The sequence below is a fragment of the Pseudomonas sp. HP_08 genome, from assembly GCF_055284095.1.
In genome coordinates, this window is record NZ_JBTOQC010000034.1 from 391856 (window position 1) to 447858 (window position 56003).

Sequence of the window (56003 nt, forward strand, 5' to 3'; positions counted from 1 at the left end):
GAAAAAGAATCTCCCAAGGGCGACTATCCGCCGTACAACGAACCGGATAACAAATAAGCGTCAGGGATTGGACCTGAGGTACTCAATCAGGTCCTCCATGCGTTGATCGCTGCCCATCCACCACAGCTTCATGCGCGTGCCGGGGATGACACCGTCCGGGTCCTTGACGAAAGCGGCAATCTTCTCGGGGGTCCAGACAATGCCGGAGGCGTGCAAGGCATCGGTGTATTTGTAGTCATCGGTTTTACCGGCAGCGCGGTCGATCACGCCATTGAGCTGCGGGCCGAATGCGGCACGCGCCGAGGGGCCAATCTTGTGGCAGCCCGAGCACAGCCGGGTGTAAACCGCCTTGCCGGCTTCGGCATCGCCTGCGGCGTAGACGCCGTTAGAGGTGAGCAGCATCAGTAAGAGCAATACGCTGTTCTTCATCATTACCCGCGAGACGTTTCCACAAAGGCGTGCATGCTAACCCACACCAAGGGTGAGGGAAATAAAGCCATGTACAGACGTTTTGTATTTCAAAGGAGTGGCAATCATGGCAATTCATAACGGCGATTCCAAAGACACGGGCCAAGGCCCGGCAATCAAGGCGCCTCAGACAGAGGATGGCCTGTACCCGGAAATCGAGGGTGATCTGGGGCACAAGCGCGGCGGCGACACCGATCCGTTGCCGGGCAGCAATGAGCCCCTGACTTCTGGAGGTGATACGGCGAAACCCAAACCTGGGCAAGGCCATGTTGAGCGTGACTGGGAGCGCAACGACAAGGTCGATGACCCGGATCTTCCAGCGAACTCGCCGCTGGCCGATGGGGAGCAGAAGCCGTCGGGCCGTGCCTGATTGTTCCCGAGTCGTTTTTCAAACGCCGAAAACCACGAAGCCCCTGATTTCTTTAGAAAATCAGGGGCTTCGCGTTTCTTCAATATGGCGGTGAAAGAGGGATTCGAACCTGCCTGCACTCTATTTCAGCAAGCCCAACCCCCCGGTTTACGTGGCCTGTAGGCAGATTGTGAGCATGAGTCTGAGCCCCATGGCCGTCCCCGTGAGTGATAGCGCGCCGTGAGAGAGCCAGACGAGAGACAGGCCAAATAGGGGATGAAATTGAAAATTCAGGTTGAGGGTCTGAGGTAGGTAATAAAGGTCAGGTTTTTTCTATATCTCTACAACCCAATAAAACCAAGGGTTTCAGAGAATCCTGAAAGGTATTTTTTTAGTCGGCTCAGGTATTTTTGGGTCAGTCGGGAAAGGTCTGTTGGTATTTTTTTAAGTTATTGATTTATAAGGATTTTATTTTTCCTGACCTAGATAAATACTTTTCCCGACCTATTCCAGGTCAGCCCTGAAAGCCACGGGCTGTAAGGGCTTGAGTGCTACTGACTACCCGTCCTGACTTTCCTGACCATGTTTCGCAGGGTCTCCTGAACTTGTGTTTTTTCAGACGGTATTCCTGGGCTCTCCTTCGCATCGTCAGCGGTGTTGGTCCAGGTGATTTTGTGCAAAGCATGAAAACCGCTGCAGCCCTTGTGTAGCTTGACTCTCAGGCTTTATTGTCACTATCCCCGCATACGGTTTGGCGCTCTCTTTTAGAGTCGTGCCGATTTTGAAAACTGCACCTTTCGCCGGTTTTCCAATTTTTCACCCACGCGGGCCGGGCCTTCCAGGAATTGACCCACCGGCGCCGGCCTGTATCGCGCTGTGCAACGCGATGACATTTTTCTGCAAAACCTTGCACGCTGTGCAATAGCCGCTCCTCTGCGCAACCCCACGGCCGGCGTGGGCTGGAGCATCGATTGCACCACACCTCGGGTTTGCACAAAAAAGGGACACAAAGCCCGTCGGCGGGAGTGGGATAAGTGTTTTTCTTTAGGTTTTTTTTTCATCGAGTAAATTTCACTGAGATCTGAAAATCCAGCAAGGAAAGTAAAATGAAAATATCTCTTATTGATAACGGCTTTGATTCTTTGAGGAAAGGATATTCACGTCTGGCGCATCATGAGGAGTTAGTGTTGGATGGTGCGCCTGATGCTAAAAGGTTTTCAGCCTTGAAAGATGCAATTGTTAGTATTCAGCATGGTGTGGAAATTTTATTTAAGTACGTTTTAAGGGATAGTAATGAGTTACTTCTCTATAGTGATATTTCTAAGTTGAAGGATGCGTATGTAAGAAGGCGAGACGGAGAGATAACAGATCTTTATGAGGTTGATGGGGTACATACAATATCATTCAGGGAGTCAGTAGAGAGAATTATTAAGATATGTAATGTTGCTATTGATAAAGACTTCAAGGAAAGATTGGATAAAGTCGAGAAATGGCGAAACAAGATTACCCACAGTGCTTTGATTGAAGTCAACGTAGATGTAGCAAAAGTACTGATCGATTTATTGGCGGATCTTGACAGGGTTTTAGCTCCGATTATCGGAGATGAGTATATAAAGGGTCAGGGGCGCATGGAGCTTGAGAGAGCTTATAATGTTACTAAAAATGTTTTTGGGAAGTTGCAGAATAAGATTAAAGAACAAGCTATAGAAGGGTTCATAAGTGCTTTAAAGCATGTAAGTATTTCAGAGGTTAATGCGCCTGGTGTTATTGAAATATGTGATTTGAAAAAAGCTAAGTATATAATTGATCACCTTCAGGATGTCATTGGCCTCCGCTTTGCATGCGCAACTGTAAATGGTCATGAGTTCACAGATTTTAAATTTTTTTTCAAGGAGGAGAATGGTGAGTGTTATATGTATTCTATTTCGAGCGAGATAGGCTACAACTTTGTGTTCGAATCGGCAATCATATATATTCCAGTGATTAACAATGATATGTCTCCGCATTTATTTATATATAATAGTGGGTGCGACGTGGTTGGGGCGAGCCCCATAATTGAAGAATCAATGAATTATTCACTTCAGCGAGGATGGGTAGATAGTGAAGGCTGTGAAATTTGGGAATCTAACGTAGATGAAATATTAACTGAGGTTAACGATATCGAAATTATTATTCCTGGCCATAAATCCTGCCTCAGGTTTTTGTCAAAAGGTATGATATTTTGTATGAGTTTTGAAGAGTTGAGAACCATAAATAAACATTCGGTATTTTTTGGTAGCGATGCGCTTGCCCCTGAAAATATTGTAGCGTCTTTTAATCGGGTCATACTAAAGCATCAAGAGCTACAAAATGGTGTTTGAATGTGCGGTTGTCTAATCTGTTCGATTGAACAGGAACTCATAAGGTCGATAGGATTTTTCTTGGGGGCATATGGATATTGAAAGCTTTTCGCAGTGCTTGATGTATATGCAGGCTACATCTTTTGAAAAGATGCCGGTAGATAAGTTTCTTCCAGTTGCCGCTGCCTTGTCTGGCACCGGGCTAGGTTTCTTCCTTAATCAATTTGTGGCGCGGCGCAAAGAAGAAAAAAATGAAAGTAATCAAAAAAACTGTTGTGAGGAAGACTTGCATGAGTTAATGACTGTTTCAGTTGATATAGTTATGGAGACTCTTCTGTTAGCATCAGTGCTTGCAAATAAACAGAGGCCTAAATCACATAATCTTCCATACTCTATAACTCTTCCGTTTTTAGAGAAGTACTATCCTGATATAGCTCATTCTTTTAGTGTTAATCAAAGATATTGGGTTAAAGAAGTTTTTAGGCGAGTGAAAAAAATAAATGACTATTTGGATGAATTTGTGGGTGATGATAAGTTGAAGTCTCTCTTTGTATTGTCTCGTTTGATAGTGCATATTCAGTCTACCGCACTTGAAGCTTATAGGTTTAGTGTATTTTTCTTAAAGGGTGAAAGCTTAAATTTTTCCGATGGTGACCAACTTTTAATTCAGTTAGGGGCAAGTGAGGAGCAAGTTAAGTATATTAATATTTTGAAAAGTAACCTTGAAGCAGGCAATATAGAACTACATTTGTGAAGATCATGGCCTCATGCTGTATTTATGTTGTGATAAAGCCCGCATATAGCGGGCTTTTCATAGCTGGAATCTGTAGTCGATAGCCTATCTGGTGATGTGCGCTCGCAAACGCAGGTAGTTCATCAGATGAGCGCTCAGCTTCGGATCGCTGGCCACGTCGATGTTGAACACTGCGACAAAGTCCAGCTGACCCACGAACGGGTATTGCGTAGCGCTGCCCACCTTGAGCGGGATCGTCGCGGTCGCATCACCTGCAGACGCGCCGATCGTCTCCTTGCCCAGCAGGGCCACGGCCCCGTTGACCATCGCGTGGGCGCTGTGCCGCACGATCGCAGCCACCATGCCCGCAGCATCGGGCACGTTGGCATAGTGGGTCTTGCTCCCCTCGTAGAAGGCCACGGCCGGCGTTGAGGATGTGCCATTGCGGCTCATCAGCGCGCCGGTCTTCGTCACGTCTGTACCGTTGAGCGTGCCCACCACCGATGCCGGCGTGGCGTAGCTGTCGGGCTTGAAAACGGCGGCCAAGGTGTAGCCGGCCCCCAGATTGAGCTGGTCGACCGACAGCGTGTATTCACCTGGTGCGCTGAACACGGCCACACCGCCACCGGTCAAGCTGCTGATCTGGATCCGGGCGGCCGTGCCTTCGCTCAGCACCAGGTCATGGCCGCCGGCTTTCCAGCTCTCGATGCACTGCAGAAGCTCAAGGTTCTGTCGGGCAGATCTAAGGCGCACCTGATCGATGTGGTGCAGCGTGACAACCGGACTGTTCGGCAACACAAGCTGCACTTCGTGTTCCTCAATACCTCCACCGGCGAGCCGCATATCAACGACTTCAGTGTCCGCGATCGTTTCTTCAAGGCGCATCTGGAACATGCCGGCGTCCGGTACCGAGGACCTGGCCAGTGCCGGCACACCTATGCCAGCCAGTTGCTCAGCAGCGGGGTAGTCTCGATCGACTGGATCGCCGAACAGATGGGCCACACAAGCAGCAACATGATCCGCAAGCACTACGGCACTTGAATCAACGAAGACGGCCCGGACATCATCGGAATGCTCGAGCACGCCCTACAGATGTGAACCCTCATCCCCAAATTGTCCCCATAGAGCGCCCCATGGGGCATTTTCCAGGCGACGAAAACCACGAAGCCCCTGATTTCTTTAGAAAATCAGGGGCTTCGCGTTTCTTCAATATGGCGGTGAAAGAGGGATTCGAACCCTCGATACGATTTCTCGTATACACACTTTCCAGGCGTGCTCCTTAAACCACTCGGACATCTCACCGTATCTCGCGTCACATGTTGTGTCTGCCGAGGCGCGCTAATTTAGTCGAAGGTCCTTTCCATTGCAAATCTTTTTTTCAGATTTTTCATGCGCTTAAGCAAAAAACCGCTTTTCCGGGATCAGCGGTTCTGCAGAAACACCACATAGCCCTGAAAGCCTGGGCTGTGTTGCAGAAAATCAGGGGCTTGCCATTCGCCGCCCTGGATCAGGCCGACCTTGAACGGCAGGCCCAGCCGGCTCAGGCGCGGCAGATAGGCGCCGTAGTCGGGGATGCTGTGGCGGCCTTGATAGGTTTGCACCACCACTTCGTCGATCACGCCCTTGAGCTGGCCGATGGCGTTGGCATCGGCGTTGCTGCTCCAGTCCATCAGGCCGGTGATGCTCAGGCGATAGTCGGCCGGCAGGCGCTGGCGCAGGTCGCGCAGGAAGTCCACGTATTCGTTCAGATAACGGGTACGGGCGTCGAAGTCGATCTGGATGCCCATCACCCGGTTACCGGCCTGGCGCCAGCGTTCGACCTGGGCGAACAACTGGCGATACACCGTGTCGGGCCAGCGCAGGGTATGGGCGCGGTACACCACCCAAAGCTGGTCCTGCGGCAGGCGTGCCACCGCGGGACCTTGAGCGATGAAACGCACCTGCGGATCGCGACGTGTCTGGCTGATCTGGCCTTGCAGTACATACAGCGTGCGCGCTTGTGCCAGCGCGGGCTGCGAGGCGACGCCGCCCCATAGCCAGAACGCATCGTAGTCGCGGGCATCGACGGCGGCCTGGCTGGGCAGGGCGCCCAGCAAGCCGAGCAAGACCAGCCCGTAGCGCATCACCAGTAGTACTGCAGGGTTTTGCCCCATTGCGTGGTGGCGTAGGTGCTTTTCAGTTGGCGGAACCAGCCCTTGCGCACGGAAGGTTCGACCTCCTGGCCGCCGCAGCTGTTATAGCCGGCCGGGGCGTAGCAGTTGATAGCGCGAAACAGCGCATAGGCTTTGTCGTTGGCGTCAGCCTTGGGATTGGCAATCACCTGGCGGTAGCCATCGAGCCGTGAGAACACCGCGCCGCTGAAGCCTGGCGCGCTGCCGCCCAGCGTTTCGGCATCGCGGCGCTGGTCCAGCGGCATACCGTCAAGCCGGTTACGCAGGATGAATTCGCCCAGGCAGTTGAGTGCGTGCGTATTGCTGGCGTTTGCCTGCAATGTGGCGGCCGTCTCGACGATCGTCGGGCAGGTGTAGCCGGATTCGGACTTGTCGCCTTGCCACTGAAACAGCGCCAGCGACGGGCCGGCGTCATAGACGTAACCCAGGCCATAACCCAGTTTTTCATCCGGCAAAGGCGAGGGCAGGCGCTTGAGGTCTTCGGCAAAGTCGGCGTAGCGACCGCGCATCAAGTCTTTATACAGCAGCACGAACAGCGCCAGATTGCGCTCGCTGGTATCCAGGCCGTTGCTGGCCTGTTGGCGCAGCAGTTCGGCGTCGCCCACATGGCTCAACAAAATATTGCGCACTTGTCGCGATTGAATCGGCGAGTCGGCGGCAAACACTCGCGCCAGTTGCTCGTCGCGCTCGAAACTCATGGCCAGCGCCAGTTCCAGTTGTTCACGCTGCAACGGCGCCTGGGCCTGCGGCAGAATGCTCAGCCAGGTTTGCTGGGCGCCTTTCCAGTCTTGTCGGCCCTCCAGTGCCAGGCCACGCAGAATCTGCCGGCTCAGGCCCAGATAATCGAGGCGGTCGTTTGCGGCAGGCGCTTCGGGCAGGTGCTTGAGCGCCTGTTCGGGATCGTTCTGCACGTACAGCGCATGGGCCGCCAGCAGGTACTCGTACAGATCCGGCTGCCCGGCGAACACCGCGCGTTGCGCCTGTAGATCGGCCTGGGTCAGCGGCGTAGCGGCGTGATCGCGCATCCTCATCAGGTCGCTGATTGCCATCAGCATCGGGTCTTGCAGCGGTGCTGAACTGACCATCAACAGCTTGAGGTCGACCTCGTTGATCAGTTCATCAAGGCTCAGATTGCGCTGGCGCTCATCGCGCTGCGCCAGTTGCCCGGCGAAGTCGCCGGCCAACCGGTCGAAGTTGCCGCCCAGCCAGTGCACGCGACGCAACAGCCCCTTGGCCGAGACAGCGTACTGGCCGTCAGGCCAGGTGGCCAGATAGTGCTCGAAGCCCTGTTCAGCCTGTTGCAAAAGGGCAGGGTCCACGTTCTTGCGGTCAAGTTCGCTGTATTCGTTGAACGCCGTTTCCTGAACGTGATTCAGGGCCGTGCGGGCGCTCATGTAGGCGGCGGTCTGTTGCAGCCACGGCTGGTTGCTGTTGGCGAGACTGGCAAAGCGCTTGCTCGCCTCAGCGAAACGACCGCTATAAAAGTCGCCAGCGGCGTACAAATAAATAGTGAAGGCTTGAGCGGCCGGCGATGCCAGTGCGCCGGGAATCAGCTGTTCCAGCTGGCCAGGTTCCCAGCTACAGGCATCCAGCATTTGCAAGCGGGTGTCGGCCAGCGACTCGCGCTCGGCGTCTGTCAGGCCGGCGCTTTCCAGTATCTGGTTGATAAACAACGCGGCGCTATCCTGATCGTTGCTGCGGCAGCGGCTGCCTTCGCCGCTTAGAAACGCAGCACCTGCGGTGGTGTCTGGCCGGGTCAGGCGCAGGCGCTTGAGCGGCGCGGCCAAGGGATCAGGCGCAGTGGTCTGTGCGGCGTCGACAGGCGCCGGCACCGGATTGAGTCGTGAGGCCGCGAAGGGTACCGGGCCGTAGCCTTGCTCGAGGTCGGTGGCGTTCAGCGGTTGCGGGTTCAGTGCCAGCACGCCCTTGTCGGCCAGTAACAGGCGCAGGTTGACCTGGCTGTCGTTGCCGGGGCTGAGAAAGGCCAGGCTGCTGCAGATCGACAGGCTTTCCTTGAGCATCGACCAGCGTGGGTAGCAGGAGTCATCGCCGCTGGCGTAAGCGCCGGTGGCAAACGTGGAGCCGGCAATCAGGGCCGTCAGCAACCGCATGCGCATGAAATGTCCTTGGATCATGTAGGCAGAATAAAGAGGCGCAGATCATAGCCCGCTGTTTTGGCAATGCGAGCTTATGTATCGAAAATTCCCACGTGGGTCACAGCATTCGTCTGAGGGTGTCATCTTTGCGAATGAAATGATGCCAGAGCGCTGCGACCAGATGCAGGCCGGCCACGTAGTAGAACAACGTGCCAAACAGCTTGTGCAGGTCTTCGAAATACTCCGCCGTGCGTCCCGAGGTCGGCAGCGGCCAGGGAATGGAGAGGTCGGTAAACACAATCGGCAGCGAGCCTTTCTCGACCACTACCGTCAATACGCCCAGCACCGGCTGTATGAATAGAAAGCCATACATCAGGTAATGCGTCAGGGTCGCGGCCAACTGCAAGGCGCTGTGCAGCGGCGGGGTTATGGCGGGCGGTGAATGCCGGCGGCGCTCGGCCACACGGAAAAACGCCAGGCCCAGCAGCATGATGCCGGTCCAGTAGTGCCCCTGAACCACCAGTACGCGGTATTCGGAGCCCCGGCTGAATTGAGTACGGCTGAGAATCAGGCAATAAGCCAGAACCACAAGGCCCGCCATGAGCCAGTGAAACCATCGGGCCTTGTACGAATAACGGTGTGTCGGCAGTTCAGCCACATGCGGTTTAGCCACGGCAGGGTCCTGATGGTCAGCAAAGCGCCATGAAAAGTGTTGTTGGCCAATCGCAAGCAAGGCGCATGCCCGAGCGTCCTTTTGCATGGCCTTCACCCTGCGGCAGAGCTTGAAGTACAGCAAAAAGTTCACCTTTGGATGACCAAAGGCTGTCTGTGCGCATCGCCAGGCCGGTACGGAACCTGCCCGCCTGGCAGGCTTCATATGCTGTGAACCACATGGCGTCCGGCACTTGATTGCCGTCGTCGGACGAAATGAAGGAGTGAGTATTCTTGACCCGAGCCCTTACGCCCGTCGGCCCGCAACAACCGGTATCGGCCCTTTCGATCAATGTACTGACGATGAACATGCACATGGGCTTCGGTTTTCTGAATCGGCGCTTCATCCTTCCGGAGCTGCGCGACGCGGTGCGCAGCGTATCGGCTGACGTGGTGTTCCTTCAGGAGGTGCATGGCGAACACCAGCACCATGCTGACCGGGTCAAAGGCTGGCCGACCCTGTCGCAGTACGAGTTTCTGGCCGACAGCATGTGGACCGACTTCGCCTACGGGCGCAATGCGGTGTACCCGCACGGTCATCACGGCAATGCGCTGCTCTCCAAATACCCGATCGTGCGCCATGAAAACCTGGATGTGTCGATTCATGGCACCGAGCAGCGCGGTTTGCTGCATTGCGTGCTCGATGTGCCGGGTTGCGGCCATGTGCATGCCATCTGCGTGCATCTGGGGCTGCGCGAAAACCATCGTGAAGAGCAGATTGGTTTGCTGGCGCAACTGGTCAAGCGCCTGCCCGAAGGCGAGCCGGTGATCGTCGCCGGTGATTTCAACGATTGGCGCCAGCGCGCCGATGCCCTGCTGCACGGCACCGGGCTGCATGAAGTGTTTGTTCGTCATGCCGGCGCACCGGCCAAGAGCTTTCCGGCGCGCTGGCCTTTATTGCGGCTGGACCGTATTTACGTGGCCAATGCCACAACCCACAGACCCCAAGTGCTGAGCAACCGGCCCTGGTCACATCTGTCCGATCATGCACCGTTGGCGGTGGAGGTGGCTTTATGAATGAAGCACGATGGTGCGATGGCAACTCGGTGGAGTTGCTGATCAACGGCGAAGATTTCTACAGCACGGTGTTCGACGCCATGCGCGGCGCACGCAAGCAAGTGCTGGTCGAGACCTTCATCATCTTCGAGGACCGCATTGGCGAAGGCCTGCAACAGGCGCTGATCCAGGCCGCTGAAAACGGCGCGCAAGTGGTGGTCACCGTCGATGACTATGGCACTTGCGATTTGAGCTCGGTGTTCGTCAAACAGATGATCGATGCCGGTATCCAGATCCAGCTGTTCGACCCGCAACCGCGCTTGATGGGCATGCGCACCAACCTGTTCCGGCGCCTGCATCGCAAGGTCGTGGTGATTGACGGCGAGCAGGCGTTTATCGGCGGCATCAACTACAGCGTCGACCACATGACCGACACCGGGCTGACCGCCAAGCAGGATTACGCCGTGCGCGTGCGCGGGCCGATTCTCGCCGATATCCACCGCAGCGCCTTGCAGATGCTCAGCCCGGCGGTGCGTAAAAAGCTCACGCCGGTGCCGCTCACGCTTGAGCCCGCAGGAACCGCGCGAATGTTGCTGGCTGAACGCGATAACCGCGAACACACCACCGATATCGAAGAGCAGTACCTCAAGGCGATCAATCAGGCCACATCGCGCATCACCCTGGCCAATGCCTATTTCTTCCCCAGCTACCGCTTCTTGCGTGCGCTGCGTAATGCGGCGCGGCGCGGGGTCAAGGTCACCCTGATTCTGCAGGGCAAGCCGGACATGCCGTTCGTGCGGGTCTGTTCGCGGTTGACCTACACCTACCTGCTGCGCGATGGCGTGGTGATTCATGAGTACAAACAGCGCGCGCTGCACGGCAAGGTCGCGTTGATCGACAACGAATGGTCCACCGTTGGCTCCAGCAACCTCGACCCATTGAGCCTGGCGCTGAACCTGGAAGCCAACCTGTTCATTCGCGATGCCGCGCTTAACGAGCATCTGCATGACCACCTGCGCGACCTGGCCGCGGCCCACAGCGTGCCGATCACCCTCAAGGGCGCGGCCCGCGGGCAGTGGTGGCGGGCGCCGATGATCTTTCTGTGCTTTCACTTCCTGCGGCATTTTCCGGCCATTGCCGGGCTGTTCCCGGTACACGGCATGCGCCTCAAACCCTTGCGGGCGGCAGACATCATGCCCGAGGCGTCGGTCATCAAGGAGCAACAAGCGGCGGTTCAGGAACTGCCAAGCCAGGAGAAACCGTTATGAGCCAGGCCAGCGCTGCGCAAGATTCCAAGCCTGCATCCCCAAGCTGGGTGTGGGCCAAACGGTTGTTCAAGCTGTTCTTCTTCATCGCCGTGCCGGTATTGCTATTCCTGCTGGTCAAGAACATTGACTGGCAAGAGGTCAAGAAGGCCTTGCAGTCCTACAAGGCCAGCACCCTGGCGCTTGCCGGGCTGGTCGCGGCCGCCAGCTACCTGACCTACTGCGGCTTCGACATCCTGGCGCGCTTCTATACCCGGCATAAACTGAGCATCGGGCAAATCATTCCGGTGACCTTTGTCTGCTATGCCTTCAACCTCAACCTCAGTTCGTGGGTCGGCGGCATCGCCTTGCGCTATCGGCTGTACTCACGGCTGGGACTGGACGTGCCGACCATCACGCGGATTCTCAGCCTGAGCCTGATCACCAACTGGCTGGGCTATATGCTGCTGGCCGGATTTGTGTTTGCCAGTGGCTTTGTGAAGCTGCCACCGCAATGGTCGATCGGCAGCACGACCCTGCAACTGATCGGTGGCGGCTTGTTGCTGATGTGTGCGGCCTACCTGTCAGCCTGCCGGTTTTCCACACGCCGCTCATGGACCATTCGCGGCCAGGAACTGGTCTTGCCGTCGTTGAGCCAGGCATTGATGCAGGCCAGCCTGGGGGCGCTGAACTGGTCGCTGATGGCGCTGGTGATTTACACCCTGTTGCCGGAAAACGCCTTCTACCCGACGATTCTCGGCGTTCTGCTGATCAGCAGTATCGCCGGCGTCATCACCCATATTCCGGCTGGCCTGGGCGTGCTGGAAACGGTGTTCATCACCTTGATGGCGCACCAGTTTTCCAAGGGCACCTTGCTCGCCGCATTGATCGGTTACCGGGCGATCTATTTCCTGTTGCCGCTGATGCTCGCGGTGCTGGTGTATCTGGTGCTGGAAAAGAGCGCCAAGAGCATCAATGCGAAAAACAGTCAGAAGTCGCCGGATTGATCAATGCGCCAGGCGGGCGAACATCTTCACGGCATCCACCGCGTGATTGGTGCCTTCGCTGATCTGCACGATCACCGAGCCCGCCTGGTCGGCCAGGTCCACACCCTTGATCGCGTTGCTGCGGGTGTTGTCCATGCTGTCGATGGCCTGGCGGGTTTCGGTCTGGATCATGCCGATCATCTCGGAAATCTCCGCCGTCGAACGGCTGGTGCGCCCGGCCAGTTGCCGCACTTCATCGGCCACCACGGCAAAGCCACGCCCCTGATCGCCGGCACGCGCGGCTTCAATGGCCGCGTTAAGGGCCAGCAGGTTGGTCTGGTCGGCAATGCTGCGAATGGTGTTGACGATGGCGGTGATCTGCTCGGAGCGGGCGCCCAGTTGCGCGACGATGCGTGACGAATCTTCGATGTTCATCGAAATCTGGCGCATTTCACTGGCTGCCTGCTGAATCACTTCGGTGCCGTGTTCGGTGACCTTACGGGTCTCGACCGAGATGTGATAAGCCTGCGCCGCGCTGCTGGCGTCGCGTTCATGCTGCTCGATGCGTGAGGTGATGTCGGAGGCGAACTTGATGATCCGGCACAGCTTGCCGCTGGCATCGAAGACCGGGTTGTAATTGGCTTCCAGCCAGCGGGTCTGGCCGTTACGGCCCATGCGCTTGAACTGGCCGCTGAAGAATTCGCCCTTGTTCAGGCGGCGCCAGAAATCGGCGTATTCGCTGCTGTCGGACACCTCGGCAGGGCACAGCATGCGGTGGTTCTTGCCCACCAGTTCGGCCTCGCTGTAGCCCATGGTCTGGGTCAGGTTGGCGTTGGCCTTGAGAATCCGGCCGTCGAGATCGAACTCGATCACCGCCATGGCCCGGTCGATGGCTTGCAGTTTGTTGCGTGCTTCGTTATCGGCCTCGATCCTGGCCGTCACATCGACGGCGTATTTGACGACTTTCAATACCTTGCCGGTGTGATCGCGAACCGGGTTGTAGCTGGCTTCGAGCCAGACCGTTTTGCCCTCGCGGCTGACCCGGCGAAAGGTCGAGCTGACAAAGTCCCCGGCACGCAGCCGTGCCCAGAGCTTGTCGTAGTCGGGGCTGCGTACGTCGTCTGCGGTGCAGAACATGCGGTGATGCTTGCCGAGGATGTCTTCACGGCGGTAGCCCATGGCTTTGAGAAAGTTTTCGTTGGCATCGAGCACGGTGCCGTTCAGGTCGAATTCGATGCTGGCCATCGAGCGATTGATGGCTGCAAGCTGGCAGGCTTGCTGATCGATGGTCTGCTGGAGGGCGGCGAGGGCTTTCTGATTGGATTTGAAGAACATGGCGATACGCTCACAAGGAGATGGCACGAAATTCCGGTCCATGTCTTGTGCGTGCCTGGCCCAGACTTATGGGAAACCCGAACGGGGCGTCCGAACGGAGTACCCGAACGGGCTGGAGATGAGCGCACATGCTGTCCTAGGCAATGATGGCACTATAGATGGCATCTTCATTTTTTGTACAACTTATTCGCCCGGCCTGCCGACGGAAGGAAAACGTGCCGCATAGACCCCGCAGGACCGGCTTTAGCCGGGAACGCAGCGCCACCGTTCCCGGCTAAAGCCGGTCCTACGGGACTTCAGTCTTCCAGATCGACCTGCTCGTGAATTTCGTCGACTTTCAATTCCAGTCGATACGCCACGGCGATAAACAGCGCCTGGCACAGGCATAAGGTGGCGCTCAGCGAGCGGAATGCAAACGAGCTGCCTTCATTGACCAGCAACACCGAGTTGGCGCGCTTGGCCAAAGGCGACAGGTTGCTGTCGGTGACGATCAGGGTCTTGGCCTGGTTGTGCTGGGCGATGCGCAGGCAATGCTGGGTTTCCTTGCCGTACGGGGTAAAGCTGATGGCGATCAACAGGTCGGTGGAACGAATGCTGCGCATCTGCTCGCGATAACCGCCGCCCAGGCCCGAGATCAGGTGAATGCGCTTGTTGGTGTGCTGCAGGTTGTAGACCAGGTAGTCGGCCACCGCGAATGAGCGACGGACGCCGACCACATAGATGTTTTCTGCGTTGACTACCAGGTCCACGCCCTTCTCGAACGCTTCATCGTCAAGGTCGTCGCTCAAGCGTTCCAGGCCCGACAAGGTTGCGTTCACGCATTCGCGCGCCAGGTCGCCGGCGCCGGCCTTGTGCGCCTTGTCGGCGATCATGCTGCGGATGCGTTGCTGGTAGTTCTGCACCGGCGTGGTCTTGTGCGTGTAGGCGTCGCGAAACAGCGCCTGCATTTCGCTGAAGCCGCTGAAGCCGAAACGTTGCGAAAACCGCACGATCGCCGAGGGATGTACCTCGCATTCGCGAGCGATGTCGCTGATGCGGTCGACCATGATCCGCCCACTCTGCTGGCTCATATAACTGGCAATGCGCTTGAGCTGGCGCGGCAACTCTTCGTATTGCTCGGTGATCATGCGCAACAGCTCTTCGGCGCTGATCGGTGCGGCAGCGGCGGTGTCGGGTTGGGACGGCTGCTCGGTAGTGGACATGACTTCAATCCTTCTTGCTTGTTCTTCTATGGCACTCAAGGCCGTGGGCCACTTTAACCCAGCTCGGCGGCCAGCGGGGCGGCTTGCGCTATTTGTGGAATAAATTTTCCAATAGAAAAAATTATAGAATAAATATTGATTGGTGCGCCGAGACGTTTTAGTCTTCAGGCACCAAGAACATTTCGCGCCGCCGCTGTGCGTGATGCAGGCTGATAAAAATAACAGGAGCCACCATGGGCCAGACTCGCTTTGCCAATGGGCGTCAGTTGGATCTGATATGCCTCGGACGCCTGGGCGTCGATCTTTATGCGCAGCAGGTCGGCGCACGCCTTGAAGACGTTTCCAGTTTTGCCAAATACCTCGGCGGCTCATCCGCCAACATCGCCTTCGGCACCGCGCGGCTCGGCTTGAAGTCGGCCATGCTCAGCCGCGTCGGCGATGACCACATGGGCCGTTTCCTGGTCGAGTCGCTGGCCCGCGAAGGCTGCGATGTCAGCGGCATCCGCCGCGACCCGGAGCGCCTGACCGCCATGGTGCTGCTGGGCCTCAAGGACCGCGAAACCTTTCCGCTGGTGTTCTACCGCGAGAATTGCGCCGACATGGCGCTGCGTGCCGAAGACATCGACGAACAACTGATCGCCTCCAGCAAGGCCTTGCTGATCACCGGCACGCATTTCTCCACCGAGCAGGTGTTCCGCGCCAGCAGCCAGGCGCTCGACTATGCCGAAAAGCACAATGTGCGCCGCGTACTCGACATCGATTACCGCCCGGTGCTGTGGGGCCTGGCCGGCAAGGCCGATGGCGAGACCCGTTTTGTCGCCGACCAGAAGGTCAGCCAGCACGTGCAGCGCATCCTGCCGCGCTTCGACTTGATCGTCGGCACCGAAGAAGAATTTCTGATTGCCGGTGGCAGCACCGACCTGTTGAGCGCCTTGCGCAACGTGCGTGAACTGAGTGCCGCGACCCTGGTGGTCAAGCTCGGCCCGCAAGGCTGCACGGTGATTCACGGCGCGATCCCGGAGCGCCTGGAAGACGGCGCGATTTATCCCGGTGTACGCGTTGAAGTGCTCAATGTGCTGGGGGCCGGCGATGCGTTCATGTCCGGCTTTCTCAGTGGCTGGCTGAAAGAGGCCGATGACGAGCGTTGCTGCCAGTTGGCCAATGCCTGCGGCGGTCTGGTGGTGTCGCGGCATGCCTGTGCGCCCGCCATGCCGACGCCGGCCGAACTCGATTACCTGTTCAACAGCCCGGTGCCGATTACCCGGCCCGATCAGGACGTGGCCCTGCAACGGCTGCATCAGGTCAGCGTGCCGCGTAAACAATGGAAGCAACTGTTCATCTTTGCCTTCGACCATCGCGGGCAACTGGTCGAGCTGGCGCAACAGGCCGGGCGCGAACTGAGCAGCATCCCGTACCTCAAGCAACTGTTCATCAACGCCGTGGCAAGGGTCGAAGACGATCTGGCCGCGCGCGGTATCGAGGCCGATGTCGGGCTGCTGGCCGATCAGCGTTTTGGCCAGGATGCGCTGAATGCCGCCACCGGGCGTGGCTGGTGGGTGGCGCGCCCGGTCGAAGTGCAGGGCTCGCGGCCGCTGGCCTTCGAGCATGGCCGTTCGATCGGCAGCAATCTGGTCAACTGGCCGGCCGAGCAGATCATCAAGTGCCTGGTGCAGTACCACCCCGACGACGAGCCGCTGTTGCGCCTGGAACAGGAAGCGCAGATCAAGGGCCTGTATGAAGCGTCAAAAGCCAGCGGCCACGAACTGCTGCTGGAAATCATCCCGCCCAAGGACCATTCATCCACCCATCCCGATGTCATGTACCGCGCCTTGAAGCGCTTCTACAACCTGGGCATTTATCCGGCGTGGTGGAAGATCGAAGCGCAGGACGCCGAGGTCTGGCGCCAGCTCGATGAACTGATCCAGGAGCGCGACCCGTATTGCCGAGGCGTGGTGCTGCTGGGCCTGAATGCGCCGGTGCAGGCACTCGCCGAAGGCTTTTCCCAGGCGCGCGACAGCCGTACCTGCCGGGGGTTTGCCGTGGGCCGTACGATTTTCCGCGAGCCAAGCCGCGCCTGGTTCAACGGCGAGATCGACGACGACGGCCTGATTGCCCAGGTGCAGGACATTTTCAGCGGATTGATCGAGTCCTGGCGCGCCAGCCGCGCCTGAAGCACGACTTCATTGATTCAGCGATAACGACAATAAAAAAGGTACAGCCATGTCTGTTTCCGCTACCTCTATTCGCATTGGCATCAACCCGATTTCCTGGAGCAACGACGACTTGCCGGCCCTGGGCGGCGAGACGCCGCTGGCCACCGCGTTAAGCGAAGGCCAGCAAATCGGCTACGAAGGCTTTGAGCTCAACGGCAAGTTTCCAAAGGACGCTAAAGGCGTGGGCGATGTGTTGCGCCCTTACGGCCTGGCGCTGGTGTCGGGCTGGTATTCAAGCCAGCTGGCGCGGCGTTCGGTGGCCGAAGAAATCGAAGCCATCGGCCCGCACCTGGACATCCTCGCGCAAAACGGCGCCTCGGTGCTGGTCTATGGTGAGGTCGCCGATTCGATCCAGGGCCAGCGCATCCCGCTGGTCGAGCGCCCGCGTTTTCATACCGACGCGGCCTGGCGCGAGTACGCCGACAAGCTGACCGAGCTTGCGCGTTTCACCCTGTCGCGGGGTGTGCGTCTGGCGTATCACCATCACATGGGCGCCTATGTCGAGTCGCCTGCCGACATCGACACACTGATGGCGTTGACCGGCAGCGAGGTCGGCCTGCTGTTCGATTCGGGTCACTGCTACATGGGCGGCGGCGATCCGCTGGCGGTACTGGGCAAGCACATCGAGCGCGTGTGCCATGTGCACTTCAAGGATGTGCGCAAGGCCGTGGTGCAACTGGCGCGCAATAACCTCTGGAGCTTTCCGGACTGCATCATCAATGGCACTTTCACCGTGCCCGGCGATGGCGACATCGATTTCGCGGCCCTGCTGCGGGTGCTGCGCCAGGCCGATTACCACGGCTGGCTGGTGGTCGAGGCCGAGCAGGATCCTGCGGTCGCGCCCAGTTACGTGTACGCCAAAAAGGGCTTCGACACGCTGCGTCAACTGCTTGCCGACGTTCACTAACAACAAAAGCGTTGCCTGAAAAGGAGGACTGGACAATGAACCTGTTGACCAAGAGCAAAGCCGAGGGCCGCGACATCGTCGCGCTGCAAGACGGTGTTCTGGACTATGTAGGCTTTGCCGCGTATCGCCTGGCGGCGGGCGAGCAACTGCCGCTCAGTGCCGGCGACAAAGAGTTGTGTGTGGTGCTGCTGTCCGGGCGCGCCAGTGTCAGCGGCGAAGCGCCGGGGCAGGGCGCCTTCAGTTGGGAAAACATCGGCGACCGCGAGTCGGTGTTCGAAGAGAAATCGCCGTTTGCCGTATACCTGCCAGCGGACAGCCAGGCGCAATTCACCGCCCTCGGTGCTGCACACCTGGCCGTATGCGCCGCGCCCGGCAACCGCGCCGAGCCGCTGCCAGCGCGCCTGATCAGCCCGGGCAGCATGAAACGCAGCGTGCGCGGCAAGAGCGCCAATACCCGTTACGTGTGTGACATTTTGCCTGACACCGAGCCGGCCCATTCGCTGCTGGTGGTCGAGGTGCGCACGCCTTCGGGGCACTCTTCAAGCTACCCGCCGCACAAGCACGACCAGGACAACCTGCCGCACGAGAGCTTTCTCGAAGAAACCTATTACCACCAGATCAACCCGCCGCAGGGCTTCGTGTTCCAGCGCGTGTACACCGATGACCGTAGCATCGACCAGGCCATGGCCGTGGAAAACAACGACCTGGTGACCGTGCCCAAGGGCTATCACCCGGTCAGCGTGCCATACGGCTACGAGTCGTATTACCTCAACGTGATGGCCGGCCCCAAGCGCGCCTGGCAATTTCACAACGATCCGCAGCACAGCTGGCTGCTCGAACTGTAGGAGCGCGCTTGCCCGCGACCGAGTGCGCTAGCGCTCGTAAAATTGTGGAAACGCTGAAAATTTACGACTGCTAACGCAGCCGGTCGCGGGCAGAGCGCGCTCCTACAGGGGGGTAGCCCTGTCTGTACGTCCCTTAACAAGAATATGGAGTCAGTCATGAGTGATTCACCGGTCATCGGTCACTACATCAACGGCGAGTTGAATAACGCCGCCGAGCGTTACAGCGATGTTTTCAACCCGGCCACCGGCAGCGTGCAGGCGCGGGTTGCGCTGGCCAGCCAGCAGACCGTCGAGCAGGCCGTTGCCGCCGCGCGCGCTGCATTCCCGGCCTGGTCCGAGCAGTCTTCGCTGCGCCGGGCGCGGGTGATGTTCAAGTTCAAGGAGTTGCTCGACCGTCACCACGATGAACTGGCCGAGATCATCTGCCGTGAACACGGCAAGGTGTTTTCCGATGCCAAGGGCGAGGTGGTGCGCGGCATCGAAATCGTCGAGTTCGCCTGCGGTGCGCCGAACCTGCTCAAAAGCGAGTTTTCCGACAACATCGGTGGCGGCATCGACAACTGGAACCTGCGCCAGCCGCTGGGCGTCTGCGCCGGCATCACGCCGTTCAATTTCCCGGTCATGGTGCCGTTGTGGATGATCCCGATGGCGCTGGTCACCGGTAACTGCTTCATCCTCAAACCGTCCGAGCGCGACCCGTCGGCCAGCCTGCTGATGGCGCGCCTGCTCAAGGAAGCCGGCTTGCCGGACGGCGTGTTCAACGTGGTGCAGGGCGACAAACTGGCGGTCGACACGCTGTTGCAGCACCCGGACATCGAAGCGGTGTCGTTTGTCGGCTCCACACCGATTGCCGAATACATCCACCGCGAAGGCACGGCCCGTGGCAAGCGCGTGCAGGCGCTGGGCGGCGCCAAGAACCACATGATCGTGATGCCCGACGCTGACCTGGACCAGGCCGCCGACGCCTTGATCGGCGCCGCCTACGGTTCGGCCGGCGAGCGTTGCATGGCGATTTCCATCGCGGTGGTGGTCGGTGACACCGGGCAGAAACTGATCGACAAATTGCTGCCGCGCATCGACCAGCTCAAGGTCGGCAACGGCATGCAGCCCGACAGCGACATGGGCCCGCTGGTCACGGCGGTGCACAAGGCCAAGGTCGAGGGCTATATCGATCAGGGCGTCAAAGAGGGCGCGAAACTGATCGTCGACGGGCGCCACTTCACGGTGCCGGGCGCCGAGAACGGCTTCTTCGTCGGGGCCACGCTGTTCGACCACGTCACTACCGACATGCAGATCTACAAGGAAGAAATCTTCGGTCCGGTGCTGGGGCTGGTGCATGTGCCGGACTTTGCCAGCGCGGTCGAACTGATCAACGCCCATGAATTCGGCAACGGCGTGTCGTGCTTCACCAGCGACGGCGGCGTGGCCCGTGCCTTTGCCCGTTCGATCAAGGTCGGTATGGTCGGCATCAACGTGCCGATTCCGGTACCGATGGCCTGGCATTCGTTTGGCGGCTGGAAGCGCTCGCTGTTCGGCGACCACCATGCCTATGGCGAGGAAGGCCTGCGCTTTTACAGCCGCTACAAGAGCGTCATGCAGCGCTGGCCCGACAGCATCGCCAAGGGTGCCGAATTCAGCATGCCGACGGCCAAGTAATCACATTGCCTAGCCTTTTCATTCATGCGTTGCGGAGAACAACAATAATGAGTCGATCCCTGCGTTTTGCCCTTAACCGTATGGTCGCGCCGCGCCTGCCGTTGCCTGAGTTCATCGAGCTGGCGGTCAAGCTGGGCGCCGATGCCATCGAGATCCGCAACGATCTGAAGGGCATCGAAATCGAAGACGGCACCGCGCCGCACACCGTGCGCGAGCTGTGCGAGGCCCGCAACATTCGGGTGCTGTCGATCAACGCCCTGTACCCCTTCGATGTCTGGAACGACGAGCGTCGCGAGCAGGCCACCCGGCTAGCGCGCTATGCCCGCGACTGCGGTGCCGAAGGGCTGGTGATGTGCCCGCTCAACGACCGCGCCGACACCCGCAACGCGGCCCAGCGCGCCGCCGGCCTGCGCACGGCCCTGACCCATCTGGCGCCGATCCTGCGCGAGCACGGCATTCTCGGTTTCGTCGAGCCGCTGGGTTTTGAGGAGTGCTCGTTGCGCCTCAAGCGCCAGGCCGTCGATGCGATCAAGGCGGTCGGCGGGCTGGACGTGTTCCGTCTGGTACACGATACCTTCCACCATCACCTGGCCGGCGAAGTCGAGATGTTCCCCGAGCTGACCGGGCTGGTGCACATCTCCGGCGTCGAGGACGCCGAGGCGCCGCTCAACACCATTCGCGACGGCCACCGGGTGCTGGTCGGCGAAGGCGACATTCTCGGTAACGCGCCGCAGATCGAGCGCCTGCTGGCCAGCGGTTACAGCGGCCACCTGTCGTTCGAGCCCTTCGCTGAAAGCGTGCACGCCCTGGACGATATCCAGCAGGCGCTGGCGGGCAGCATGGGCCATCTGCAGAAGTCGTTCAGCTGAAAAGCATCGCCATTTCTTCTCATCACCAACAAGGTGCGAGCATGAGTACGACACGATTGACCATGGCCCAGGCCCTGGTCAGATTTCTGGACAACCAGTACGTTGAAGTCGACGGCGTGCAGAGCAAGTTCGTCGAAGGCATCTTCACTATTTTCGGCCACGGCAACGTGCTGGGCATCGGCCAGGCACTGGAGCAGGACAGCGGCGACCTGATGGTGCATCAGGGCCGTAACGAACAAGGCATGTGCCACGCTGCCATCGGTTTTGCCAAGCAGCATTTGCGGCGCAAGATCTACGCCTGCTCATCGTCGGTAGGCCCCGGTGCGGCGAACATGCTCACGGCAGCGGCCACGGCGTCGGCCAACCGCATTCCGTTGCTGTTGTTGCCGGGTGACGTGTACGCCAGCCGGCAGCCGGACCCGGTGTTGCAGCAGATCGAGCAGTTTCATGACCTGAGCATCAGCACCAACGATGCGTTCAAGGCCGTGAGCAAATACTGGGACCGCATCAACCGTCCCGAGCAGTTGATGAGCGCCGCCCTCAGCGCCATGCGCGTGCTGACCGACCCGGCCGAAACCGGCGCGGTCACCCTGGCGCTGCCGCAGGATGTGCAGGGCGAAGCCTATGACTATCCCGACAGCTTCCTGGCGCGCCGGGTACACCGCATCGACCGCCGTCCGCCGACCCGCGCGATGCTCGACGATGCCCTTACCCTGTTCAAGGCCAAACGCAAACCGTTGCTGGTGTGTGGCGGCGGTGTGCGCTACTCCGGCGCCGCGCAGGCCTTGCTGGCGCTGGCCGAGCGCTTCGGCATTCCGTTCGCTGAAACCCAGGCCGGCAAAAGCGCCGTGGTTTCGGCGCACCCGTTGAACATGGGCGGCATCGGTGAAACCGGCACCCTGGCGGCTAACCAGTTGGCCAGGGAAGCGGACCTGATCATTGGCGTCGGTACGCGCTACAGCGATTTCACCACCTCGTCGAAATGGCTGTTCCAGAACCCGGATGTGCAGTTTCTCAACCTCAATGTCGGCGCCTTCGATGTGCAGAAGCTCGACGGCGTTCAGGTGCTGGCCGATGCCCGGGAGGCACTGCAAGCGCTGCTGCACGGTCTTGAAGGCAGCGATTGGCAGAGTGCCTGGGGCGAGCGCGCCAGTGAGGCGCGTGCCGAGCTGGATGCCGAGGTCGACCGGGTCTATGCGGTCGAATACCAGAGCCGCGACTTTGTTCCGGAAATCAACGACCACCTCGATCCTGCGGTGTTGCGCGAGTTCATCGAACTGACCGGCTCGTGCCTGACGCAAAGCCGCGTGCTGGGCGTGCTCAATGAAAGCCTGCCGAAAGACGCCGTGATCGTCGCCGCTGCCGGCAGCCTGCCAGGCGATCTGCAACGCGCCTGGCGCAGCACCGGCGTCGACACTTACCACGTCGAGTACGGCTATTCGTGCATGGGCTACGAGGTCAATGCCGCGCTGGGCGTCAAGCTGGCGGCGCCGCAACGCGAAGTCTATGCGCTGGTCGGCGATGGCTCGTACCTGATGCTGCACTCGGAGCTGGTCACCGCGATCCAGGAGCGGCGCAAGATCAACGTGATCCTGCTCGACAACATGACCTTTGGCTGCATCAACAACCTGCAAATGGAACACGGGATGAACAGCTTCGGCACCGAGTTCCGTTACCGCAACCCGGAAACCGGCAAGCTGGACGGCGGCTTTGTGCCGGTCGACTTCGCCATGAGCGCGGCGGCCTACGGCTGCAAGACCTACAAGGTCAGCACCGTGGAGCAACTGCAGCAAGCACTGGCCGATGCCCAACAGCAAAGCGTCGCGACCCTGATCGACATCAAGGTTCTGCCCAAGACCATGATCCACAAGTACCTGTCGTGGTGGCGCGTCGGCGTGGCCGAAGTATCCACGGTCGGCACCACCGCACAAGTACACGAGCAACTCAACAAACAACTGGCCAAAGCCCGCAAATACTGACCCGTAGGAGCGCGCTTGCTCTGGGCCGCATTCGGACGACCGAGTGCGTAGCGCTCGCAAAAATCTCGGAAACGCTGAAATTTTACGACTGCTAACGCAGCCGGTCGCGGGCAAGCGCGCTCCTACGGGGGGGGCTTTTTCAGGTAGTCGGTATCAATCCCAATCATTCAAGGAGCATTGAGATGGCGTTGAAATTAGGTGTTATCGGTACTGGCGCAATTGGCCGCGATCATATTCGTCGTTGCAGCAAGACCTTGCTGGGCAGTGAAGTGGTTGCCGTCACCGACATCAATCTGCAGCAGGCTGCGCAAGTCGTCAGCGATCTTGGGATTACCGCCGAGGTCTATCCCGACGGCCATGCGCTGATCCAGGCGCCGGACGTCGAGGCGATTCTGGTGACTTCCTGGGGCCCGACCCACGAAGAATATGTGCTGGCCGCCATTGCCGCCGGCAAGCCGGTGTTCTGTGAAAAACCCCTGGCGGTGACTGCCGAAGGTTGCCGGCGCATTGTCGATGCCGAAATCGCCTTTGGCCGGCGCCTGGTGCAAGTGGGCTTCATGCGCTCTTACGACGAAGGCTACCGGGCGCTGAAATCGGTACTCGACGCCGGCACCATCGGCGAGCCGCTGATGCTGCACTGCGCGCACCGTAACCCGACGGTGGGCGAGAACTACAAGACCGACATGGCCATCACCGACACCTTGATCCACGAGATCGATGTGCTGCGCTGGTTGCTCGATGACGATTATGTGTCGGTGCAAGTGGTGTTCCCGCGCAAGAGCGGCAAGGCCTTCGCACATCTCAAGGACCCGCAGATCGTGCTGCTGGAAACCGCACGCGGCACGCGCATCGATGTCGAAGTATTCGTCAATTGCCAGTACGGCTACGACATCCAGTGTGAAGTGGTCGGCGAGAGCGGTATCGCGCGTCTGCCCGAGCCTTCACAGGTACAACTGCGCAGTGAGGCCAAGCTGTCCAATGCCATTCTGACCGACTGGAAAGACCGCTTCATCGGCGCCTACGACGTCGAGTTGCAAGCCTTTATCGACGGCGTGACCGCCGGCAAGGTCGGTGGCCCGTCGGCCTGGGACGGTTATGCGGCCGCAGTGACGGCCGATGTGTGCATCAAGGCCCAGCAAAGCGGCGCTATCGAAAAAGTCACTCAAGGCCCGCGCCCGGCCTTCTACGATTGATTACCAGCGGTTCAGGGAGAACACCATGCGAATCGGATTGGTGGGTTATGGAAAAGGAGGGCGCTTTTTTCACGCGCCCTTGATCGCCAGCTTGCCCGAGGCAACGTTTGTCGGGGTAGTGACGCGTTCGCCGGAGCGTCGTCAGGAACTGGCCCGCGATTACCCGCAGGCGCAGGCGTTCGACAGCCTGAGCGAACTGGTGGCCGCAGGCGTCGATGCGGTGGCGATTTCCACGCCGCTGGCGGCGCGTCACGGGCAGATTCTCGAAGCCATCGAACTGGGCGTTGCTGTGGTCAGCGACAAGCCCTTCGCCCAGGATGAAACCCACGCCCGCGAACTGATCGACGCCGCTCAACGGCGCGGCGTGCTGCTGAGCGTGTACCAGAACCGGCGCTGGGATTCGGACTTTCTCACCGTGCGCAAACTGCTCGACAGTGGCGCGTTGGGTGAGGTGTCGCGTTTTGAATCCAGTGTCGAGCGCTTCTCGCCGACCTCGGTGGGCAAGCAGAGCGGGGGCGGCATTTTGCGCGATCTGGGCAGCCACCTGGTAGATCAAGCGCTGGTGCTGTTCGGCCCGGTGCGGCACGTGTACGCCGAGCTGCAATACGCCACGCCGCAGGACAGCGTCGATCACAGTTTCTTTGTCGCGCTGACACACGCCAACGGCGTGGTTTCGCACTTGTCCGGCAGTTGCCTGCAGAACTGCGCCCGGCCACGGTTCAGGGTCAGCGGCACCCTGGGTTGCTACAGCGTCGATGGCCTGGATGTTCAGGAAGAACAATCGCTGGCCGGCCAGACGCCATTGAGCGCGGGTGATAACTGGGGTGTCGAGGAGCACCGGCGCTGGGGCTGGTTCGAACAGGGTGAGCACCGCGTGCGCGTGCCTTCGGAGCGAGGTTGCTGGCTGCAATATTACCGACAGTTGCAGCAGGCTATCGATACGGGCGCTGACAACCCGGTCGATCCGCAGGAGGTATTGAACACTACACGGGTACTCGACGCGGCGCGCCAGAGTGCCACCAACGGATGTGTCGTGACGCTTTAAATCGCGGCTGGCGCCTTACGTTACTGGAAAGACAAGGCCTGCTTTTCTTCGGGAAAAGCAGGCTTTTTTGTAGGTCGTACAAAACGGAAAATTAAACGGAATAAAATTCTAAAATGTGTTGAATTGGAAAAAAATTTCCAATAAAGTCATTTTCAGGTTGCCGACTATCGAATCACCCACCGCGTAGGTTTCATCCTACGTGGCAGGGAACAAGCCAACAAAAACAAAACAGAGATAGGTACCGTCAATGAAAGCCTTCACTCCTGGCTCCCGGGCCAACCGCGTCACCTCCACTGCCTTGTCCCTGTGCGGCGTTCTTGCCGATCGCCTGCTGACCCTCATCGGTCGCGGCATGTGTGTCGAGCACAAGAACTGGCTGCTGGTCAGCATGCCCGGCGCTGCCGGCATTCGTATTCCGCGTTGATTGCTCCTGCAGTCCTCCCGCCGTACACAACAACAAGAATCCGGAGACAGACCTTCATGAAGATCAAGACTACCTTTACCTCCCTTGCCCTGACCCTGATGCTCGGCAGCGGCACGGCGCTGGCCGATATCAACATCGGCGTGCTGATGCCGCAGTTCGATGACATCTGGCTGACGTACCTGCGCGAAGACATGGCGGCCAAGGCCAAAGCCATGCCTGAGGGGGTGAGGCTGCAATTTGTCGATGCGCGTACCGATGTCAACAAGCAGCTCGACCAGGTGCATGACCTGATCGGCAAGAAGGTCGACGCCTTGATCGTCAATCCGGTCGACACCGCCGCCACCGCCGCGATCACCAAGGCTGCGCTGGCCGCCGGCATTCCGCTGGTGTACGTGAACCGCAGCCCGGATGACCCCAAGCTGCCTGAAGGGGTGGCCACCGTCACCTCCGACGAGAAAGAGGCCGGCCGCCTGCAAATGCAATACGTGGCCGACAAGCTCGGCGGCAAGGGCAAGATCGTGGTCCTGCTTGGCGACCTGGCCAACAACGCAACCCGCAACCGCACCGACGGCGTCAAGGAAATCCTCGCCAAATACCCGGACATCAAGATCGACCAGGAGCAGACCGGTATCTGGCAGCGTCAGCGCGGCATGGACATCACCAACGACTGGCTGACCCAGGGCCGCGAATTCAACGCAGTGATTTCCAATAACGACGAGATGGCCATCGGCGCCGCCATGGCCCTCAAGCAGGCCGGTAAAAAGCAGGGCGAGGTAGTCATTGCCGGTGTCGACGGTGCTCAGGACGGCCTGCGTGCCGTGAAGACCGGGATGCTGACCGTGTCGGTGTACCAGGACGCAAAAGGCCAGGCCAACGGCTCGATCGAGACGGCGGTGAAGATGGCCAAAAAGGAGAAAATCGACACGCAATCCATCGTCATCCCGTATCGTCTGATCACCGCCGAAAACGTCGACACGTTCAAATGAAAATCCAATAACAACAACGTACAGGCCGGGGGGATTCCGGCCTTTAGTCCCCCCGCAGACTGTTGCATGAGGAGCTTGTCATCATGTCTGATTCCGCTATCGCTGACCGTCACGCCGCGCGCGACAGCCAGCCGGCCTTTGGCGCCGATTCGTGCGAATACCTGTTGGAAATCGCCCACATCAGCAAGCGCTTTCCGGGTGTCGTGGCACTCGATGACGTGCAGCTACGGGTGCGTCCCGGCAGCGTACTGGCCCTGATGGGCGAGAACGGTGCCGGCAAGTCGACCCTGATGAAGATCATTGCCGGCATCTACCAGCCCGACGAAGGCGAGATCCGTCTGCATGGCCGGCCTGTCGAATTCGCAACACCTTTGGCGGCGCTGCAGGCCGGCATCGCGATGATTCACCAGGAACTCAACCTGATGCCGTTCATGAGCATCGCCGAGAACATCTGGATCGGGCGCGAGCAGCTTAATGGCCTGCACATGGTCGACCACGGCAAGATGCATCGCTGCACCGCCGAGCTGCTTGAGCGCCTGCGCATTCGCCTGGACCCCGAAGAGCTGGTGGGCAACCTGAGCATCGCCGAGCGGCAGATGGTCGAGATTGCCAAGGCGGTGTCCTACGACTCCGATGTGTTGATCATGGACGAGCCGACCTCGGCCATTACCGAGAGTGAAGTCGAGCACCTGTTCTCGATCATTGCCGACCTCAAGGCGCAGGGCAAAGGCATCATCTATATCACTCACAAAATGAGTGAAGTCTTCCAGATCGCCGACGAGGTCGCGATCTTCCGTGACGGCACCTACATCGGCCTGCAACGCGCCGAGCAAATGGACGGTGACAGCCTGATCTCGATGATGGTCGGCCGCGAGCTGACCCAGTTGTTCCCCGAGCGCGAAAAGCCGATCGGCGAGGTGATGCTGTCGGTGCGCAACCTGACCCTCAATGGCATCTTCAAGGACGTGTCTTTTGATCTGCACGCCGGTGAAATTCTCGGCATCGCCGGGTTGATGGGTTCGGGGCGCACCAATGTGGCCGAAACCCTGTTCGGCATCACGCCCAGCGACAGCGGCGAAATCTTTCTTGATGGCCAGCCAGTGCGCATCAGCGACCCGCAACTGGCAATCAGCAAAGGTTTTGCCCTGTTGACCGAGGACCGCAAGCTCACCGGGCTGTTTCCGTGCCTGTCGGTGATGGAAAACATGGAAATGGTGGTGCTGTCCAACTACGCCGGCGGCGGCTTCATCCAGCAAAAAGCCTTGCGTGCCCTGTGCGAAGACATGTGCAAGAAGCTGCGGGTCAAGACGCCGTCGCTGGAGCAGTGCATCGATACTCTGTCGGGCGGTAATCAACAGAAAGCCCTGCTGGCACGCTGGCTGATGACCAACCCGCGCATCCTGATTCTTGACGAACCGACCCGTGGCATCGATGTCGGCGCCAAGGCCGAGATCTATCGCCTGATCTCGCTGCTGGCCGCCGAAGGCATGGCAGTGATCATGATTTCTTCCGAGTTGCCCGAAGTGCTGGGCATGAGCGACCGGGTCATGGTCATGCACGAGGGCGAACTGATGGGCACGCTGGCGCGCGGTGACGCGACCCAGGAAAAAGTCATGCACCTGGCGTCGGGCCATTCGGTTCATTGATTCGTCCAGGCATTGATCCATTCAGGCACTGATTCATCCAGGTCCCGATTCTTTCTGGGAACGGGCCTTACAAGAACAAGAGGAAGATCCAGATGAACAACGCAATTTCACAAAACAAACCGGCCCTGGCGCCGGCCAAGGCCAAGCGCCGGATACCCACCGAGCTGAGTATTTTTCTGGTGCTGATCGGCATCGGCCTGGTCTTTGAAGTGTTCGGCTGGATCGTGCGCGACCAGAGCTTTCTGCTCAACTCGCAGCGCCTGGTGCTGATGATTCTGCAGGTGTCGATCATCGGCCTGCTGGCCATCGCGGTGACCCAGGTGATCATCACCACCGGCATCGATTTGTCATCGGGCTCGGTGCTGGCCTTGTCAGCCATGATTGCCGCCAGCCTTGCACAGACCTCTGACTTTTCCCGGGCGGTGTTTCCGTCGCTGACCGATTTGCCGGTGTGGATACCGGTGGTCGCGGGGCTCGGCGTCGGTTTGCTGGCCGGGGCAATCAACGGCAGCCTGATTGCCATCACCGGCATTCCGCCGTTTATCGTGACCCTGGGCATGATGGTTTCGGCGCGTGGCCTGGCGCGCTACTACACCGAAGGCCAGCCGGTCAGCATGCTCTCCGATTCCTACACCGCCATCGGTCAGGGCGCGATGCCGGTGATCATCTTTCTGGTGGTGGCGGTGATCTTCCATATCGCCCTGCGCTACACCAAGTACGGCAAGTACACCTACGCCATCGGCGGCAACATGCAGGCGGCGCGCACCTCGGGTATCAACGTCAAGCGTCACCTGGTCATCGTCTACAGCATCGCAGGCCTGCTGGCAGGGCTGGCCGGTGTGGTGGCCTCGGCCCGTGCGGCCACAGGGCAAGCGGGCATGGGCATGTCCTACGAGCTGGATGCGATTGCCGCCGCGGTAATCGGCGGCACCAGTCTGGCCGGCGGTGTCGGGCGCATTACCGGGACCGTAATCGGCGCGTTGATCCTCGGCGTGATGGCCAGCGGCTTTACCTTTGTCGGGGTCGATGCCTATATTCAGGACATCATCAAGGGCGTGATCATCGTCGTGGCTGTGGTGGTCGACCAGTATCGCAACAAGCGCAAGGCCAAGCGCTGAGGAAAACAACGTGAATCCAGTGACTCCCGCCATACTGGCCGACCTGGCCCCCGACGGCGTACTGCGTACCGCCATCAACCTCGGCAACCCGGTACTGGCCCAGCAAGGGCCGGCCGGTGAGCCGCAAGGCGTATCGGTGGCCCTGGCCAAGGCGCTGGCCATCGAGCTGGGCGTGAACCTGCAAATGACCACCTTCGATGCCGCGGGCAAGGTCTTTGCTGCGCTGGAAGAGGACACCTGGCGGCTGGCGTTTCTGGCCATCGAGCCGGTGCGTGCGGCGCAGATCGATTTCAGCGAGCCGTATGTGCTGATCGAAGGCACGTACCTGGTCAAGGCCGAGGCGTCTTACCAGTCGGTCGAACAGCTGGATCAATCCGGCCTGCGTCTGGCGGTGGGCAATGGCGCAGCCTATGACCTGTTTCTCAGCCGCACCCTGCAACACGCCACGCTGGAGCGTGCCGAAACCTCGGCAGGCGCGGTGGACCTGTTTATCGAGCAGAACCTGGATGCAGCGGCAGGCGTGCGTCAGCCGCTGGAACAGATAGCGGCAGCGGATGCTCGCTACCGGGTGCTGGACGGCGCCTTTACCGCCATCCGCCAGGCGATGGCCGTGCCACGCGGGCGCGAGGCGGGGGCGGCGTATGTGGCCGATTTCATCGAGCGCCAGTTGGCCAGCGGCTTTGTGCGCGGAGCGCTGCTCGCCAGCGGCCAGACCGACGTCAGCGCCCCACGCTAAAATCGCTACCTCATTGCGCACATGGTTCTTGTAGGAGCGCGCTTGCCGGAATGCCGGACCACCGCGACCGGCTGCGTTAGCAGTCGTAAATTTTCAGCGTTTCCGAGAATTTGCGAGCGCTAGCGCACTCGGACGACCGGCTGCGTTAGCAGTCGTAAATTTTCAGCGTTTCGTAGAATTTGCGAGCGCTACGCACTCGGTCGCGGGCAGGCGCGCTCCTACTTGGTTGTGTTTCTACGGCATCACCGGCGGTGTGTAGGTCAGGGTCGTGCCCAGCGCCCAGAGCAGAAACAGCACGATGGGCGCATGCACCAGCAATTGCACGAACGAGAAACCGATCAAATCGCGGGCCTTCAGGCCCAGCACGCCGAGCAGCGGCAGCATGTAGAACGGGTTGATCAGGTTCGGCAGCGCCTCGGCGGCGTTGTAGATCTGCACCGCCCAGCCCAGGTGATACTGCAGCTCGTTGGCCACTTGCATCACATACGGCGCCTCGATAATCCACTTGCCGCCGCCGGAGGGAATGAAGAAGCCCAGCACGGCCGAATACACGCCCATCAGCAGCGCATAGGTGTCGTGGGTGGCGATGCTGGTGAAGAACAGCGAAATGTGATGCGCCAGGGTTTGCGCATCGCTGCCCTTGACCGTGGTCATCAAGGCGGCAATCGAGCCGTACAACGGAAACTGGATCAGCACCCCGGTGGTGGTCGGTACCGCGCGGGCCACGGCATCGAGAAAGCTGCGCGGACGCCAGTGCAGCAGGGCGCCGAGCATGATGAACAGGAAGTTATAGGTATTGAGGCCCGAGATCGCAGTGATCACCGGCTTGGTGCTGAATTCGTTGATCAGCCAGCCAACGCCCAGCGCCACCATGGCGATGATCAACAGCGGGCTGTATTCCAGCCATTCACCGGGCCGGGTGCGCGGCGCCAGCGGCGGCAGGTTGAACGCCGGGTCCACGCCGCAATCCTTGGCCTCGCGGGCGCTGCCGGGACCGGGTGCGGTGGCGTAGGCGACAATGATCGAAATCACCACCAGCGCCAGCAGAATCACCCCCGACTGCCAGAGGAAGATGGTTTCGGTAAACGGAATCACCCCGGTGATCGACAGGATCGACGGCGGCAGGCTGGCCGGGTTGGCTTGCAACTGCGCCGCCGACGAAGAAATGCCCAGCGCCCACACCGCACCCAGCCCCAGATAGGCCGCCGCACCGGCGGCGCGGTAATCCATTTTCAGGTCGGTGCGCCGCGCCAGCGCCCGCACCAGCAAACCGCCGAACACCAGTGACAGCCCCCAGTTGAGCAATGAGGCCACCATCGATATCAAGGCGACCCACGCCACCGCGCTGCGGCCGTTTTTCGGGATACGCGCCAGGCGGTCGATCAAACGCACCGCCGGTGGCGAGCTGGCCACCACATACCCGCTGATGACCACGAAAGCCATTTGCAGGGTAAAGGGGATCAGGCTCCAGAAGCCGTCACCAAACGCCTTGGCTGCCGCCGCAGGCTTGGCGCCCATGGCCAGGGTCGCCAGCGTCACGATCAATACGGCGAGGGCGGCGAACACCCAGGCGTCGGGGAACCAGCGTTCGGCCCAGGCCGAGCAACGCAAGGCAAAGCGGGCGGAGCGGCTTTCCTGGAGGGAAGTGGACATGCAGAACCTCGTTATTATTTTTAGGCGTTAAAAGCTTGAAGCCCCTGCGATGCAGGGGCTTGGTCATTCAGAACTGCATTTCGATCACATCATCCGGGACGATCAGCCGTCCTGCGGTCTTGGCGACGATCTCCTCGATGCTGACCCCCGGCGCGCGCTCGCGCAGGATGAAGGCGCCGTCGTCGATTTCGAGCCACGCCAGGTCGGTCAGCACCCGGCGAATACAGCCGGCGCCGGTCAGTGGCAGGCTGCACTGCGGCAGCAGTTTCGACTCACCGTCCTTGGAGGCGTGGGTCATGGTGACAATGATATTTTCAGCGCCGGCCACCAGATCCATCGCGCCGCCCATGCCTTTGATCAGCTTGCCGGGGATCATCCACGAAGCGATATTGCCGCTGACATCGACCTCGAAGGCGCCGAGCACGGTGAGGTCGACATGCCCGCCACGGATCATCGCGAAGGAGTCGGCGGAGTTGAAAATCGACGCGCCGCTGCGGGCGGTGACGGTCTGCTTGCCGGCGTTGATCATGTCGGCATCGAGCGTCTCTGCGGTGGGAAATTCGCCCATGCCCAGCAGGCCGTTTTCCGATTGCAGCATCACGTCGATGCCCTCGGGCACATAGTTGGCGACCAGGGTCGGAATGCCGATACCCAGGTTGACGTAGTAGCCGTCCTTGAGTTCGCGGGCGACCCGTTGAGCCATTTGTTCGCGGGAAAGTGCCATGGTCAGTTCTCCAGCTCAGGCTTTAAGCTCAGGCTTTAAGGGTACGTTTTTCGATGCGTTTCTCGAACGTGCCCAAGATCAGCCGATCGACATAGATACCGGGGGTGTGAATGTGCGCCGGGTCGAGCTCGCCGGGTTCGACGATTTCCTCGACCTCGACCACGGTAATGCGCCCGGCGGTGGCCACCAGCGGATTGAAGTTCTGCGCGGTATGGCGGTAGATCACATTGCCGAAGTGGTCAGCCTTCCAGCCCTTGACCAGGGCAAAGTCGCCGGTAATCGCTTCTTCGAGAATGTAATTGCGGCCATTGAACTGGCGGCTTTCCTTGCCTTCGGCGACAGGCGTGCCGTAGCCGGTGGCGGTATAGAAAGCCGGAATGCCGGCACCGCCTGCGCGCAGCTTTTCGGCCAGGGTGCCTTGCGGGGTAAGGTCAACTTGCAGCTCGCCGTTGAGCAGTTGCTGCTCGAACAGTGCGTTCTCGCCCACATAAGACGAGATCATTTTGCGGATCTGCCGGTCTTCGAGAAGGATGCCAAGACCAAAGCCATCGACGCCGCAGTTATTGGAAACCACGGTCAGGCCGCGGGTGCCCATGCGCTTGATCTGCGCGATCAGGTTTTCCGGAATGCCGCACAGGCCGAAACCGCCGCACAGCACCGTCATATCATCGGTAAGCCCGGCCAGGGCTTCTTCGTAGGTTGCTACTCGTTTGTCGAGTCCGGCCATGATGATCCGCCTTGTTGTATTTATCGTTGTAGGCACATCTTCTGCTTTAGGTAATGATTTGTTAATTTTGTTTTTCTGATGATTTGATAAGAAAAGCAAAATAATGAACGTCAAACAATTACGCGCTTTCGTCGCCGTTGCCGAGTGCCTGAGCTTTGCCCAGGCCGGCGAGCGGCTGCACCTGTCGCAGCCGGCGCTGAGCCTGACCATCAAGAACCTTGAAGAGTCGCTGGGCGGTCAGTTGTTGATCCGGACCACCCGCAGCGTCAGCCTGACGCCGGAAGGCGAGACGCTGCTGCCGCTGGGCCGGCAGTTGCTGGCCGACTGGGACAACACCGAAGAACTGTTGCGCCAGCGCTTTACCTTGCAGATGGGCCGGGTGTCGCTGGCGGCGATGCCGTCGTTTGCCGGTAACCGCTTGCCAGAGGCGCTCAAGGTATTCCGGGGACGTTATCCACGGGTCAACGTCGCGGTGCACGACGTGATCAACGAGCAGGTGCTGGAGATGGTCCGCGAACGCCGGGTCGAGCTGGGCATCGGCTTTGAGCCCGAGCCTGGGCACTTGCTGCATTTCACCCCGTTCTGGCTGGACCGCTTTGTGGCGGTGGTGGCGGCCGATTCGCCGCTGGCCGGGCGTGAGCAAATCGACTGGAGCGAGCTGCTGCGCGAGGACTTTATCGCCCTGCAACGGCCCTCGGCGGTGCGCCTGCTGCTGGAGCAGTCGATTGCGCCGCTGCACGGCCGGCTGTCGGTGGCTTTCGAAAGCCATCAACTGGTCACGGTGGGGCGCATGGTCGCCTGCGGGCTTGGGGTCAGTGCGGTGCCGGCGTTGTGCATCGGCCAGATGCAGGAACTGGGCGCGCGCTGCATCCCGCTGGTGGGGCCGCGTATCGAGCGGCGCATCGGCCTGATGACCTTGGGTGAACAGCAATTGTCAGTGGCCGCCCAGGCCTTGCGTGATGTGTTGATCGAGCAGGTAGCCGACCAGGTATCACTGAGGCAATAGTCACTATCACAGGGGGTGATTTTTGAGTAGAGCGGCGCGGGATTAAGATTTGTTCATTCCCGAATCGCAACGACCACGGAGGTCGCCATGAACCGTTTTACTGCCCTTGCCCTGTTGCTTACTGTTGCCGTTGTCAGCGGCTGCTCGACTCATCATGCGGTCGAGCAACGTCCCTACAGCGCTGAAGAATCCCGCCAGCTGGCGCTGGAAGACCTCAACCGTCGCGGTCTGTCGTTCGATGAGTACCAGGCTCGCAAGACCCGGTTATTGGCTGAGCCGCAACTTCAGCAAGTGCGTGAGTTTGACCGCAGTGCCGAAGTCAATGTTGAAGTCAGCGTGATTGGCCAGGATCGCCAGGGCTGACAGTTCTGCTGAGCTGATGATTTTGTAGAAACTGTACTGCCGCAACTTTCGTGCAACTGTCCGTGTGTTTGTCCAGCCAGGCTGGTTAGTGTGAGCGCCTTGCTTACTGCCTCCATGGACTGCCGTCATGTCTTTATCGTTCGATCTGCTACTGGCCTTTGCCCTGTTTGCGCTGGTGACCTCCATCACGCCGGGCCCCAATAACATGATGCTGTTGGCCTCCGGGGTGAACTTCGGTTTTCGCTGCACGCTGCCGCACATGCTCGGCATCAGCAGTGGCTTCATGATCCTGGTTCTGGCGGTCGGTTTTGGCTTGGGCAGCCTGTTTCAGACCTGGCCGATCCTCTATACGCTGCTGCGCTATATCGGTGGCGCCTACCTTTTGTACCTGGCCTGGAAGATTGCGACCTCCGGACCTGCGTCTGAAAACGACCAGCCACGCGGCGAGCCCATGGGCTTTTTTGCCGCCGCGCTGTTTCAGTGGGTCAATCCCAAGGCCTGGGTAATGGCCATCGGCGCGATCAGTACCTACACGCCGATGCAGGGCTATTTCACCAATGTGCTGGTGATCGCTGCGGTGTTCGCCCTGATCAACCTGCCCGGTGTCGGGATCTGGGCAGGTTTCGGCAGCCTGTTGCGCAATGTGCTGCGCGACCCGCGCTGGCTGCGGGTGTTCAACGTGGTCATGGCGTTGCTGCTGGTGCTGTCGTTGTACCCGTTGGTGATCCAGCAATAACCTTTACAGCGCCAGCTGCAAATGCGCGCCGGCGGCTTTTTTGCGGGTGTGCAGGCGGTGTTGCAGGCTGCGCAGGAAATGCTCCAGACCTTCATGCAGGCGCTCGGTGAGAATCTCGTCGAGCACGCCGCCTTCAGGGCCGTCGCCGTAGCTGATCTGGCTGTCGATGGCAAAGATGCCATGCAGCACCTCTTGCGACTTGAGCGCCGAGAGCACCGGTTTCAAGGCGTAGTCGACGGCCAGCATGTGCGCAATGCTGCCGCCGGTGGCCAGCGGCAAGACCACCTTGCCGTGCAGGGAGCGCTCGGGCAGCAGGTCGAGCAGGGTCTTTAGCGCGCCGGAAAACGAGGCCTTGTACACCGGCGTACCGATCAGCAGGCCATCGGCCTGTTTCACCGCTTCGATATAGGCCTGCACCTGCGGGCTGTCGAAGCGGGCGAACAACAAATCTTCGGCGTTGAAATCACGGATGCGCAGGGTCGTTACATCGACGCCATGTTGCGCAAGCCATTGGCTGGCGTGGGCCAGAACAACACCGGAGCGGGAAGTAGGGGAGGGACTGCCAGAGAGCGAAACGACCAACATCAGGGAGATTCCTTGCAATAAGCGTCTGACTGCCAAGCAGCTTGTGTGCCAGTCTGCTCGCGGCGCCGAAGGGCGCGGATTACAAGGGCTGAGCGGGTTGCGGGGGAAGGGATTGTCGCTGAGGTTGGTGCTCCAGCAACAGGCCACTGTCGAATGGCTGTTGCTGGAGCAACACTTGCGGGGTCAGTTTCTGAACGCGGCACCGGTTTGCACGACGCTGGCCGAGCCCAGCAACTGGCTGATGAAGCGGTTCCAGCGGGTAATGTCCGCAGGTCCCACAAACACCACGTCCTGAGCCTTGAGCTCAAATTGCCCGGCCAGCAGATAGGCCGTGGGTTTTTTCGCTTTCAGGTTGTACACCGTCGCGGCGCTGTTGTTCTGTGCGTCGGCGCCGCGAATCACATACACAGCATCGCCATCGGCGCTGTCGGGGCTCAGGCCGCCGGCATTGCCCAGGGCTTCGAGCAGGGTCACGCGGGTGGTGCCGAACGACAGCACTTGCGGGTTGAGCACTTCGCCGAGCACATAGATGCGGTTTTTCGAGTTGCTGTTCAGGTGCAGGTAATCGCCATCCTTGAGGTAGATGCGGCTCAGTTGCGAGTCGCGACGGTTGAGCGAGTCGATGTCGATCAGGTAATCCTTGCCATCGCGGCGCAGGGTCAAACCGGCCAGGTTGGCATCGCTCAGGTCGACACCGGCGGTGCTGACCGCTTGCACCAGGCTCAAGGGAATATTGCTGATCGCTTGTGGCCCCGGCGTCTTGAACGAACCCGACAGCAGGATGCGCTGGCTGTTATAGCGCAGCACTTTGACATCGACCTTGACCTCGGTGTACTGCGGCGACAGCCCCAGGCGCAGTTGCTCGCGGACCTGGCGCACCGTCTTGCCTGCCGCCTGAATGCGCCCGACATACGGAAAGTACAGCGTGCCGTCGTTGAGCACCTCGCGGGAGTTGGCATCCAGCTGGTCCTGAGAGCCGGGTGCGGTGAGTTCAGGGTGTTCGAACACGGTGACCAGCAACGTGTCGCCGGCGCCGATCTGGTATTCCGGCGTTTTGTAATTAAGCAGCTCAGGCGGCAGGGGCTTGCCGTTGGCCAGCGCTACCTCTTGCTCTTGCTTGAGGCTTTGCGGGGTGATATCGACCAGTCTGGCCTGGGGCTCATCCGGGTCGTCGGTGCTGACATCGCTTTGAGTCATATGCTGGCCGGGGGCAAGCACACAGCCTTGCAGGAGCAAAGCAAAGAACATAAGGGCAAGGGGTTGCTTCATAAGGCGGGTTCCTTCCTGAGAATACGCGGGGATGGTCATGGCAAGCAGGGCAGAGCGAGTGCAGTGCAGCGTCAGAAGGCGTTCTTGTTGAGAAAGCCCTTGAACAGGGTCAGCAGGATGATTTTCAGGTCCAGCCACACCGACCAGTGCTCGATGTATTGCAGGTCGAACTCGACCCGCTTGCGCATCTTGTCCAGGGTGTCGGTTTCGCCGCGCCAGCCGTTGACTTGCGCCCAGCCGGTGATGCCCGGCTTGACCTTGTGGCGCAACATGTAGCCGTTGACCTGCTTGCGGTATTGCTCGTTATGCGCCACGGCGTGGGGACGCGGGCCGACGATCGACATGTCGCCGCGCAGCACATTGAAAAACTGCGGTAACTCGTCCAGCGAAGTGCGTCTCAAGAAACCGCCCAGTGGTGTGATGCGTGCATCGTTGCGGGTGGCCTGGCGCACCACGTCGCCGTTTTCCTGCACGGTCATGCTGCGAAATTTCCAGACCATGATCGGCCGCCCGTCCAGGCCATAACGGCGCTGGCGAAACAGCACCGGTCCCGTTGAGGTGAGCTTGATCGCCAGCGCAATCAGCAGCAGCGGCACGGCGATCAGCAACAGGATCAGGCTCGTCAGCAGAATGTCTTCCAGGCGCTTGACCACACTCCAGGCACCGTCCATGGGCGAGTCGAAGATGCTGATGGTCGGCAGGCCATTGATACTTTCACTGCGGGCGTGCAACAGCTCGAAGGTGAACACATCGGGGACCAGGTACACCGTGGCGGTGGTGTCGCTCAGGCCGGTAAGCAACTCGCGTAACTGCGGTTCGGCCTGGGTGATATAGACTTTGTCGATGCGGCCCTGGCGAGCGTCGTCGATCAGTTGCGCAAGATCGCCCAGCACCTGCACACGCAGGCCCCGGCTGCGCAGGTCGGTCTGTTGCGGCAGCGAGTCGTAGAAGCCCAGCAGGTGCAGGCCCATCCACGGCGCATCGCTGATCGAACAGGCCAGGCGCACGCCGACGGGTCCCGTGCCGACGATCGCCACGCGGCGGGTATTGAAGCCGCGCCGGCGCAAGGCGTGCAGGCCCAGGCGGATCATGATCCGGTAGCCGCACAGCACCGCCAGCACCAGGGCAAACCAGGTCATCTGTTGCTCGGCTGGCAGCTCGCGACGACCCAGCATCAGGTAGTCCACCGACAACAGAATCACAAAGGCCAGCGCCCACCAGGCGAACACCTTGGTCAGTTCGCCGACAATCCGTTCGCCACGCCATGAGCCGTACAGCTTGTGGTACTCGCTGAGCCAGTGGAACACCAGCACCGCCAACAGAATCTGTACCGAGGCTTCGGTGTCGTTGAACAGCGGGGTGAGTTGATGTTGCCAATAGCCGATCAGCACGATGACCATTAAATCCAGCAAGCGATGGGCGACCGAGAGCAACGATTGATGGGCATGCAGGATGCCGCGTACGGGGTTGTCCATGGCTGGGTTGCCTCAGGCCGACTCGATGGGCGCGACACGCGCAGACACTTCATTGGCAGGCACGGGCACCGGCAGGCGTACGTGCTGGACCGCCACCCGCGCACTGGCCAGGCGGCTGTCGACGAAGGCCTTGATCTGCTCTTCGAAGCGCGCCACCGAAAAACGCTCGGCATTAAGCCGGCAGGCGATGGGTGTGATGCGTCCCTGCGCCGCTTCGAACTCGCGCACCGCAGCACCCAGCGAGGCAATGTCCTGGTGCTGGAAGAACACCCCGGTGGGCGTCGGGTGGTCCAGGCCCAGAATGGTTTCCAGCGCGCCGCCCTTGCCATAGGCAATCACTGGCGTGCCACACGCCTGGGCCTCCAGCGGGCTGATGCCGAAGTCTTCCTCGGCGGCGAACACGAAGGCCTTGGCGGCGCGCATGTGTTGCAACATCACAGCGGCCGGCTGGTAGCCGAGCAGGCTGACGTTGGGCGCATGAATGGCTTTGGCGCGGGCCATGTCCGGCCCGTCGCCGATCACCACCAGGCGCTTGTCGGGCATGGCCGCGAAGGCCTCGACGATCATCGGCAGGCGCTTGTAAGGCACCATCCGCGAGGCGGTGAAATAGTAGTCCTGGCGCGGGCCGTCGGCGGTGAAGATCGAGGTGTCCACCGGCGGGTAGATGACCGTGGACTCACGCCGGTAGGCCTTGCCGATCCGCGCCCCGATAAAGCTCGACACCGCGATGAATTCATCCACACCGGCAGCGGTGCGCTGATCCCACAGGCGTATGTAGTGCAGCACCATGCGTGCCAGCCGGCCCTTGAAGCCTTTATCCAGGCCCGACTCGCGCAGGTACTGGTGCTGCAGGTCCCAGGCGTAGCGAATGGGTGAATACACATAGCTGATGTGCAACTGGTCGGGGCCGGTCAGCACGCCCTTGGCCACCGCATGGCTGCTACTGATGATCAGGTCATAACCGGACAGGTCCAGTTGCTCGATGGCCAGCGGCATCAGCGGCAGATAGCGCTGGTAATGTTTACGTGCGCCAGGCAGGTTCTGGATGAACGTGGTGGTGGCGAACTTGCCGCCCAGTTGCGCACGGTCCCGGTCACTGAGGAAGTCGATCACGGCGAACAGGTCCGCCTCGGGCCAGACCCGCAGCAGAGAGGCCAGCGCCCGTTCGGCACCGGCGTAGGTCACCAGCCAGTCATGGACAATTGCGATTTTCATGGGTCTTCCTTGATGTAAGGGTCTCGCTACATCAGGCGCATACGGCTGGCGTCTAGGCGGGGGTGGGAACAGTGGGGTCTGTGCGGCAGGGCTGAAGAGCATGGCGCGGTGTTGCGTACTAGCGTTCGGCATTCGGGCGGCTGGCGTTTTTACGCGGTTGGGCGCGCACTTTTTGCAGGCTGTCGATATGCCTGGACAGGCGTTGCGCCGAGCGCTGCCAGCTGAAGCGGGTGACGTTGGCCAGCCCGCGGCGGCGCAGGGACTGGCGCAGCACCGGATCATTGAGGATGCGCTGCATGGCGGCCGCCATCTGCGTGATATCCAGCGGGTCGAAATACAGCGCGCTGTCCTTGAGTACTTCGGGAATCGAAGCAGCATTGGCGGCCAGCACCGGGCAGCCGCAGGCCTGGGCTTCGAGCGGCGGAATGCCGAAGCCTTCGTACAGCGACGGAAACACGAATGCAGTGGCGCCCTGGTACTGGGTCAGCAGCTCGGTATCGTCAAGGCGCCCCAGAAAGCGGATGCGCGGGTCGCGGCTGGCCAGGCGTTGCAGGTCGGGGTCGGCAAACAGCCCGTGGGTGGAGCCGACAATGTGCAGTTGCAGGTCCGGCTGGCCGCGCAGGCTCAGAAACGCCTGGATCATGCGGGTGAAGTTCTTGTGCGCACTGGGCGAAGACACCGCCAGCAGGTAAGGGCGCTCGACGTGCAGGTTGGCGGCGGGCAGAAAATGCTCGGTCACAGCGTTAGGCAGGGTCAGGATGCGTTCGCGAGGCATCTTGTAGAAGCTTGAGATTTCGCCTTTGGAAAATTCGCTGGGGGTCAGCAGGGTTCTGACCCTCGACAGCAGGATCGGGGTCATGACTCGGTAGGCGGTACGAAACGTCCACGAGTAGGTGTGCGGAAAGCGCACGTAAGTGATGTCATGGTGGGTGGCAATCTGGTTGGGATAAAACAGCGGGCCGCTGCTGCCCAGCGACACCAGCAGCGGATTGCCATGGCGGCGCAGATACAGCGGCAGGTCGACCTGCTCCCACACATGGCCACGGTTGCGCCCGATGGGCTCGGCCTGCAGCAAACCTGCGGTGTGCTGCGAGCGGACATCATGGGGGGTGACGAACACCACGTCGTTGCGCAGGTGTTTGAGCGCCAGGCTGATCTGTTCGGCATAACGTTGCACGCCGGTGAGGTTCTGGGTCAGAAACCGGGCATTGATAACGATCATCGAAGGCTTCCTGCAAAGATAAGCGGTAAAGAAAAAACAACGCAAAAACCGTTACAGCGGCAGATTGACGGGCACCAGCAGCCGCTCGCGCAGGGTCTGGGCAAAGATGCGCTCATAGCTGTCGAGCATCAGGTCAAGGTCCAGCAGGGCGGCCACACTGCCACGCGCCTGAGCCGCCAGACGCGCCAGCAGCGCAGGGTCCTGATGCAGGCGCAACATGGCAATGCCCAGTGACTCGGGGTCGTCGGGGTTGCACAACAGGCCGTTGAACTGATCCTGAATGATCTCGGTCAGGCCGCCCATGCGGCTGGCAATCACCGGCCTTGAATGGGCGCAGGCTTCAACGGCGACCATGCCGAAGGGCTCGCTCCACATCGACGGCACGACGGCCACATCGATGCTGGCGTAGAAGTGCTCGGGTTTCTGGTAGCCGACGAAGCGGATGCGGTCGCTGGTGGCCATGGCCTTGAAACGCTGCTCGTCGGCCAGTTGCCCGCGGCCTGCAATGTCCAGGGTGGCCTTGAACGGCAGGCGCTGGAATTGCTCGATCAGCCAGCCCACGCCCTTGGGCTCCGACAGCGTGCCCAGGTAGCCAAAGCGCAGCGGGGCATCGGCCGGGCGGCCTGGATGACCGGCCGCCGGCAGGGTCGCGAATGGGCTGGCGTTGTACACCACATGGCTGTGGGCTCCCTTGAAATAACCCTGTGCCTGCAAGCGCTCGAGCATGAAGCGGCTGACGCCGACCACGCTGTCGACCTGCGCCGATCGCTCGGCATGGCCCTTGCGAAACTGCACGCACATGCCGCATTGCCGCTGGCAGTCATGGCCCTTGCGAAACATGGTGCTGCCGGGGCACAGCAGATAGAGATCGTGCAGCACCTGAATGATCGGCCGGTCGCAGTGGCTGATTTCATCCCAGGCCGAGACCGACCAGCCCGTGAGGTTATGGCAGATCACCAGGTCCGGCTGTTCGAGGGCGATCACCTGCCCCAGATAACGGCGCATGCCACGGTTATAGCGGTCACGCAGGTGCCAGCCCAGACGTGTCAGCCGGCCGGGCCGCTGGGTGGTGAAGTGCCAATAGAAGTTGTGCAGGCCGGCGCGGTAGACCCGCACCTGGTTGAGGTTGTCCTGATGCAGCCCGGCTTTGGCACCGGTGGCCAGCACCACGACCTTGTGCCCGCGTGCCTGCAGGCCCTCGACGGTGCGCTGCAGGATGATTTCGGCACCGCCGCCGATGTCCGGCGCATACAGGCTGCTGAGAAACAGAAGCTTCATAACGGGTATGACCGGTTCAGGCCCAGCAGGCCGGACTCGCCATCGGCGATGGCTTTTTCCAGCAGTTTCAGGCGTGGTCCGGCATCGCAGCGGCGGGCGAACACGCGCAGCAGGCAGAAGAACAGCCAGCGGTTGAATTGATAGACCAGCGGCGATGCCACCCAGACATTTTTGTCGAACCAGGCCTGGTTGCGTGCGCCATAGTAGGCACGCAGGTCGGAGCCGCCGAGCAGGTAGTTTTCATAGATGTTGTTGGTGCGCGCCTTGATGTTCCACGAGTGTTCGAGGTCATCGAGCAAGGCTTCCGGCACCAGAAAAATCCGTCCGCCGCCGGCGGTGATGCGCCAAGTGTATTCGTTGTCGTCGGCATACAGCTTCAAGGCTTCCAGCGGCAGGCCGATGCGCCGGTACAGGCTGTGATGCGCAAGCAGGCCGCCGTAGGTTGCAAAGGGCAGTTGCACCAGTTCGGGCAAACCGCTTGCTACCTGTGGGCGGCCCCAAGGCAGGCGTCGCCACAGTTTGTAAGGCAGGTGGGCAATGTGGAAACCAAAAAAACTTGAGCGACGCTGGATGGCAAAGCGTTGCGGCACACCGGTGGCGATGTCGGCCTGGTGGGTGGGCCGAAAGCCCAGCACCGCCACCTTGTCGCGGCCGTTGGTCGGTGCCAGGCGTTGCAGCCGGTCGTGCAGGACCTCGATGGCGTTGATGGTCGGTGCGTTGTCGTCATCCATCAGCCACAGGTATTCGGCGCCGGCGTCCAGCGCCGCCTGGATACCGACGGCATAACCGTTGGCAGAGCCGGTGTTGTGCGGCAGCTCGATGACCTGAACGTGCTTGGGCCAGGTTTCAACCAGCGTCTGCAACGGCGCGCTGGAGGCATTGCTGACGACGATGACGCGCTCGATCTGCGGGCTTTCCAGCGAACGGCTGATCAGCGTGTGCAGATAGTTGTAGCGGTCACCGTAGGTCAGGGTTACCAGGGTAGTGAGATTGGGCATGGCGCAATTTCCGCTGAACAGGACAAGGGCGAGAACACGTTGGGTCACGGCGCGGCGATCAGGCCCCGGCCGGAACCCGGGTCAGGCTGCTGAGCGGCAAGACCACCTTGTGCTGGCGTTGCAGCAGGTTGAGCAGAATCACTGCGCGCTCGGCACCGTCCATTGCCAGAAAGATCGCCTCGACATCACCGAAACTGCCGGTCTTGATGCGCACCGTTTCGCCCTTTGCAAACACCTTGTGCAGCGCAGGCAGGGCCAGGCGCTGGCGAATCTGGTCGATCAGCTCGTTGTGTACCGGCACCGGCTGCGCACCGAAGGTCACGATGCGCGCCACGCCGCGGGTCGAGCGGATCGGGTACCAGTTGTCATGCACCTGATCCATGCGGATGAACAGGTAGCCGGGAAACAGCGCTTCAGGTCGACCCAGGCTGGCGGTCAGCGGCTGGTAGCACTCGAATTGCTGGCGTTGCAAGTGCTCGAGGGCGCGCAACTCCTGGCGCGGTTTGGTCTGGATCAGGTACCAGCGTGCTGGATCGATGGCGGACATGGGCTCACTCCACGACAAGTTGAGGAATCAAGGGCGCCACAACGCTGCTCACGCAGGGATCGTTGGCGGCGCCGCCTTCGCTGACAGTGAAGTGCTCGAGCAGGGCGCGGGTCTGCTCGACGCTGTTGAACATCAGTACATCGATGATCGACAGGTTCTCGACAAAGTCCTCGCCGAACTGGGCGTAGCGAACCGGGTTCATGGTGAAAAAGCTCAGCTGCAGGCCGTTGCGGGCAAACAGTTCACGGTCGTACAGCTCGAAGCCGCCGATGGGATTGAGGAAGGTGCTGGCCGAGAAGATGTGCGCGATGTTGATCACCCGGTCCTGTTTGTCATGGCAGGTTTCCAGGTGCAGGTCCGAGCCACGCAGGATCGGCGTGGTGATGTGCAGGTAGGCGCACAGTTCGCGCAGGGCGTTTTCGGCATACAGCGCCAGGTTGCTTTGCGGAAAGCGGATCAGCCGTTCAAGCAACGGCATGAGCTGGGTGAAGTAAGGCGCCTTGCGATAGCTCTGCTCGATCAGGTTGAGCAGGCGTGTGGCCTCGATGTCGAAACCGTCGGCCAGCCGGCGCTGCATGATGGGCAAGGCGAAATGATCCTTTTTGACCGGGAAGGTCAACAGCCGCGGCTGGTCGTTGTTCAGGATGCGGTTGCGGTTGACCCAGCCTGCGCGGATGAACTGCAGGTCATCGCCGAGGATGAACACATCGGCGCGGGCAATCAGTTGAAAGTACCCCAGGTAAGGGAACAGGTACGGCTGCATCATTGCAATGGTTCGGGCCATGATTAACTCCTTGTCGTGATGGCGGACCGGATTATTTGCGCACAGGGTGGTAGCTGTAGCCGTAACTGGTGCAGTCGTACTCGGCGGTCGAAGCCTTGCGCACGGTGGCGTTGAAGATCGCGCCCTTGATCAGGATGCCGTTCTGGTTGAGGCGTCGTTTGCAGGCCTCAAGCTCTTTGCTGGTGGTCAGGCCGAAGCGCGCCACCAGCAGGCAGGTGCCGGCCTGGCGACCGACCAGCGTGCCGTCGGTGACCGCAAGAATCGGCGGGGTGTCGATGATGATCAGGTCGTACAGCGGCGACAGTTCGCTGAGCATCTTGTGGAAGTTGTCGTGCATCAGCAGTTCGGAAGGGTTAGGCGCGGCAAAGCCACACGAAATGAAGTCCAGGTTGCGCGCCTCGGTGCGGTGGATGACCTCAAGGCATTTGAGGCGCGCCGCCAAGGTGTCGGACAGCCCGTGGCGGGACTGCACGCCGAGCACTTTGTGCAGGTAGCCCTTGCGCATGTCGGCGTCGATCAGCAGCACGCGTTTGCCGGTCTGGGCGATGATCACCGCCAGGTTGGCCGAGACGAACGATTTGCCGGCGCCAGGCAACGGGCTGGTGATCATCAGCACATTGTTACGCGCCTCAAGCATTGCAAAGTGCAGGCTGGTGCGCAGGCTGCGCAGCGACTCCAGGGCCAGTTCTTCCGGGGCGCGGGTGCTCAGCAGCCGCGCTTCGCGAGGCGCGCCGGGCGCGGTTGCGGCCTTGTCGAGGCGTTCTTGCTGGCGTGAGAAGGGCAGGGAGGCGTAGACCGGCATGCCGAGGTTTTCGATGACTTCAGGGTTCTCGATGCCGCGATAGAACGACTGGCGGACAAAGATGATTGCCACTGCCAGCAGCGCTCCGACCAGGGCTGCGATCAGCACGATCAGGGTTTTCATCGGTTTGACGGGTTTTTCGACGTTGCTGTCGGCGTTGTCGATGATCCGCACGTTGCCGATGCTGCCGGCACGCAGGATGTCCTGTTCCTGGCTTTTGTTGAGCATCAGGGTGTAGGTCTGGCTGATGACCTGCATGTCGCGGGTCAGGCGCAGCAGCTCCTGTTGCGAGTGCGGCAGGGCTTCGATCTTTTTCAGCAGGCCCTGCTTCTGGGCCTCTATCTGCGCAATCTGGCTCATCATGCTGCGGTAGGTCGGGTGTTCGCGGGTATAGAGCCGCTCCAGCTCGACGCGCTTGAGCTTGAGCTCGGACAGGCGTGTTTCCATCTCGACCACCTGGTCGAGTACGCCTTTGGTTTCAATGGTCAGGTCCACCGAGCGTGAGCTGGTCTGGAAGACGTTCAGGGCATTTTCCGATGCTTCAAGCTGTTTGCGCACCGTCGGCAATTGCGAACGCAGAAACTCCAGGCGCTGCGCCGCTTCGGCCGAACTGCGTTCGACGTTCTGGCGCACATACAGACGACTGACTTCGTTGAGCACCGCGTTGGCCTTGAGCGGGTCGCTGTCTTGCAGCAGCAGGTAGATGATCCCCGAGTCCTTGCCGGCCTCGGTAATCTTCAGCCGGTCTTGCCAGGCCAGTGCCGTGCTCAGGTTGCGTTGGCGGGTCACGGTGAACGAGGTTTGCGGACGGGCGTTGAGCTGCGACACCTGGATTTTGATGCCTTGGCCTTCGCTGGTGCGCCCTACCGTGCCGTTGAGCAGCAATTGGTTCTCGGCGTCGTAGAGCGCATATTGCCCAGGCCGGCCGGCCACCAGTTTAAGCGGCTCGCCCAGCAGGGCTTCCGGGACTTCGAGCTGAAAGATATCGAGCTTCTCGCCGCCCCAGGCATAGTTGGTCAGGCCAAACAGCGGCTCGGCCAGTTGCCCTGCAAATTCAGGGACGAAGGTGCGATAAAACCACGGGCCGATAACCGGCAGCCGGTCAGGGCTGTATTGCACGTTCAAGCGCAGGTCATCGACCACCTTGCCCAGCAACGCCCGCGATTTGATCAGTTCTATCTCGGTGGTGGCCTGAGAGGCCGACATCGGCTTGTTGTTGACCTCCGGCGTGCCCTCGATACCGAGTTTGCGCGGTTCGATCTGAATCATCGCCGAGGCCTGGTAAATCGGCGTGGCGAGTATCGCGTAGCTCAGGCCGATGAGCATGAACAGACCGGTCAGCCAGAAGATCAGTTGCTTGTGGTCCAGCAGGGTGCGCAGCAAGGTTGCCAGGTCGATCCGGGTGTCCTGAAGGGCGTCCAGGGAAGTGCGATTCATAACGGTCATTTATCTCGGATCTCCTGACTGAAGATAAGGAAGCCAGTCGTCGACACAGCGCGACAGATGCTCGTAGGTCTGTTCGAAGGCGGTTTTCGCACGCCTGTAGGGATCGACAACTTGGGTCGACTGTTGCCATTGGCCGATCAAAAACGTGCGGCCACGTATTTCCGGGGCCAGCCTGAACAGGCGGGCGATATGGGCTTGTTCCATCGACAGGATCAGGTCGGCGCGGCGCAGCATGTGCAGATCCACCTGTCGAGCGTGATGGACATCGGGTCTCAGGCCGTGATCGTGCAACACCTCTTGCGCCCGCCGATCCATGGGCTCGCCGACCAAGGCACTCAGGCCTGCCGAGCGGACCTGCGTGCCAGGCGTTGCCAGGCGCTCGCGCAGCAGGGCTTCGGCCATCGGGCTGCGGCAGATATTGCCCACGCAGACCACCAGCAATTCACTGAACATGGGCATTGCCGGGGGCTTTTCGGGTGGCTTGGCGCAAGCGCCGGCTGAGGTTGACGAGGACATTGCGTGCAACCGTCAACAGCGCCTTGACCTTGTGCGCAGGCGACAGGGCGGCCAGTGAAAAGCACACATTCTGGGTCAGGAAGTGTTCGTACAGCGCCTGGTTGCCCAGACGGTTGTAGTAGTTGGCCAGGCTTGAAGCGGTCTGCAGGCTCATGTGCAACTTGCGCTTGTTGCTGCGCATGGAAAAGATCCCGCCGGGGTGTACGCGGTACGCCGCAGGTTTGATCTGCTCGATGAACTTGCCCTTGCCGTGGGCGCCCAGCAACGACCACCAGCACAAGTCGTTGAGCGGCGCGATGCGCACCTGTAATTCCGGGGGCATGCTGGTCAGCACATTGCGAAAGCACGAGGTCAGGGTCGAGATGGGCCGGGCCTTTTGCAGCTCCAGGGCGCTGGCGTCGCGGCGCAGGTCGCCTTGCAACTGGATACCGAGTTGCTTTTGGTCATCGAAGGCCATTGCGTCGTGATAGGTGATGACGTAATCGGGGTGGCTTTCAAGAAAGTCCACTTGCAGTTGCAGCTTGCGCGGGTCGGTCCAGTAGTCATCGCCCTCACAGAAGGCGATGTAGCGCCCGCGCGCTTCCATGAACAGCTCCGGCACGCAGGCCTTGCCTTGGCGAAACTGGTTTTCTGCGTGGTAGAAGGGCCTGATGATCAGCGGGTAACGCTCGACATACTGGGCGATGATGCGCGCCGTGCTGTCGGTCGAGGCGTCGTCATTGACGAGAATTTCAAAAGCGAAGTCGGTCTGCTGGGCCAGAAAGCTGTCCAGTGCCTGAGCAATGAACGCCTCTTGGTTGTAAGTCGGGCAGACGATGCTCAGCAGTGGCGTCGGTGACGAATCGGGGCGCGTGTGACGGGTAATGGCATCCATGGCTCAAGTACTCGGTTTGCTCAACGATAGATAGATCTTGTGCATCAATGGCCGATAACTGATGGCCACCAGCAGCAGGGTCACGAGGCCGCTGGCGGCCAGGGCCAGCAGCAGGCTGATGCGATTGGGCTCAAGACCTGCGATCAGGTCGAACAGCGGGGTGCTGACCGTCAGGCCGAGCGCGGTCATCAGGCTGATGCGCAACACATCGCGCAGCCATGGGCCGTGAAGCGTGGGTGCCAGGTGGCGGTGTACGATCAGCGGCCAGATCGCCAGCGAGACCAGGCGCAGGCCGAACCAGGCCAGGGCGGCGCCGAGCACGCCGAGTTCATCGATGCTGTAGAACATGACCGGCACGCTGATGGCCGCCGACACCAGGCTGTAGCCGACGTGCAGGCGCATCTGGCCGTAGGCGTATTGCAGGTAAAACTGAAAGGCGCTGATGGCCATGATCGCGCTGCCCAGGGCGTACCAGCCCAGCACCGGCTGGCTCCAGCGCGCTGCCATGGCATCGCCGGTCCAGGCGTAGATCAGCGCCTGGCCATGCAGGGCAATGATGGCCGCCAACGGAAACAGCAGGGTGCAGACAAACCGGTGCGCGGTCAGAAACAGGCTGTGCATGTCCTGCTCGCGGCCCTCGGCCACCAGCCGGGTCAGGCGCGGCAGCAAGGTTTGCACCAGCGGGTTGGTCAGGGTCAGGAGGCCGGTGCACACCAGCGCCACCAGCGAAAAGTAGCCGTATTGCGCAAGCGGCAGGCGCTCGGAGAGCAGCACCTTGTCCATCTGGGTCAGGGCAATCCACAACACCGCCGTCAGCGACATGCTGGCGGCGAACGGCAGCACCGGCCTGACCTGGGTCATGTCGAAGCCGGCCAGCACGGCACCGGGCATTTGCCGCCAGGCGCGCGTGGCGAACATCAGGGTCTCGACCAGGCTCACCAGCGCCTGGAAGATAAAGAAGTCACGCACATCGCTGGACACCGAACTGACCAGCCACAGCGCGCCGAAATAGCGCAAGGTGGCGATCAGCACATTGGCGCCGTTGAGCCAGGCATGCTGCTCAAGGCCTTGCAGTCCGCTTTTGTAAAGGGTGGCGTACAAGCGCAGGGCAATGATCACGCCCATCAGGCCGATGCAGTCGCTGACACTTTGTGCCGACAGGCTCTGCGCATTGAGCCAGTGGCTGGCAATCCATGGGCTGCCCAGATGGATCGCCAGCGCGCAGCCCAGCGTCAACGGCAAAAAGATGATCTCGAACGAGCGCAATAACCGCCCGCAGTTCTGACGCCCTTGCCGACTGGCCGGCTGGTGAGCGACAGCGCGCACCAGACTGGGCGACAGGCCGGCGTCGAGCAACTGCAACCAGGCCTGCATGACCGTGAAAAATCCGATCAAGCCGTACGCTTCGGCGCCCAGGTGCCCGAGGTAGAAGGGCATGATCGCAATCCCCACACCCAGCACATAAGCCTGGCCTGCATAGTTCAGTGCGGTATTGCGGATCACCGACATGCTCAATATCCGACTTGTGCCACAACCGGGCTGATTGCGCGCGGGCTGCAGGTTTCCAGCACGCTCTCGATGACCCGGTCCTGATCTTCCCGCGGCAGGCCGGGGTAGATCGGCAGGCACAGCACCCGGTCACTCAAGGCCCGTGCTGTCGGCTGGCCCGGCTGCGGCTGCAGGTATTCCAGGGTGTCCAGGCACGGGTAGAAATAGCGACGCGGGTTGATGCCACGGGCATTGAGCAGGCTGCGCACCTGAAGCAGATGCGTTTCGTCTTGCAGGGCGATGGGGTAGTAGCTGTTGTTCGGGCGGCTGTGGACCTGCGGCTGTTGCAGGTCGACATAGTTGTGCAGGCGGGTGGTGTAGCGATCGGCTATTTCGGCCCGCTGCTCAAGGATGGTGTCGATGTCGTCGAGGATGCACAGGCCCATGGCGGCGGAGAATTCGTTGAGCTTGGCATTGATGCCGATGCCTTCTATACGGTCGATGCCGCTGATGCCGAAGTTGCACAGCAACGAGGCGCGTCTGGCCACGTCATCGTCGTTGGTAACGATGGCACCGCCTTCGATGGTGTGGAACAGCTTGGTGGCATGAAAGCTCAGGATGCTGATGTCGCCCCAGGCGTACACCGATTGGCCGGCATAGCGCACCGAGAAGGCATGCGCGCCGTCATAGACCACCTTGAGGTTGCGCCGCCTGGCGATTTCTTCGATGGCCTGGACGGCGCACGGATTACCGAACACATGCGTGGCAACGATGGCCGAGGTGTCGGCTTCGATGGCGCTTTCGATGTGCCGGGGCGACAGGTTCCAGGTGTGCGGATCGATGTCGGCGAAGATCGGGCGGATGCCTTCCCATTGCAGTGAACTGCTGGTGGCCACGAAGCTGAACGGTGTCGTCACGGCGCTGCCGCTCAATTGCAGGGCGCGGTAGGCAATTTGCAGGGCCAGGGTGCCGTTATTGGTCAGGATGACATGGCGTACACCCAGGTATTCGCGCAGGCGGGCCTGCAACTCTTCGACCAGGGGACCGTGGTTGGTCAGCCAGCCGCGTGCGTAGATGCCTTCGACATAGCGTTTGAACTTGTCGATATCGCCAAGATAGGTCTTGGTCACATTAATCATCGAAACCTCCGTGTCAGTGGTAAGCGGCATGCGGTTACAGGGGATGAACAGGCGCGGGATCACGAGGTTTGCGGCGGCTCGTCGCGCAGTGTCTGTGCGCTTACACGTGCAGCGCGGCGCTGGTTGTGCCTCAGAATCAGGCGAGTGGTCAGGCTGCCGCTGTGCGGGTCGCCGAAATGCAGCAGCGCGGTGGCGCGCATCAGGCCGGCACTGCAAGGCTGGTTGGCGTGCAGCGTGCGATAGCCCCAGAACAGGTAGAGATTGCCGGGTACCAGAGGCAGCACCATGGGCTTGAGCCAGCCGCGCTGGATGGTCTGGCTGATCAACCAGCGACTGAAGCGGTTTTGCAGCAAGGTCTTCTGGATGAGGTTGACCAGTACCGTACGGTGTACACCGCGCAGGTTGGGGAACAGCATCAGGTCGCCGCGCTCTTGCCCTTCGGCAGGGATGTGAATCGGCACCAGCATCGTGACCATGCTGGCATCGAAGTGAAAACAATTGGATTCGCGGCGTCCCTGTGTGCCCTGCACACACCGCAGGACCGGAAATATCGTCGGGCTTGGGCTGTCATGGCCGGTGGCGTGGCGGTAAAGCTGCGCCATGAGTTGCTGTATCAGCGGGTTGGACCACAGCTGCGCCAGGGTGCTGTCGGCCAATGGCTGCTCACCGTGGTAGGCAAAGTATTCACCCGGGTGACGGCGTGCCTGCTCATCTGTGAAGGTTTGCAGTTGCGTCAACTCGTTCGGGCTCAACAGGCCTTCGATGTGGGCGTAGCCTTGCGTGTCCATCAGGTGCGCCAGCTCTGTGGCAAATTCGGTGACAGCTTCAGGAATGGACGGCATTCGGTTACACCTCTGAGTCAGGGGAGGCGAAAAACCAAAAACATGGCGGCGAGGCCTGGTTAATCGAATAACTGTTCGGCCACGCTACCGCCCGAAGTCCGAGGCTTCAGAGGCTGGCGCTGATAAGGTGGGCGCTTGTCCGTGACCGTTAGCCAGATGGGGCTTGGCGATCGGAAACTTTCAGAACAAAGCTACCGCCATACCGAACGAATTCAGTAGTTCAAAATAGGGATAGGCGAGTCGACAGACATCCAGCGGTGTAAAAAGCCACCGTGGAAACAACCGTGATTACAGAATGACTGCAATGTTGCGATGTGGTGTCACTACGACCATTCCGATGCAATGCTCTGTGGCATTGGCATAAAAGCCAGGAATCGTCAGACAGACCTATATATTGAAGCTGTGTAGGAATCTGTCAAATTATTTCGTCAATTTCCTGTTAAATTTTTGATAAAAAACTGCATGTAAAGCTTAACTGTTTGAATTTAAACAGGGTCAAAAAACTAACACTTCAAGGCGTCTCGAAGAGTGACGTTTTTCTGGCGGGTGGACAGCGCTTCATTGATATCCACTAACGGCCTTCAACCAGAAGACACATAAAGGGCTGTTGAAGAGACAGTAGGGAAGTCCGGCGTCATGCATTGAGTAATATCTGCAATAAGGACTTCAATCAGTTGACCTCAGGATTTTTTATCGACGAAATGCTGTTCTGGCAGCGGTTGCACGCCTTGAAAAATCGGTATATTCAATATGGTTATACATAAATTCAAATTGATTCCTTTTGGTTCTATGTGGTCTGGTGCATGATGCTTTCATGGTTACAGCGTCATAGATCCACCGATGTCGAGCGTCGACGAACCGCTGCGGGACAGTCCCGGCGTGTTGCACGCATCGACCTGTAGACGATCCGGTCGGCCGGATTGTGCATTTCAGAGGGATGTTCATGAGCAATAGCGCACTGTATTTCGATTACGCCGCCACCACGCCCGTGGACGAGCGGGTCATCCAGGTGATGGTGGCCTGTCTGGGGCAATCGGGTAATTTCGGCAACCCGGCATCCAGTTCGCACGGCTTCGGACAGCAAGCGCGACTGGCTGTGGAGCAGGCACGCCAGCAAGTGGCCGCACTGGTAGGTGCCCGCGCTGACCAGATCGTCTGGACCTCGGGTGCTACCGAGTCGAACAACCTGGCGCTCAAGGGCGTGGCTGAGGCGCAGGTTCAGCGCAGTGGCAAGGCCGGTGGGCATATCATCACCAGCCAGATCGAACACAAGGCCATTCTCGACACCGCGCAGTATTTGCAGGGTCAGGGCATCGAGGTGACCTACCTGGCGCCTGATGCCGATGGCCTGATCAGTGCCGAGGCGGTCAGCGGCGCCTTGCGCGAAGACACGTTTCTGGTGTCGCTGATGCTGGTCAACAACGAACTGGGCACGGTCAACGATATCGCCGCGATTGGCGCGCGGGTGCGTGAGCATGGCGCCTTGTTGCATGTCGATGCCGCCCAGGGTGCAGGCAAGCTGCGCATTGATCTGAGCGAGCTGGCGGTCGACCTGATGTCGTTCTCGGCGCACAAGATCTATGGCCCCAAAGGCATCGGTGCCTTGTATGTCGGCCCGCGCGCCGGGCAACGGGTGCTGGCACAGATTCACGGCGGTGGCCACGAGCAGGGCCTGCGCTCAGGAACCCTGGCGACCCACCAGATCGCTGGCATGGGCGCTGCCTTCGCCTTGGCCGCCGAGCTGCTTGAAGATGAAATCGCCTTCACTCAACGCTTGAACGATCGCCTTTGCGAACAATTGGCCGGCATCAACGGGCTGGTGGTCAACGGCAGTCGCGAGCAACGCATACCACACACGCTGAGCCTGACCTTCGGGCGTCGTGATCTGGATGTCACCGCTCTGGGCAAGTCACTGGCCTTTTCTTCGACCTCGGCCTGCAATTCGGCCAAAAACGCACCGTCCCATGTGTTGCTGGCGCTGGGTTACGACGCCGCAGCGGCCAGTCAGACCATCCGCCTGAGCCTGGGACGCTTTACCCGCGAGGCCGATATCGACCAGGCGGCGGAACAGATTCGGGCCTCTCTGAGCCAGCCACCGTTCTGGGCAGTTGCTCACTCGTAATCACTGCTCCATTATCTGACCCGAGGTCAATTTCGGGTCAGCAGGAGCGGTAATGAGCAAGCAAACCAATGTCGCAGGAGCGGCCGAGCGTCTGGCGCAGGCGCGGGCCGTGATGAGCCGCGAAAAAATCGACGCCTGGCTGGTGCCCTCTGCCGATCCACATCTTTCCGAATACTTGCCGGGGTTCTGGCAAGGTCGCCAGTGGCTATCCGGGTTTCATGGTTCGGTGGGCACGCTGATCGTCACTCAGGATTTCGCCGGCCTCTGGGCCGACAGCCGTTATTGGGAACAAGCCACCAAAGAGCTGGCCGGCAGCGGTATCGAACTGGTCAAGCTGTTGCCCGGTCAGCCGGGACCGCTGGAGTGGCTGGCCGATCAGGCGGCCAGCGACACAGTCGTGGCGGTCGACGGGGCCGTGTTGGCGGTGGCATCTTCCCGGACCCTGGCCAGCAAGCTTTACGACCGCGGCGTCAGGTTCCGTACCGACCTGGACTTGCTTACCGAGCTGTGGAAGGACCGTCCGGCCTTGCCGCGCAACCCGGTCTACGAGCACCTGCCGCCACATGCGACGGTCTCGCGTCGGGAAAAAATCGAGCGGCTGCGCAAGAGCATGGCCGAGCGTGAAGCCGACTGGCATTTTATTGCGACTCTGGACGACATTGCCTGGCTGTTTAACCTGCGCGGTTCGGATGTCTCCTATAACCCGGTATTCATTTCCTTTGCCCTGATCGGCCCGAAAAGTGTCACGCTGTTTGTCGGCGGCGAAAAGATCAGCGCGTCTGTACGTCAGAGCCTTCAACGCGACGGTGTCAATCTGCTGGAGTACAACCAGATCGGTGCGGCGTTGCGCAACGTGCCCAAGGCGGCCCGCCTGTTGATCGACCCTGCGCGTGTCACGTGCGGCCTGCTCGATCATCTGGACAGTGAGGTCAGCCTGGTTGAGGGTCTTAACCCCACGACCTTGTTCAAATCGCAGAAGAGCCATGAAGACCTGCGTCATATCCGTCAGGTGATGGAGCAGGACGGTGCCGCACTGTGCGAGTTCTTCTCTTGGCTGGATGATGCCCTGGGGCGTCTGTCGATCAGCGAGCTGACCATCGACGAAGAGCTGGCCGAGGCCCGGCAGCGCCGACCCGGTTATGTCTGCCCCAGTTTTGCGACCATTGCAGGCTTTAACGCCAACGGCGCCATGCCGCACTATCGGGCCAGCGAAGCCGAACATGCGCAGATTGAAGGCAATGGGCTGTTGCTGATCGATTCCGGTGGCCAGTACCTGGGTGGAACGACCGACATCACGCGCATGGTTGCGATTGGCGAGCCGAGTGCTGCGCAGAAGCAGGATTGCAGCCGCGTGCTCAAGGGCATGATTGCTCTGTCGCGGGCGCGTTTTCCCAAGGGCATTCCTGCGCCGCTACTGGACTCCATCGCCCGGGCGCCCATGTGGGCCGACGGCGTCAACTATGGTCACGGCACTGGGCATGGCGTGGGCTATTTCCTCAATGTGCACGAAGGGCCGCAGGTAATCGCCTATCAGGCACCGGTTACGCCGCAGACGGCAATGCAGGCAGGGATGATCACCTCGATTGAGCCCGGCACTTATCGGCCGGGGCGTTGGGGCGTGCGTATCGAGAACCTGGTGATCAACCAGGAGGCGGAGCAGACCGAGTTTGGCGAGTTTCTGCGTTTCGAGACGTTGACGCTGTGCCCGATCGATACCCGTTGCCTGGAATTGTCGCTACTGAGTGTCGATGAGAAGACCTGGCTCAACCGTTACCACGCGCACGTGCGGCAGCGTTTGAGCCCCCTGCTGCAAGGGGCTGCCTTGCAGTGGTTGCAAGCGCGCACCGTCAGCGTCTGATCGGGGAGGCGCTTGCCTCAGATACGGGATTTCTTGCAGACGATGATCATGCTGCGGCTGGTGTAGCCGGCGGGGTTCAGGCCGAAT

General features: G+C 60.3%; 51 protein-coding genes, 1 tRNA gene and 2 pseudogenes (2 of these 54 running past the window's edge). 26 read left to right on the plus strand and 28 right to left on the minus strand.

The genetic code is table 11. The features are described from left to right. Window positions 1–57: the final stretch of a DUF6021 family protein gene (locus ACYAS9_RS23930; RefSeq protein WP_463570879.1), read on the plus strand. 111 nt of this gene lie to the left of the window's left edge; the window shows 57 of its 168 coding nt (coding positions 112–168); its start codon lies beyond the left edge, outside the window; it ends in the stop codon at window positions 55–57. Between the two features lie 3 nt (window positions 58–60). Here ACYAS9_RS23930 and ACYAS9_RS23935 read toward each other — a convergent pair whose 3' ends face one another. Next, window positions 61–429, minus strand: a complete 369-nt coding sequence (locus ACYAS9_RS23935) for a c-type cytochrome (RefSeq protein WP_463570949.1) — start codon at window positions 427–429, stop codon at window positions 61–63. 106 nt (window positions 430–535) lie between these two features. Here ACYAS9_RS23935 and ACYAS9_RS23940 point away from each other — a divergent pair, with 106 nt between their 5' ends. From ACYAS9_RS23940 to ACYAS9_RS23950, 3 genes are all read left to right on the plus strand, one after another. Next, entirely contained in the window at window positions 536–838 is a 303-nt protein-coding gene (locus tag ACYAS9_RS23940) for a hypothetical protein (protein WP_463570880.1), read from the plus strand. A 1085-nt stretch (window positions 839–1923) separates the two neighbouring features. Continuing rightward, on the plus strand, window positions 1924–3177 hold the full coding sequence (locus ACYAS9_RS23945; RefSeq protein ID WP_463570881.1) for a hypothetical protein: 1254 nt from the start codon (window positions 1924–1926) through the stop codon (window positions 3175–3177). Between the two features lie 70 nt (window positions 3178–3247). Beyond that, entirely contained in the window at window positions 3248–3910 is a 663-nt protein-coding gene (locus tag ACYAS9_RS23950) for a hypothetical protein (protein WP_463570883.1), read from the plus strand. Window positions 3911–3994: 84 nt separating this feature from the next. Here ACYAS9_RS23950 and ACYAS9_RS23955 read toward each other — a convergent pair whose 3' ends face one another. Further along, window positions 3995–4564 (minus strand): hypothetical protein, encoded by a 570-nt coding sequence (locus ACYAS9_RS23955; RefSeq protein ID WP_463570885.1) that lies wholly within the window; start codon window positions 4562–4564, stop codon window positions 3995–3997. 21 nt (window positions 4565–4585) lie between these two features. Here ACYAS9_RS23955 and ACYAS9_RS23960 point away from each other — a divergent pair. After that, window positions 4586–4930: pseudogene (locus ACYAS9_RS23960) on the plus strand (tyrosine-type recombinase/integrase); the annotation flags it as partial. A gap of 171 nt (window positions 4931–5101) precedes the next feature. On the opposite strand, the gene ACYAS9_RS23965 reads toward ACYAS9_RS23960, so the two are convergent. From ACYAS9_RS23965 to ACYAS9_RS23980, 4 genes are all read right to left on the minus strand, one after another. After that, window positions 5102–5191 (minus strand) — tRNA-Ser (locus tag ACYAS9_RS23965). A 119-nt stretch (window positions 5192–5310) separates the two neighbouring features. Next, on the minus strand, window positions 5311–6012 hold the full coding sequence (locus ACYAS9_RS23970; protein ID WP_463570951.1) for a DUF3142 domain-containing protein: 702 nt from the start codon (window positions 6010–6012) through the stop codon (window positions 5311–5313). Next, entirely contained in the window at window positions 6012–8177 is a 2166-nt protein-coding gene (locus tag ACYAS9_RS23975; protein ID WP_463570886.1) for a PA5441 family protein, read from the minus strand. Before ACYAS9_RS23975 ends, ACYAS9_RS23970 begins: the two co-directional genes overlap by 1 nt. Before the next feature lie 97 nt (window positions 8178–8274). Next, entirely contained in the window at window positions 8275–8814 is a 540-nt protein-coding gene (locus ACYAS9_RS23980) for a cytochrome b (RefSeq protein WP_463570953.1), read from the minus strand. A gap of 287 nt (window positions 8815–9101) precedes the next feature. Between ACYAS9_RS23980 and ACYAS9_RS23985 the strand changes: the two genes are divergently transcribed. The 3 genes from ACYAS9_RS23985 to ACYAS9_RS23995 are packed head-to-tail and all read left to right on the plus strand — an operon-like array spanning window position 9102 to window position 12114. After that, window positions 9102–9884 (plus strand): endonuclease/exonuclease/phosphatase family protein, encoded by a 783-nt coding sequence (locus ACYAS9_RS23985; protein WP_463570888.1) that lies wholly within the window; start codon window positions 9102–9104, stop codon window positions 9882–9884. Continuing rightward, window positions 9881–11131 carry a cardiolipin synthase ClsB gene (gene clsB / locus ACYAS9_RS23990; RefSeq protein WP_463570890.1) on the plus strand — a complete coding sequence of 417 codons (1251 nt, stop codon included), beginning with the start codon at window positions 9881–9883 and terminating at the stop codon, window positions 11129–11131. Before ACYAS9_RS23985 ends, clsB begins: the two co-directional genes overlap by 4 nt. Next, window positions 11128–12114, plus strand: a complete 987-nt coding sequence (locus tag ACYAS9_RS23995; RefSeq protein WP_463570891.1) for a lysylphosphatidylglycerol synthase domain-containing protein — start codon at window positions 11128–11130, stop codon at window positions 12112–12114. Before clsB ends, ACYAS9_RS23995 begins: the two co-directional genes overlap by 4 nt. On the opposite strand, the gene ACYAS9_RS24000 is transcribed toward ACYAS9_RS23995, so the two are convergent. From ACYAS9_RS24000 to ACYAS9_RS24010, 3 genes and pseudogenes are all read right to left on the minus strand, one after another. After that, window positions 12115–12567 carry a methyl-accepting chemotaxis protein gene (locus ACYAS9_RS24000; RefSeq protein WP_463570954.1) on the minus strand — a complete coding sequence of 151 codons (453 nt, stop codon included), beginning with the start codon at window positions 12565–12567 and terminating at the stop codon, window positions 12115–12117. A gap of 87 nt (window positions 12568–12654) precedes the next feature. Further along, a pseudogene (locus ACYAS9_RS24005) lies at window positions 12655–13470 on the minus strand (PAS domain-containing protein); the annotation flags it as partial. Between the two features lie 254 nt (window positions 13471–13724). Further along, entirely contained in the window at window positions 13725–14630 is a 906-nt protein-coding gene (locus ACYAS9_RS24010; protein WP_463570893.1) for a MurR/RpiR family transcriptional regulator, read from the minus strand. 233 nt (window positions 14631–14863) lie between these two features. On the opposite strand from ACYAS9_RS24010, the gene ACYAS9_RS24015 reads away from it, so the two are divergent. The 13 genes from ACYAS9_RS24015 to ACYAS9_RS24075 all read left to right on the plus strand — a co-directional run bounded on the left by ACYAS9_RS24015 (window position 14864) and on the right by ACYAS9_RS24075 (window position 30247). Then, entirely contained in the window at window positions 14864–16801 is a 1938-nt protein-coding gene (locus ACYAS9_RS24015; protein WP_463570894.1) for a bifunctional 5-dehydro-2-deoxygluconokinase/5-dehydro-2-deoxyphosphogluconate aldolase, read from the plus strand. 49 nt (window positions 16802–16850) lie between these two features. Then, the gene (gene iolE, locus ACYAS9_RS24020) at window positions 16851–17750 is read left to right on the plus strand and encodes a myo-inosose-2 dehydratase (protein ID WP_463570895.1); all 900 of its coding nucleotides are present in this window, start codon (window positions 16851–16853) and stop codon (window positions 17748–17750) included. Window positions 17751–17785: 35 nt separating this feature from the next. Then, the gene (gene iolB, locus ACYAS9_RS24025; protein WP_463570896.1) at window positions 17786–18595 is read left to right on the plus strand and encodes a 5-deoxy-glucuronate isomerase; all 810 of its coding nucleotides are present in this window, start codon (window positions 17786–17788) and stop codon (window positions 18593–18595) included. 156 nt (window positions 18596–18751) lie between these two features. Beyond that, window positions 18752–20251 carry a CoA-acylating methylmalonate-semialdehyde dehydrogenase gene (locus ACYAS9_RS24030; RefSeq protein WP_463570898.1) on the plus strand — a complete coding sequence of 500 codons (1500 nt, stop codon included), beginning with the start codon at window positions 18752–18754 and terminating at the stop codon, window positions 20249–20251. Between the two features lie 47 nt (window positions 20252–20298). After that, window positions 20299–21120: a TIM barrel protein gene (locus tag ACYAS9_RS24035; protein WP_463570899.1), complete on the plus strand. Its 822-nt coding sequence runs from the start codon at window positions 20299–20301 to the stop codon at window positions 21118–21120. Window positions 21121–21161: 41 nt separating this feature from the next. Then, complete coding sequence (iolD, locus tag ACYAS9_RS24040) at window positions 21162–23099, plus strand: 3D-(3,5/4)-trihydroxycyclohexane-1,2-dione acylhydrolase (decyclizing) (RefSeq protein ID WP_463570900.1); 1938 nt, start codon at window positions 21162–21164, stop codon at window positions 23097–23099. 182 nt (window positions 23100–23281) lie between these two features. Then, on the plus strand, window positions 23282–24292 hold the full coding sequence (gene iolG / locus ACYAS9_RS24045) for a bifunctional inositol 2-dehydrogenase/D-chiro-inositol 1-dehydrogenase (RefSeq protein WP_463570901.1): 1011 nt from the start codon (window positions 23282–23284) through the stop codon (window positions 24290–24292). Window positions 24293–24317: 25 nt separating this feature from the next. Beyond that, a complete protein-coding gene (locus ACYAS9_RS24050) occupies window positions 24318–25337 on the plus strand; it encodes a Gfo/Idh/MocA family protein (protein ID WP_463570902.1) in 1020 nt (339 codons plus the stop codon). Between the two features lie 247 nt (window positions 25338–25584). Further along, window positions 25585–25761: a hypothetical protein gene (locus tag ACYAS9_RS24055; RefSeq protein ID WP_463570903.1), complete on the plus strand. Its 177-nt coding sequence runs from the start codon at window positions 25585–25587 to the stop codon at window positions 25759–25761. A 56-nt stretch (window positions 25762–25817) separates the two neighbouring features. Then, the gene (locus ACYAS9_RS24060) at window positions 25818–26747 is read left to right on the plus strand and encodes a substrate-binding domain-containing protein (protein ID WP_463570905.1); all 930 of its coding nucleotides are present in this window, start codon (window positions 25818–25820) and stop codon (window positions 26745–26747) included. 83 nt (window positions 26748–26830) lie between these two features. Continuing rightward, window positions 26831–28393 carry a sugar ABC transporter ATP-binding protein gene (locus ACYAS9_RS24065; RefSeq protein ID WP_463570906.1) on the plus strand — a complete coding sequence of 521 codons (1563 nt, stop codon included), beginning with the start codon at window positions 26831–26833 and terminating at the stop codon, window positions 28391–28393. A 92-nt stretch (window positions 28394–28485) separates the two neighbouring features. Further along, window positions 28486–29511 carry an ABC transporter permease gene (locus ACYAS9_RS24070; RefSeq protein WP_463570907.1) on the plus strand — a complete coding sequence of 342 codons (1026 nt, stop codon included), beginning with the start codon at window positions 28486–28488 and terminating at the stop codon, window positions 29509–29511. A 10-nt stretch (window positions 29512–29521) separates the two neighbouring features. Next, on the plus strand, window positions 29522–30247 hold the full coding sequence (locus tag ACYAS9_RS24075; RefSeq protein WP_463570908.1) for a transporter substrate-binding domain-containing protein: 726 nt from the start codon (window positions 29522–29524) through the stop codon (window positions 30245–30247). Window positions 30248–30481: 234 nt separating this feature from the next. Here the strand turns inward: ACYAS9_RS24075 and ACYAS9_RS24080 are convergent, their stop codons facing one another. The 3 genes from ACYAS9_RS24080 to ACYAS9_RS24090 form a co-directional block, all read right to left on the minus strand. After that, a complete protein-coding gene (locus ACYAS9_RS24080) occupies window positions 30482–31900 on the minus strand; it encodes a short-chain fatty acid transporter (RefSeq protein ID WP_459742074.1) in 1419 nt (472 codons plus the stop codon). Window positions 31901–31967: 67 nt separating this feature from the next. Continuing rightward, on the minus strand, window positions 31968–32624 hold the full coding sequence (locus ACYAS9_RS24085) for a CoA transferase subunit B (RefSeq protein WP_463570910.1): 657 nt from the start codon (window positions 32622–32624) through the stop codon (window positions 31968–31970). A 28-nt stretch (window positions 32625–32652) separates the two neighbouring features. Next, the gene (locus ACYAS9_RS24090; protein WP_463570912.1) at window positions 32653–33351 is read right to left on the minus strand and encodes a CoA transferase subunit A; all 699 of its coding nucleotides are present in this window, start codon (window positions 33349–33351) and stop codon (window positions 32653–32655) included. A gap of 103 nt (window positions 33352–33454) precedes the next feature. On the opposite strand from ACYAS9_RS24090, the gene ACYAS9_RS24095 reads away from it, so the two are divergent. From ACYAS9_RS24095 to ACYAS9_RS24105, 3 genes are all read left to right on the plus strand, one after another. After that, window positions 33455–34357, plus strand: a complete 903-nt coding sequence (locus ACYAS9_RS24095) for a LysR family transcriptional regulator (protein ID WP_463570913.1) — start codon at window positions 33455–33457, stop codon at window positions 34355–34357. Between the two features lie 87 nt (window positions 34358–34444). Beyond that, entirely contained in the window at window positions 34445–34720 is a 276-nt protein-coding gene (locus ACYAS9_RS24100; RefSeq protein WP_463570914.1) for a hypothetical protein, read from the plus strand. 127 nt (window positions 34721–34847) lie between these two features. Continuing rightward, window positions 34848–35456, plus strand: coding sequence for a LysE family translocator (locus ACYAS9_RS24105; protein WP_463570916.1), 609 nt, complete (start codon window positions 34848–34850; stop codon window positions 35454–35456). A gap of 3 nt (window positions 35457–35459) precedes the next feature. Here the strand turns inward: ACYAS9_RS24105 and ssuE are convergent, their stop codons facing one another. From ssuE to ACYAS9_RS24180, 15 genes are all read right to left on the minus strand, one after another. Continuing rightward, complete coding sequence (gene ssuE / locus ACYAS9_RS24110) at window positions 35460–36041, minus strand: NADPH-dependent FMN reductase (RefSeq protein WP_463570918.1); 582 nt, start codon at window positions 36039–36041, stop codon at window positions 35460–35462. A gap of 183 nt (window positions 36042–36224) precedes the next feature. Next, a complete protein-coding gene (locus ACYAS9_RS24115) occupies window positions 36225–37310 on the minus strand; it encodes a polysaccharide biosynthesis/export family protein (RefSeq protein WP_463570919.1) in 1086 nt (361 codons plus the stop codon). Between the two features lie 71 nt (window positions 37311–37381). Further along, a complete protein-coding gene (locus tag ACYAS9_RS24120) occupies window positions 37382–38785 on the minus strand; it encodes an undecaprenyl-phosphate glucose phosphotransferase (RefSeq protein ID WP_463570920.1) in 1404 nt (467 codons plus the stop codon). A gap of 12 nt (window positions 38786–38797) precedes the next feature. Next, window positions 38798–40000: a glycosyltransferase family 4 protein gene (locus tag ACYAS9_RS24125; RefSeq protein ID WP_463570921.1), complete on the minus strand. Its 1203-nt coding sequence runs from the start codon at window positions 39998–40000 to the stop codon at window positions 38798–38800. Between the two features lie 118 nt (window positions 40001–40118). Then, window positions 40119–41222, minus strand: coding sequence for a glycosyltransferase family 4 protein (locus tag ACYAS9_RS24130; protein WP_463570922.1), 1104 nt, complete (start codon window positions 41220–41222; stop codon window positions 40119–40121). A gap of 51 nt (window positions 41223–41273) precedes the next feature. Further along, window positions 41274–42500 carry a glycosyltransferase family 4 protein gene (locus ACYAS9_RS24135; protein WP_463570924.1) on the minus strand — a complete coding sequence of 409 codons (1227 nt, stop codon included), beginning with the start codon at window positions 42498–42500 and terminating at the stop codon, window positions 41274–41276. Continuing rightward, window positions 42497–43498 carry a glycosyltransferase gene (locus tag ACYAS9_RS24140; RefSeq protein ID WP_463570925.1) on the minus strand — a complete coding sequence of 334 codons (1002 nt, stop codon included), beginning with the start codon at window positions 43496–43498 and terminating at the stop codon, window positions 42497–42499. Before ACYAS9_RS24140 ends, ACYAS9_RS24135 begins: the two co-directional genes overlap by 4 nt. Before the next feature lie 58 nt (window positions 43499–43556). Further along, window positions 43557–44045 (minus strand): transcription/translation regulatory transformer protein RfaH, encoded by a 489-nt coding sequence (gene rfaH / locus ACYAS9_RS24145; RefSeq protein WP_463570926.1) that lies wholly within the window; start codon window positions 44043–44045, stop codon window positions 43557–43559. A 4-nt stretch (window positions 44046–44049) separates the two neighbouring features. After that, a complete protein-coding gene (locus ACYAS9_RS24150; protein WP_463570928.1) occupies window positions 44050–44829 on the minus strand; it encodes a WbqC family protein in 780 nt (259 codons plus the stop codon). A 31-nt stretch (window positions 44830–44860) separates the two neighbouring features. Next, complete coding sequence (locus ACYAS9_RS24155; protein WP_463570929.1) at window positions 44861–47077, minus strand: polysaccharide biosynthesis tyrosine autokinase; 2217 nt, start codon at window positions 47075–47077, stop codon at window positions 44861–44863. After that, window positions 47078–47530, minus strand: a complete 453-nt coding sequence (locus ACYAS9_RS24160) for a low molecular weight protein-tyrosine-phosphatase (RefSeq protein ID WP_463570930.1) — start codon at window positions 47528–47530, stop codon at window positions 47078–47080. Then, a complete protein-coding gene (locus ACYAS9_RS24165; RefSeq protein WP_463570931.1) occupies window positions 47520–48467 on the minus strand; it encodes a glycosyltransferase family 2 protein in 948 nt (315 codons plus the stop codon). The genes ACYAS9_RS24160 and ACYAS9_RS24165 overlap by 11 nt, the downstream gene beginning before the upstream one ends. Before the next feature lie 3 nt (window positions 48468–48470). Continuing rightward, window positions 48471–49976, minus strand: a complete 1506-nt coding sequence (locus tag ACYAS9_RS24170) for a lipopolysaccharide biosynthesis protein (RefSeq protein WP_463570932.1) — start codon at window positions 49974–49976, stop codon at window positions 48471–48473. A 2-nt stretch (window positions 49977–49978) separates the two neighbouring features. After that, window positions 49979–51094, minus strand: coding sequence for a DegT/DnrJ/EryC1/StrS family aminotransferase (locus tag ACYAS9_RS24175; RefSeq protein WP_463570933.1), 1116 nt, complete (start codon window positions 51092–51094; stop codon window positions 49979–49981). Between the two features lie 59 nt (window positions 51095–51153). Continuing rightward, window positions 51154–51936: a hypothetical protein gene (locus ACYAS9_RS24180; protein ID WP_463570934.1), complete on the minus strand. Its 783-nt coding sequence runs from the start codon at window positions 51934–51936 to the stop codon at window positions 51154–51156. A gap of 943 nt (window positions 51937–52879) precedes the next feature. On the opposite strand from ACYAS9_RS24180, the gene ACYAS9_RS24185 reads away from it, so the two are divergent. Together ACYAS9_RS24185 and ACYAS9_RS24190 are read left to right on the plus strand one after the other, a co-directional pair. Next, window positions 52880–54058, plus strand: coding sequence for a cysteine desulfurase family protein (locus tag ACYAS9_RS24185; RefSeq protein ID WP_463570936.1), 1179 nt, complete (start codon window positions 52880–52882; stop codon window positions 54056–54058). 52 nt (window positions 54059–54110) lie between these two features. Further along, window positions 54111–55916 (plus strand): aminopeptidase P family protein, encoded by a 1806-nt coding sequence (locus ACYAS9_RS24190; RefSeq protein WP_463570937.1) that lies wholly within the window; start codon window positions 54111–54113, stop codon window positions 55914–55916. Window positions 55917–55933: 17 nt separating this feature from the next. Here the strand turns inward: ACYAS9_RS24190 and ACYAS9_RS24195 are convergent, their stop codons facing one another. Continuing rightward, window positions 55934–56003: the 3' portion of a hypothetical protein gene (locus ACYAS9_RS24195; protein ID WP_463570938.1), read on the minus strand. 221 nt of this gene lie beyond the right edge of the window; 70 of the gene's 291 nt are visible here — the last part of the coding sequence; the start codon falls outside the window, past its right edge; its stop codon occupies window positions 55934–55936.

What these genes read in the sequence shown, in the direction of transcription:
- ACYAS9_RS23935 (WP_463570949.1), bottom strand. Translation starts at nt 429, where the DNA reads ATGAAGAACAGCGTATTGCTCTTACTGATGCTGCTCACCTCTAACGGC.
- ACYAS9_RS23940 (WP_463570880.1), top strand. Translation starts at nt 536, where the DNA reads ATGGCAATTCATAACGGCGATTCCAAAGACACGGGCCAAGGCCCGGCA.
- ACYAS9_RS23945 (WP_463570881.1), top strand. Translation starts at nt 1,924, where the DNA reads ATGAAAATATCTCTTATTGATAACGGCTTTGATTCTTTGAGGAAAGGA.
- ACYAS9_RS23950 (WP_463570883.1), top strand. Translation starts at nt 3,248, where the DNA reads ATGGATATTGAAAGCTTTTCGCAGTGCTTGATGTATATGCAGGCTACA.
- ACYAS9_RS23970 (WP_463570951.1), bottom strand. Translation starts at nt 6,012, where the DNA reads ATGCGCTACGGGCTGGTCTTGCTCGGCTTGCTGGGCGCCCTGCCCAGC.
- ACYAS9_RS23975 (WP_463570886.1), bottom strand. Translation starts at nt 8,177, where the DNA reads ATGCGCATGCGGTTGCTGACGGCCCTGATTGCCGGCTCCACGTTTGCC.
- clsB (WP_463570890.1), top strand. Translation starts at nt 9,881, where the DNA reads ATGAATGAAGCACGATGGTGCGATGGCAACTCGGTGGAGTTGCTGATC.
- ACYAS9_RS23995 (WP_463570891.1), top strand. Translation starts at nt 11,128, where the DNA reads ATGAGCCAGGCCAGCGCTGCGCAAGATTCCAAGCCTGCATCCCCAAGC.
- ACYAS9_RS24010 (WP_463570893.1), bottom strand. Translation starts at nt 14,630, where the DNA reads ATGTCCACTACCGAGCAGCCGTCCCAACCCGACACCGCCGCTGCCGCA.
- ACYAS9_RS24015 (WP_463570894.1), top strand. Translation starts at nt 14,864, where the DNA reads ATGGGCCAGACTCGCTTTGCCAATGGGCGTCAGTTGGATCTGATATGC.
- iolE (WP_463570895.1), top strand. Translation starts at nt 16,851, where the DNA reads ATGTCTGTTTCCGCTACCTCTATTCGCATTGGCATCAACCCGATTTCC.
- iolB (WP_463570896.1), top strand. Translation starts at nt 17,786, where the DNA reads ATGAACCTGTTGACCAAGAGCAAAGCCGAGGGCCGCGACATCGTCGCG.
- ACYAS9_RS24030 (WP_463570898.1), top strand. Translation starts at nt 18,752, where the DNA reads ATGAGTGATTCACCGGTCATCGGTCACTACATCAACGGCGAGTTGAAT.
- ACYAS9_RS24035 (WP_463570899.1), top strand. Translation starts at nt 20,299, where the DNA reads ATGAGTCGATCCCTGCGTTTTGCCCTTAACCGTATGGTCGCGCCGCGC.
- iolD (WP_463570900.1), top strand. Translation starts at nt 21,162, where the DNA reads ATGAGTACGACACGATTGACCATGGCCCAGGCCCTGGTCAGATTTCTG.
- iolG (WP_463570901.1), top strand. Translation starts at nt 23,282, where the DNA reads ATGGCGTTGAAATTAGGTGTTATCGGTACTGGCGCAATTGGCCGCGAT.
- ACYAS9_RS24050 (WP_463570902.1), top strand. Translation starts at nt 24,318, where the DNA reads ATGCGAATCGGATTGGTGGGTTATGGAAAAGGAGGGCGCTTTTTTCAC.
- ACYAS9_RS24055 (WP_463570903.1), top strand. Translation starts at nt 25,585, where the DNA reads ATGAAAGCCTTCACTCCTGGCTCCCGGGCCAACCGCGTCACCTCCACT.
- ACYAS9_RS24060 (WP_463570905.1), top strand. Translation starts at nt 25,818, where the DNA reads ATGAAGATCAAGACTACCTTTACCTCCCTTGCCCTGACCCTGATGCTC.
- ACYAS9_RS24065 (WP_463570906.1), top strand. Translation starts at nt 26,831, where the DNA reads ATGTCTGATTCCGCTATCGCTGACCGTCACGCCGCGCGCGACAGCCAG.
- ACYAS9_RS24070 (WP_463570907.1), top strand. Translation starts at nt 28,486, where the DNA reads ATGAACAACGCAATTTCACAAAACAAACCGGCCCTGGCGCCGGCCAAG.
- ACYAS9_RS24080 (WP_459742074.1), bottom strand. Translation starts at nt 31,900, where the DNA reads ATGTCCACTTCCCTCCAGGAAAGCCGCTCCGCCCGCTTTGCCTTGCGT.
- ACYAS9_RS24085 (WP_463570910.1), bottom strand. Translation starts at nt 32,624, where the DNA reads ATGGCACTTTCCCGCGAACAAATGGCTCAACGGGTCGCCCGCGAACTC.
- ACYAS9_RS24090 (WP_463570912.1), bottom strand. Translation starts at nt 33,351, where the DNA reads ATGGCCGGACTCGACAAACGAGTAGCAACCTACGAAGAAGCCCTGGCC.
- ACYAS9_RS24095 (WP_463570913.1), top strand. Translation starts at nt 33,455, where the DNA reads ATGAACGTCAAACAATTACGCGCTTTCGTCGCCGTTGCCGAGTGCCTG.
- ACYAS9_RS24100 (WP_463570914.1), top strand. Translation starts at nt 34,445, where the DNA reads ATGAACCGTTTTACTGCCCTTGCCCTGTTGCTTACTGTTGCCGTTGTC.
- ACYAS9_RS24105 (WP_463570916.1), top strand. Translation starts at nt 34,848, where the DNA reads ATGTCTTTATCGTTCGATCTGCTACTGGCCTTTGCCCTGTTTGCGCTG.
- ssuE (WP_463570918.1), bottom strand. Translation starts at nt 36,041, where the DNA reads ATGTTGGTCGTTTCGCTCTCTGGCAGTCCCTCCCCTACTTCCCGCTCC.
- ACYAS9_RS24115 (WP_463570919.1), bottom strand. Translation starts at nt 37,310, where the DNA reads ATGAAGCAACCCCTTGCCCTTATGTTCTTTGCTTTGCTCCTGCAAGGC.
- ACYAS9_RS24120 (WP_463570920.1), bottom strand. Translation starts at nt 38,785, where the DNA reads ATGGACAACCCCGTACGCGGCATCCTGCATGCCCATCAATCGTTGCTC.
- ACYAS9_RS24125 (WP_463570921.1), bottom strand. Translation starts at nt 40,000, where the DNA reads ATGAAAATCGCAATTGTCCATGACTGGCTGGTGACCTACGCCGGTGCC.
- ACYAS9_RS24130 (WP_463570922.1), bottom strand. Translation starts at nt 41,222, where the DNA reads ATGATCGTTATCAATGCCCGGTTTCTGACCCAGAACCTCACCGGCGTG.
- ACYAS9_RS24135 (WP_463570924.1), bottom strand. Translation starts at nt 42,500, where the DNA reads ATGAAGCTTCTGTTTCTCAGCAGCCTGTATGCGCCGGACATCGGCGGC.
- ACYAS9_RS24140 (WP_463570925.1), bottom strand. Translation starts at nt 43,498, where the DNA reads ATGCCCAATCTCACTACCCTGGTAACCCTGACCTACGGTGACCGCTAC.
- rfaH (WP_463570926.1), bottom strand. Translation starts at nt 44,045, where the DNA reads ATGTCCGCCATCGATCCAGCACGCTGGTACCTGATCCAGACCAAACCG.
- ACYAS9_RS24150 (WP_463570928.1), bottom strand. Translation starts at nt 44,829, where the DNA reads ATGGCCCGAACCATTGCAATGATGCAGCCGTACCTGTTCCCTTACCTG.
- ACYAS9_RS24155 (WP_463570929.1), bottom strand. Translation starts at nt 47,077, where the DNA reads ATGACCGTTATGAATCGCACTTCCCTGGACGCCCTTCAGGACACCCGG.
- ACYAS9_RS24160 (WP_463570930.1), bottom strand. Translation starts at nt 47,530, where the DNA reads ATGTTCAGTGAATTGCTGGTGGTCTGCGTGGGCAATATCTGCCGCAGC.
- ACYAS9_RS24165 (WP_463570931.1), bottom strand. Translation starts at nt 48,467, where the DNA reads ATGGATGCCATTACCCGTCACACGCGCCCCGATTCGTCACCGACGCCA.
- ACYAS9_RS24170 (WP_463570932.1), bottom strand. Translation starts at nt 49,976, where the DNA reads ATGTCGGTGATCCGCAATACCGCACTGAACTATGCAGGCCAGGCTTAT.
- ACYAS9_RS24175 (WP_463570933.1), bottom strand. Translation starts at nt 51,094, where the DNA reads ATGATTAATGTGACCAAGACCTATCTTGGCGATATCGACAAGTTCAAA.
- ACYAS9_RS24180 (WP_463570934.1), bottom strand. Translation starts at nt 51,936, where the DNA reads ATGCCGTCCATTCCTGAAGCTGTCACCGAATTTGCCACAGAGCTGGCG.
- ACYAS9_RS24185 (WP_463570936.1), top strand. Translation starts at nt 52,880, where the DNA reads ATGAGCAATAGCGCACTGTATTTCGATTACGCCGCCACCACGCCCGTG.
- ACYAS9_RS24190 (WP_463570937.1), top strand. Translation starts at nt 54,111, where the DNA reads ATGAGCAAGCAAACCAATGTCGCAGGAGCGGCCGAGCGTCTGGCGCAG.